General features: G+C 58.2%; 63 protein-coding genes and 1 pseudogene (2 of these 64 only partly in view). 47 read left to right on the top strand and 17 right to left on the bottom strand.

Going from position 1 to position 53,854, the window contains the following annotated elements; translation table 11 throughout:
- Positions 1-1,036 carry the 3' portion of an acyltransferase family protein gene (locus tag AC3WMT_RS15520; RefSeq protein WP_103305097.1) on the top strand. The gene continues 14 nt to the left of window position 1, outside the view, so only the last 1,036 of its 1,050 coding nucleotides appear in the window; its start codon lies beyond the left edge, outside the window; it ends in the stop codon at positions 1,034-1,036.
- Between the two features lie 54 nt (positions 1,037-1,090).
- Complete coding sequence (locus AC3WMT_RS15515) at positions 1,091-2,221, top strand: SGNH/GDSL hydrolase family protein (protein WP_103305098.1); 1,131 nt, start codon at positions 1,091-1,093, stop codon at positions 2,219-2,221.
- Between the two features lie 41 nt (positions 2,222-2,262).
- Here the strand turns inward: AC3WMT_RS15515 and AC3WMT_RS15510 are convergent, their stop codons facing one another.
- Positions 2,263-2,667, bottom strand: a complete 405-nt coding sequence (locus AC3WMT_RS15510) for a phosphohexomutase domain-containing protein (RefSeq protein WP_103305099.1) — start codon at positions 2,665-2,667, stop codon at positions 2,263-2,265.
- Between the two features lie 29 nt (positions 2,668-2,696).
- The gene (gene galU / locus AC3WMT_RS15505; protein ID WP_007910549.1) at positions 2,697-3,530 is read right to left on the bottom strand and encodes a UTP--glucose-1-phosphate uridylyltransferase GalU; all 834 of its coding nucleotides are present in this window, start codon (positions 3,528-3,530) and stop codon (positions 2,697-2,699) included.
- Positions 3,531-3,920: 390 nt separating this feature from the next.
- On the opposite strand from galU, the gene galE reads away from it, so the two are divergent.
- The 6 genes from galE (at position 3,921) to AC3WMT_RS15475 (ending at position 10,119) form a co-directional block, all read left to right on the top strand.
- Positions 3,921-4,937 (top strand): UDP-glucose 4-epimerase GalE, encoded by a 1,017-nt coding sequence (gene galE / locus AC3WMT_RS15500; RefSeq protein WP_103305100.1) that lies wholly within the window; start codon positions 3,921-3,923, stop codon positions 4,935-4,937.
- Positions 4,938-5,168: 231 nt separating this feature from the next.
- Positions 5,169-5,405, top strand: a complete 237-nt coding sequence (locus AC3WMT_RS15495) for a hypothetical protein (protein WP_007910552.1) — start codon at positions 5,169-5,171, stop codon at positions 5,403-5,405.
- 88 nt (positions 5,406-5,493) lie between these two features.
- Positions 5,494-6,609, top strand: a complete 1,116-nt coding sequence (locus AC3WMT_RS15490; protein ID WP_177431421.1) for a polysaccharide biosynthesis/export family protein — start codon at positions 5,494-5,496, stop codon at positions 6,607-6,609.
- An 11-nt stretch (positions 6,610-6,620) separates the two neighbouring features.
- A complete protein-coding gene (locus AC3WMT_RS15485) occupies positions 6,621-7,286 on the top strand; it encodes a YjbF family lipoprotein (RefSeq protein WP_103305102.1) in 666 nt (221 codons plus the stop codon).
- On the top strand, positions 7,283-8,044 hold the full coding sequence (locus AC3WMT_RS15480; RefSeq protein WP_371919317.1) for a capsule biosynthesis GfcC family protein: 762 nt from the start codon (positions 7,283-7,285) through the stop codon (positions 8,042-8,044). Before AC3WMT_RS15485 ends, AC3WMT_RS15480 begins: the two co-directional genes overlap by 4 nt.
- Positions 8,041-10,119, top strand: a complete 2,079-nt coding sequence (locus AC3WMT_RS15475; protein WP_103305104.1) for a YjbH domain-containing protein — start codon at positions 8,041-8,043, stop codon at positions 10,117-10,119. The genes AC3WMT_RS15480 and AC3WMT_RS15475 overlap by 4 nt, the downstream gene beginning before the upstream one ends.
- 690 nt (positions 10,120-10,809) lie before the next feature.
- Here the strand turns inward: AC3WMT_RS15475 and AC3WMT_RS15470 are convergent.
- The 3 genes from AC3WMT_RS15470 to AC3WMT_RS15460 form a co-directional block, all read right to left on the bottom strand.
- Positions 10,810-12,204, bottom strand: coding sequence for an undecaprenyl-phosphate glucose phosphotransferase (locus AC3WMT_RS15470; protein WP_103305105.1), 1,395 nt, complete (start codon positions 12,202-12,204; stop codon positions 10,810-10,812).
- A 391-nt stretch (positions 12,205-12,595) separates the two neighbouring features.
- The gene (locus AC3WMT_RS15465) at positions 12,596-13,255 is read right to left on the bottom strand and encodes a winged helix-turn-helix domain-containing protein (protein ID WP_103305106.1); all 660 of its coding nucleotides are present in this window, start codon (positions 13,253-13,255) and stop codon (positions 12,596-12,598) included.
- 271 nt (positions 13,256-13,526) lie between these two features.
- Positions 13,527-14,267: a winged helix-turn-helix domain-containing protein gene (locus AC3WMT_RS15460; RefSeq protein ID WP_103305107.1), complete on the bottom strand. Its 741-nt coding sequence runs from the start codon at positions 14,265-14,267 to the stop codon at positions 13,527-13,529.
- Between the two features lie 500 nt (positions 14,268-14,767).
- Here AC3WMT_RS15460 and AC3WMT_RS15455 point away from each other — a divergent pair, with 500 nt between their 5' ends.
- Positions 14,768-15,601 (top strand): undecaprenyl-diphosphate phosphatase, encoded by an 834-nt coding sequence (locus tag AC3WMT_RS15455; protein ID WP_103305108.1) that lies wholly within the window; start codon positions 14,768-14,770, stop codon positions 15,599-15,601.
- On the opposite strand, the gene AC3WMT_RS15450 is transcribed toward AC3WMT_RS15455, so the two are convergent.
- Both AC3WMT_RS15450 and dusA read right to left on the bottom strand, forming a co-directional pair.
- Positions 15,602-15,784, bottom strand: coding sequence for a DUF2388 domain-containing protein (locus AC3WMT_RS15450; protein ID WP_256583557.1), 183 nt, complete (start codon positions 15,782-15,784; stop codon positions 15,602-15,604). It abuts the gene before it with no gap.
- 273 nt (positions 15,785-16,057) lie between these two features.
- A complete protein-coding gene (dusA, locus tag AC3WMT_RS15445; RefSeq protein ID WP_103305110.1) occupies positions 16,058-17,068 on the bottom strand; it encodes a tRNA dihydrouridine(20/20a) synthase DusA in 1,011 nt (336 codons plus the stop codon).
- 102 nt (positions 17,069-17,170) lie between these two features.
- Here dusA and AC3WMT_RS15440 point away from each other — a divergent pair, with 102 nt between their 5' ends.
- A complete protein-coding gene (locus AC3WMT_RS15440; RefSeq protein WP_177431426.1) occupies positions 17,171-18,295 on the top strand; it encodes a site-specific integrase in 1,125 nt (374 codons plus the stop codon).
- A gap of 1 nt (position 18,296) precedes the next feature.
- Here AC3WMT_RS15440 and AC3WMT_RS15435 read toward each other — a convergent pair whose 3' ends face one another.
- The 9 genes from AC3WMT_RS15435 to AC3WMT_RS15395 all read right to left on the bottom strand — a co-directional run bounded on the left by AC3WMT_RS15435 (position 18,297) and on the right by AC3WMT_RS15395 (position 23,222).
- Positions 18,297-18,572, bottom strand: coding sequence for a pyocin activator PrtN family protein (locus tag AC3WMT_RS15435; protein WP_103305111.1), 276 nt, complete (start codon positions 18,570-18,572; stop codon positions 18,297-18,299).
- The gene (locus AC3WMT_RS15430; protein ID WP_177431422.1) at positions 18,569-19,750 is read right to left on the bottom strand and encodes a hypothetical protein; all 1,182 of its coding nucleotides are present in this window, start codon (positions 19,748-19,750) and stop codon (positions 18,569-18,571) included. Before AC3WMT_RS15430 ends, AC3WMT_RS15435 begins: the two co-directional genes overlap by 4 nt.
- Complete coding sequence (locus AC3WMT_RS15425; protein WP_103305112.1) at positions 19,747-20,289, bottom strand: phosphohydrolase; 543 nt, start codon at positions 20,287-20,289, stop codon at positions 19,747-19,749. Before AC3WMT_RS15425 ends, AC3WMT_RS15430 begins: the two co-directional genes overlap by 4 nt.
- Positions 20,286-20,825, bottom strand: a complete 540-nt coding sequence (locus AC3WMT_RS15420) for a hypothetical protein (protein ID WP_371919318.1) — start codon at positions 20,823-20,825, stop codon at positions 20,286-20,288. Before AC3WMT_RS15420 ends, AC3WMT_RS15425 begins: the two co-directional genes overlap by 4 nt.
- 55 nt (positions 20,826-20,880) lie before the next feature.
- On the bottom strand, positions 20,881-21,198 hold the full coding sequence (locus AC3WMT_RS15415; RefSeq protein ID WP_103305113.1) for a pyocin activator PrtN family protein: 318 nt from the start codon (positions 21,196-21,198) through the stop codon (positions 20,881-20,883).
- 158 nt (positions 21,199-21,356) lie between these two features.
- On the bottom strand, positions 21,357-21,638 hold the full coding sequence (locus AC3WMT_RS15410) for a phage antirepressor KilAC domain-containing protein (RefSeq protein ID WP_100847388.1): 282 nt from the start codon (positions 21,636-21,638) through the stop codon (positions 21,357-21,359).
- A gap of 10 nt (positions 21,639-21,648) precedes the next feature.
- Entirely contained in the window at positions 21,649-22,239 is a 591-nt protein-coding gene (locus tag AC3WMT_RS15405; protein ID WP_103305114.1) for a hypothetical protein, read from the bottom strand.
- Entirely contained in the window at positions 22,236-22,412 is a 177-nt protein-coding gene (locus AC3WMT_RS15400) for a hypothetical protein (protein WP_177431423.1), read from the bottom strand. Before AC3WMT_RS15400 ends, AC3WMT_RS15405 begins: the two co-directional genes overlap by 4 nt.
- A gap of 84 nt (positions 22,413-22,496) precedes the next feature.
- Positions 22,497-23,222: an XRE family transcriptional regulator gene (locus AC3WMT_RS15395; protein ID WP_103305128.1), complete on the bottom strand. Its 726-nt coding sequence runs from the start codon at positions 23,220-23,222 to the stop codon at positions 22,497-22,499.
- Positions 23,223-23,322: 100 nt separating this feature from the next.
- Between AC3WMT_RS15395 and AC3WMT_RS15390 the strand changes: the two genes are divergently transcribed.
- The 35 genes and pseudogenes from AC3WMT_RS15390 (at position 23,323) to AC3WMT_RS15220 (ending at position 51,674) form a co-directional block, all read left to right on the top strand.
- A complete protein-coding gene (locus AC3WMT_RS15390; RefSeq protein ID WP_080750752.1) occupies positions 23,323-23,547 on the top strand; it encodes a helix-turn-helix transcriptional regulator in 225 nt (74 codons plus the stop codon).
- 327 nt (positions 23,548-23,874) lie between these two features.
- The gene (locus AC3WMT_RS15385) at positions 23,875-24,393 is read left to right on the top strand and encodes a phage regulatory CII family protein (RefSeq protein WP_038362352.1); all 519 of its coding nucleotides are present in this window, start codon (positions 23,875-23,877) and stop codon (positions 24,391-24,393) included.
- Positions 24,386-24,616: a TraR/DksA family transcriptional regulator gene (locus AC3WMT_RS15380; protein ID WP_103305115.1), complete on the top strand. Its 231-nt coding sequence runs from the start codon at positions 24,386-24,388 to the stop codon at positions 24,614-24,616. Before AC3WMT_RS15385 ends, AC3WMT_RS15380 begins: the two co-directional genes overlap by 8 nt.
- Complete coding sequence (locus AC3WMT_RS15375; RefSeq protein ID WP_103305116.1) at positions 24,606-26,825, top strand: VapE domain-containing protein; 2,220 nt, start codon at positions 24,606-24,608, stop codon at positions 26,823-26,825. The genes AC3WMT_RS15380 and AC3WMT_RS15375 overlap by 11 nt, the downstream gene beginning before the upstream one ends.
- A complete protein-coding gene (locus AC3WMT_RS15370) occupies positions 26,818-27,177 on the top strand; it encodes a PA0613 family protein (protein WP_038362361.1) in 360 nt (119 codons plus the stop codon). The genes AC3WMT_RS15375 and AC3WMT_RS15370 overlap by 8 nt, the downstream gene beginning before the upstream one ends.
- Before the next feature lie 526 nt (positions 27,178-27,703).
- Positions 27,704-28,048, top strand: coding sequence for a phage holin family protein (locus AC3WMT_RS15365; RefSeq protein WP_038362364.1), 345 nt, complete (start codon positions 27,704-27,706; stop codon positions 28,046-28,048).
- A 145-nt stretch (positions 28,049-28,193) separates the two neighbouring features.
- Positions 28,194-28,784: a terminase small subunit gene (locus tag AC3WMT_RS15360; RefSeq protein ID WP_103305117.1), complete on the top strand. Its 591-nt coding sequence runs from the start codon at positions 28,194-28,196 to the stop codon at positions 28,782-28,784.
- A gap of 4 nt (positions 28,785-28,788) precedes the next feature.
- On the top strand, positions 28,789-30,813 hold the full coding sequence (locus AC3WMT_RS15355; RefSeq protein WP_103305118.1) for a phage terminase large subunit family protein: 2,025 nt from the start codon (positions 28,789-28,791) through the stop codon (positions 30,811-30,813).
- A gap of 1 nt (position 30,814) precedes the next feature.
- Positions 30,815-31,021: a phage head-tail joining protein gene (locus tag AC3WMT_RS15350; protein WP_008087653.1), complete on the top strand. Its 207-nt coding sequence runs from the start codon at positions 30,815-30,817 to the stop codon at positions 31,019-31,021.
- Positions 31,021-32,502: a phage portal protein gene (locus AC3WMT_RS15345; RefSeq protein WP_103305119.1), complete on the top strand. Its 1,482-nt coding sequence runs from the start codon at positions 31,021-31,023 to the stop codon at positions 32,500-32,502. The genes AC3WMT_RS15350 and AC3WMT_RS15345 overlap by 1 nt, the downstream gene beginning before the upstream one ends.
- Positions 32,499-33,653 (top strand): head maturation protease, ClpP-related, encoded by a 1,155-nt coding sequence (locus AC3WMT_RS15340; protein WP_103305120.1) that lies wholly within the window; start codon positions 32,499-32,501, stop codon positions 33,651-33,653. The genes AC3WMT_RS15345 and AC3WMT_RS15340 overlap by 4 nt, the downstream gene beginning before the upstream one ends.
- Complete coding sequence (locus AC3WMT_RS15335; protein ID WP_103305121.1) at positions 33,650-33,994, top strand: head decoration protein; 345 nt, start codon at positions 33,650-33,652, stop codon at positions 33,992-33,994. Before AC3WMT_RS15340 ends, AC3WMT_RS15335 begins: the two co-directional genes overlap by 4 nt.
- A gap of 63 nt (positions 33,995-34,057) precedes the next feature.
- Positions 34,058-35,053 (top strand): major capsid protein, encoded by a 996-nt coding sequence (locus AC3WMT_RS15330; protein WP_492577850.1) that lies wholly within the window; start codon positions 34,058-34,060, stop codon positions 35,051-35,053.
- 2 nt (positions 35,054-35,055) lie between these two features.
- The gene (locus AC3WMT_RS15325; RefSeq protein WP_103305123.1) at positions 35,056-35,376 is read left to right on the top strand and encodes a head-tail joining protein; all 321 of its coding nucleotides are present in this window, start codon (positions 35,056-35,058) and stop codon (positions 35,374-35,376) included.
- Entirely contained in the window at positions 35,373-36,038 is a 666-nt protein-coding gene (locus AC3WMT_RS15320; RefSeq protein WP_103305124.1) for a hypothetical protein, read from the top strand. Before AC3WMT_RS15325 ends, AC3WMT_RS15320 begins: the two co-directional genes overlap by 4 nt.
- Positions 36,031-36,546: a hypothetical protein gene (locus AC3WMT_RS15315; RefSeq protein WP_103305125.1), complete on the top strand. Its 516-nt coding sequence runs from the start codon at positions 36,031-36,033 to the stop codon at positions 36,544-36,546. The genes AC3WMT_RS15320 and AC3WMT_RS15315 overlap by 8 nt, the downstream gene beginning before the upstream one ends.
- 29 nt (positions 36,547-36,575) lie before the next feature.
- On the top strand, positions 36,576-37,112 hold the full coding sequence (locus AC3WMT_RS15310; RefSeq protein WP_177431427.1) for a phage baseplate assembly protein V: 537 nt from the start codon (positions 36,576-36,578) through the stop codon (positions 37,110-37,112).
- Between the two features lie 52 nt (positions 37,113-37,164).
- Entirely contained in the window at positions 37,165-37,413 is a 249-nt protein-coding gene (locus AC3WMT_RS15305; protein ID WP_256583559.1) for a hypothetical protein, read from the top strand.
- Positions 37,414-37,418: 5 nt separating this feature from the next.
- Entirely contained in the window at positions 37,419-37,745 is a 327-nt protein-coding gene (locus tag AC3WMT_RS15300; RefSeq protein WP_122505839.1) for a GPW/gp25 family protein, read from the top strand.
- A complete protein-coding gene (locus tag AC3WMT_RS15295; RefSeq protein ID WP_492577848.1) occupies positions 37,742-38,623 on the top strand; it encodes a baseplate assembly protein in 882 nt (293 codons plus the stop codon). Before AC3WMT_RS15300 ends, AC3WMT_RS15295 begins: the two co-directional genes overlap by 4 nt.
- A gap of 1 nt (position 38,624) precedes the next feature.
- Entirely contained in the window at positions 38,625-39,233 is a 609-nt protein-coding gene (locus AC3WMT_RS15290) for a phage tail protein I (protein WP_103306362.1), read from the top strand.
- Entirely contained in the window at positions 39,226-41,172 is a 1,947-nt protein-coding gene (locus tag AC3WMT_RS15285) for a phage tail protein (RefSeq protein ID WP_103306361.1), read from the top strand. Before AC3WMT_RS15290 ends, AC3WMT_RS15285 begins: the two co-directional genes overlap by 8 nt.
- 2 nt (positions 41,173-41,174) lie before the next feature.
- Positions 41,175-41,636 (top strand): tail fiber assembly protein, encoded by a 462-nt coding sequence (locus AC3WMT_RS15280; RefSeq protein ID WP_146041285.1) that lies wholly within the window; start codon positions 41,175-41,177, stop codon positions 41,634-41,636.
- Between the two features lie 102 nt (positions 41,637-41,738).
- Positions 41,739-42,905, top strand: a complete 1,167-nt coding sequence (locus tag AC3WMT_RS15275; RefSeq protein WP_103306360.1) for a phage tail sheath subtilisin-like domain-containing protein — start codon at positions 41,739-41,741, stop codon at positions 42,903-42,905.
- A gap of 13 nt (positions 42,906-42,918) precedes the next feature.
- Positions 42,919-43,422, top strand: a complete 504-nt coding sequence (locus AC3WMT_RS15270; protein ID WP_103306359.1) for a phage major tail tube protein — start codon at positions 42,919-42,921, stop codon at positions 43,420-43,422.
- Between the two features lie 12 nt (positions 43,423-43,434).
- Positions 43,435-43,725: pseudogene (locus tag AC3WMT_RS15265) on the top strand (phage tail assembly protein); the annotation flags it as partial.
- A 24-nt stretch (positions 43,726-43,749) separates the two neighbouring features.
- Positions 43,750-44,034 (top strand): phage tail assembly protein, encoded by a 285-nt coding sequence (locus tag AC3WMT_RS15260; RefSeq protein WP_256583590.1) that lies wholly within the window; start codon positions 43,750-43,752, stop codon positions 44,032-44,034.
- A 150-nt stretch (positions 44,035-44,184) separates the two neighbouring features.
- A complete protein-coding gene (locus AC3WMT_RS15255) occupies positions 44,185-46,962 on the top strand; it encodes a phage tail tape measure protein (RefSeq protein WP_103306357.1) in 2,778 nt (925 codons plus the stop codon).
- A 9-nt stretch (positions 46,963-46,971) separates the two neighbouring features.
- Complete coding sequence (locus AC3WMT_RS15250; RefSeq protein ID WP_103306356.1) at positions 46,972-47,817, top strand: phage tail protein; 846 nt, start codon at positions 46,972-46,974, stop codon at positions 47,815-47,817.
- The gene (locus AC3WMT_RS15245) at positions 47,792-47,998 is read left to right on the top strand and encodes a tail protein X (protein ID WP_103306355.1); all 207 of its coding nucleotides are present in this window, start codon (positions 47,792-47,794) and stop codon (positions 47,996-47,998) included. The genes AC3WMT_RS15250 and AC3WMT_RS15245 overlap by 26 nt, the downstream gene beginning before the upstream one ends.
- 97 nt (positions 47,999-48,095) lie before the next feature.
- Positions 48,096-49,145: a phage late control D family protein gene (locus AC3WMT_RS15240; RefSeq protein WP_103306354.1), complete on the top strand. Its 1,050-nt coding sequence runs from the start codon at positions 48,096-48,098 to the stop codon at positions 49,143-49,145.
- Positions 49,146-49,194: 49 nt separating this feature from the next.
- Complete coding sequence (locus AC3WMT_RS15235) at positions 49,195-49,758, top strand: glycoside hydrolase family 19 protein (RefSeq protein WP_103306353.1); 564 nt, start codon at positions 49,195-49,197, stop codon at positions 49,756-49,758.
- Positions 49,740-50,282, top strand: a complete 543-nt coding sequence (locus AC3WMT_RS15230; protein ID WP_103306352.1) for a lysis system spanin subunit — start codon at positions 49,740-49,742, stop codon at positions 50,280-50,282. Before AC3WMT_RS15235 ends, AC3WMT_RS15230 begins: the two co-directional genes overlap by 19 nt.
- A gap of 150 nt (positions 50,283-50,432) precedes the next feature.
- A complete protein-coding gene (locus tag AC3WMT_RS15225; RefSeq protein WP_103306351.1) occupies positions 50,433-51,227 on the top strand; it encodes a DNA adenine methylase in 795 nt (264 codons plus the stop codon).
- Positions 51,228-51,443: 216 nt separating this feature from the next.
- The gene (locus AC3WMT_RS15220) at positions 51,444-51,674 is read left to right on the top strand and encodes a hypothetical protein (RefSeq protein WP_103306366.1); all 231 of its coding nucleotides are present in this window, start codon (positions 51,444-51,446) and stop codon (positions 51,672-51,674) included.
- Here the strand turns inward: AC3WMT_RS15220 and AC3WMT_RS15215 are convergent.
- Positions 51,671-52,375 carry an SOS response-associated peptidase family protein gene (locus tag AC3WMT_RS15215; protein WP_103306350.1) on the bottom strand — a complete coding sequence of 235 codons (705 nt, stop codon included), beginning with the start codon at positions 52,373-52,375 and terminating at the stop codon, positions 51,671-51,673. The genes AC3WMT_RS15220 and AC3WMT_RS15215 overlap by 4 nt on opposite strands.
- Positions 52,376-52,470: 95 nt before the next feature.
- Here AC3WMT_RS15215 and AC3WMT_RS15210 point away from each other — a divergent pair, with 95 nt between their 5' ends.
- Both AC3WMT_RS15210 and umuC read left to right on the top strand, forming a co-directional pair.
- Positions 52,471-52,896 (top strand): LexA family protein, encoded by a 426-nt coding sequence (locus tag AC3WMT_RS15210; RefSeq protein WP_103306349.1) that lies wholly within the window; start codon positions 52,471-52,473, stop codon positions 52,894-52,896.
- Positions 52,889-53,854, top strand: the 5' portion of a protein-coding gene (gene umuC / locus AC3WMT_RS15205) for a translesion error-prone DNA polymerase V subunit UmuC (RefSeq protein WP_103306348.1). The gene runs 312 nt beyond the window's last position; the window shows 966 of its 1,278 coding nt (coding positions 1-966); it begins with the start codon at positions 52,889-52,891; its stop codon lies off the right edge, out of view. Before AC3WMT_RS15210 ends, umuC begins: the two co-directional genes overlap by 8 nt.

Raw genomic sequence — 53,854 nt, 5'->3', positions numbered from 1 at the left:
AAAGTCCCTGGAGATCGAAACCCTGCGCGGCCTGGCGTGCCTGCTGCTGGTGCTCTATCACGTCATCGGGCCGTTGGGCGGTGGTCTGAAGATCGATATCGGCTCGCCGTTCCGGGTGATCGCCGACTCCATGGTGTACGTGCGCATGCCGCTGTTCACCTTTATTTCCGGCTACATCTATTCGATCTACAAAATTCGCGGCAATGACTTTTCCGCATTCTTCAGCGGCAAGGTGCGGCGGTTGATCGTGCCGCTGTTTTGCGTCGGCGTGCCGTTCTCGGTGCTGCAAGCGGTGGGGCCGGGGGTGAACAAGGATGTCGGTGTGATCGACGCGTTGCTGTCGTTCTGGGTGCCGATCAATCACTTCTGGTTCTTGCAGGCGGTGTTCATCATTTTCATGTTCGTCGGCTTGCTGGAGTGGCGGGGCTTGCTGCGTTCTCCGGCGCGGTTGTATGGGCTGTTCGCGTTTGCGGCGGTGTTGTTTCTGCTGCCGCCGTTCAAGCTCGATGCGTTTGGCATCAATGGCGCGATTTATCTGCTGCCGTTTTTTGTCGCGGGGATGATCGGGCAGGAGAACGTCGACCGGTTGAAGCAGACGTTCAAGGTGATCGGCCCATTGGTGTTCGTGGTGATTTCGCTGACGCTGTTGTACGTGGCGGCGATTGATCGTGAGTTGATTGTTGATCGCCGTAGTCTGATCGGTCTGACCGTCGGTTGCGTGTCCTGCATCGCGTTGCTGTCGAGTGATATGCGCTCGAAGTGGCTGACCTGGCTGGGTGGTTACTCCTACGCGATTTTCCTGTTTCATGTGTTGTTTGCGGCGACGTCGCGATTCGTGCTGGGGCGGTTGGGTGTGAAGGATGAAAGCCTGCTGGTATTCGGTGGCGTGGCGTGCGGCTTGCTCGGGCCGGTGCTGTTGTCGATGATTTTCAGTCGGTTCAATTTCACCTCTGTGTTGTTCCTCGGTGAGCGCGCGGCGAAGAAGAAACCGTTGGCGCCCATCACTCCGGTGGTGCCAACCCAATCATCCCTGTAAGTCACACGATCCCTGTGGGAGCGAGCCTCCACTACGGATTAAAGGAAATTTTGCATGTTGGCAGTAGATGACGCGCAACCCGTCGCAGCGTCGGTGGTTGAGGTGGGCGATGCGCGTGAGCGCTTTGCTCAGTGGCGTGAAGGCAAGGCCGGCAAGGTGTTGGCGGTCTCGGTAATCGGCGACAGTTACAGCGCCGGGCAGGATTTCTATCTGAACAAACTGGTGCAGCGCGTGGCCGGGGAGGTTGGTTTCGCCGGGCCCGGTTACGTTGGCTTCAACCATGGCGCGGCGCTGGGTGGCACGCATTTCAAATACACCCGCAGCAGCGAGAAGTACTTTGGTGGCGGCTGGGATGTGTCCGGCCTCGGCCAGGCCAGTCCTGACAGCCGCACGGTGACAGGGCAGCCTGGCGCCTGGCTACAGATCGATGCCAACCCGACACCTCGGATCAACACGGCGGTCACCCAGGCGAAGTTGCTTTATCGGGGCAATGGCGAACCCAGTGAGGTGCGCTATCGCTGGGCGCCGTCGGAAGACTGGAAACCATTGACGCTCGCAGGCTCAGGCGTTCAGGAAGTGCCATTGCCGAGCACACCGCCAGCGGCGGATTGGTCATTCAAACTGGAAGTGGTGAAAGGCTCGCCGACGTTGTTCGGCCTGTGGATGAGCAATGATCAGCACGGCATTCGGGTGTCCAAACTCGCGGCGTCTGGCGCGGCATCCGCTGACTTCTACCACAAGGATCTGCAATGGCAGACGCAGTGGAAAGCCGCCGTCTCAAAGATCCCCGCCGACGTTTACCTGATCATGCTCGGTGGCAACGATCAGGGTTTTGGGGTGAAACCCGAAGCATATCTGCACAACGTCCAGGGTCTGGTGGGAATGATCCGCGAGATCCAGCCAGCCGCGAGCATCAACCTGGTCATGCGGCAGGACACCACGCGCTCCAGCGCCTACCCGATGTCGGCGTATGCGCAGGTATTGCAGCCGTGGGCCCACGAGCAGCATCTGGGTTACGCCAATCTGCAATGCGCCTTTGGTTCCGACGTCAAACGCTATGCTGGCGCGATGATCGGCCCGGACAAGATCCATCCGCTCCCGGCTACGGGGGGAAAGGTAATTGCTGATTATTTTTACCGCTGGATAGTGGGCGCGGACGATAACTGCTCCGCATCCCGGCAGTGATCGTTCCCACGCAGAGCGTGGGAACGATCAGGTGAGGGGCATTATTCGAAGGCGTCGATTTGATCGAGCAATTCCGTAACCTTCTGCGGCATCAATCGCGTATCACAACGGGTTTCGACGTTGATGATGATCGCCGGGTCGTTGCAGCAGATGCGCACGCGAAAGCGCCAGTCACCGAAAATCACCTTCAGCCCATCACTGTCATCCATTTCCAGCGCCTGCTCGCCATACAGTTTTTTCAGATGGGCGAGCAGGGGATAGGGATCGGCCATCGTCCGGCGAATGTCGCCAGACGAAGGAAACATGCCAATCCGCTCCACCAGCAAAATCGTGCCCAGCCAGGACTCGTTGGCGCTGGGCAACGGCTGATGGCGGGACAACCAACTCATCACCCCGAGGTTATCCACCTCGCGTTCAATCTCTACGGAATGTTGTGCAATGTTCATGGTGGCCTCGCTGGGAGAAGGGAGCCGTCTCAGCGGCCCTTGAGGTAGACGTTTTCGTAGCAGAAATTGGTCGCTTGCAGATAACCCTCGGCGTCGCCGCAGTCGAAGCGCAGGCCCTTGAACTTGTAGGCCAGCACGCAACCGTTCTGCGCCTGTTTCATCAGCGCGTCGGTGATCTGGATTTCACCGCCCTTGCCCGGTTGGGTGTCGGCGATCAGGTCGAAAATGTCCGGGGTCAAGATGTAGCGACCGATGATCGCCAGGTTCGACGGCGCATCCTGCGGGGCGGGTTTTTCCACCATGTTGTTGACGCGGTAGATGCCGTCGGACATCAGTTCGCCGGCGATCACGCCGTACTTGTGCGTCTGGTCAGCCGGGACTTCCTGGATGGCGACGATCGAGCAGCGGAATTTCTTGTAGAGCTCGATCATCTGCGTGAGCACGCCGTCACCTTCCAGGTTCAGGCACAGGTCATCGGCCAGCACCACGGCGAAGGGTTCGTCGCCGATCAAGGGGCGACCGCTGAGGATCGCGTGGCCAAGGCCTTTCATTTCCACCTGACGGGTGTAGGAGAAGGTGCAGGTATCGATCAGCTCGCGGGTGCCGGCGAGGAACTTCTCTTTCTCGGTGCCGCGAATCTGGTGTTCCAGTTCATAGCTGATGTCGAAATGGTCTTCCAGCGCACGCTTGCCGCGACCGGTGACGATGGCCATGTGTTGCAGGCCGGCGTCCCGCGCTTCTTCAACGGCGTATTCGATCAACGGCTTGTTGACGATCGGCAGCATCTCTTTAGGCATGGCTTTGGTGGCCGGCAAGAAACGCGTGCCATAGCCGGCAGCGGGGAACAAACATTTACGAATCATAAAAGTATCCTGGACAGTCATGGAACACAGGCAACGGTTGCGGGCCATAACAAATGGCTGCAAGTTTCAATGAGTATTGAAGACTTACTTTAATACCCGAGTCAGGTTATTAATGGCAATTGGCGACGGCGGTAAAACGCGACAATGTTATTAGATGTCGGTTAGAGCGTTATTGGTTATTTTTAGTCGGTATCTGTTGATAGTGGTGTTTGCACTTGCAGTGCTAATAAGTAGCGGGCGATACAGTGTGACTTGCAAAAATATTTATTGCCAGTCATTGAACTGAATTTGTTTTTTGTTGTTGTCGCCTTATTTGTGTGGATTGCGACACATCTGCACAACAACAGGCTTGACAACCTACCGGCTACTTATCCACTAACGGACCGCGCTATGAAGATTCTGGTAACCGGTGGCGCCGGCTATATCGGCTCGCACACCACACTTGCTTTGCTTGAAGCGGGTTATGAAGTTGTCGTGCTGGATAATCTTTGCAACAGCAGCGATGCGGCATTGCATGCGGTAGAAGCCATCTGCGGCAAGAGCGCGTTGATGATTCGCGGCGACGTCTGCGACCGCGCGCTGCTGGATCGGATTTTCCAGGAGCACGCCATCGAAGCCGTGCTGCATTTCGCCGGGCTCAAGGCCGTCGGCGAGAGCGTGCGCCAGCCTTTGGCGTATTACGAAACCAATGTCAGCGGCAGCATCACGCTGTGTCAGGCGATGGCAGCGGCGGGGGTGTTCCGGCTGGTGTTCAGCTCATCGGCCACCGTTTACGGTGAGCCTGAGCAGATGCCGATCCGTGAAGACTTCCCGACCGGCAACCCGACCAACCCCTATGGTCAATCCAAGCTGATCGTCGAGAACGTGCTGCGCGACCTGTGTCAGTCCGAGCCGCGCTGGAGCATCGCTTTGCTGCGTTACTTCAACCCGATCGGCGCGCATCACAGCGGCCAGATGGGCGAGGATCCCAACGGCATCCCCAACAACCTGCTGCCTTACATCAGTCAGGTCGCGGTCGGTAGCCTGCCGGAGCTGTCGATCTTCGGCGACGATTACCCGACAGTCGATGGCACCGGTGTGCGCGACTACATCCACGTCGTCGACCTGGCGGACGGGCACTTGAAGGCCTTGCAGTCGATCAGCGGGCGCAGCGGCATTCATACCTGGAACCTTGGCACCGGCGATGGCTACAGCGTGTTGCAAGTGCTGCGCGCTTTCGAACAGGCCAGCGGACAACCGGTGCCTTATCGGGTGATGCCACGTCGTTCGGGGGATATCGCCGAGAGTTGGGCCGACGCTTCCAAAGCTGCGAAAGAGTTGGGCTGGAAAGCCACGCGTAACTTGCAGGACATGGTCACCGACACTTGGCGCTGGCAATCGAGTCATCCAAACGGCTATCTCGGATAATGTCGTTTTGATACCGAATGTTAGTTTCGGTCAGGTGTTAGATATCGTCTGGAAAATACGCTGGAAATGCCTTTTGCAAGTCCGTAGATATAAACCTGCCGTTCGACTTTTATCAGTTGGGTAAGACTGTGAAAGAACAACGGATCTTGTTCGCATTTTTCGCGGACTTGAACTCTACCACCTCTAACACACGCCGGTTTTTAACAGGATGAATGTTAGAAAGGAGTTGATATGAAAAAAGTGATGGCAGTTGCCCTGTTGACGATGTTGAGCAACTGGGCTGCCGCAGCTGAAGCGCCGCTGACAGCGGTAACCAATGTAGGTGGCAATGTAGCGGCTTCTCAAGCGCCTGCAGCCAGTACTGCAATGGTTGCCAGTGCTGTAGCGGCGTCCAACAGCGGTGGCAGTGCCAACGGCGGTACCACCGGTACGACGGGTACCACCGGTACAACCGGCACGCATAACTAACAGATGTTTTTGTTAGTGCAGTAAGGGTCGCCCGACGCAAGTCGGGTGACTTCTTTTTAGATTCGCCCTTGAATAGCGTAGTGCCATTATGACTCGTAGTTTTTCTCTTTTAATGTTGGCAAGTCTCGCTTTACAAGGTTGCATGTTTTCCCCGGGCCAATACCTGAGCACCAGTGACATCACCCGCCAAGGGGCCAGTGAAAGCAGCCGGGTCGAGCTGATCCCGATCACCCCCAAGCTGATTTCCACCACTCGCGCCACGCAAAAGCGCATGTCGGTGCCGAAGGAGCTGTTGGCGACCCCGGCCGAATATCGCATCGGCAATAACGATGTGTTGTACATCACGGTCTGGGATCACCCCGAACTGACGGCCCCGTCCGGCGCGCAACAACAGATTGATGCCAACGGCCGTCTGGTGCGTTCCGATGGCACGCTGTATTACCCGTTCATCAAGGAAGTCCAGGCCGCCGGCCGGACCATCCAGCAATTGCGCGCGGACATCGAACAGCGCTTGTCGGCGTTTATCGCCGAGCCGCAGGTAGACGTCGCTGTGCTGCGTTTCGCCAGTCAGAAAGTCGTGGTCACCGGCGCGGTCGGCAAGGCCGGCCCGCAGGCGATTTCGACCAATCCGCTGAGCGTGGTCGAGGCCCTTGGCACGGCCGGTATCGACACCAACAATGCTGACCTGTCGGGCCTGACACTGACGCGCAACGGGCGGGTCTATCCGCTCAATCTCGACTCGCTCAACCAGCAGGATTCCGAGTTGCAGGGCGTCTACCTCAAGGGTGGCGACCAGTTGTATCTGCCGTACAACGACAACAAGCGCATCTATGTGATGGGCGAGGTCAATCAGCCGCGCGCATTGAGCTTCAAGACCGCGACCATGAACCTTTCCGATGTGCTCGGTTCGGTCGGCGGCCTGAGCCAGACCACCTCCAACGGCAACGCGGTGTACGTCATTCGTGGTGTGGAAAACCTCGATGTCGAGCCGGCGAAGATCTACCAGTTGAATGCCGAATCGCCGACCGCCATGGCACTCGCCACGCACTTTGAAGTACGCCCACAGGACGTCGTGTATGTCGGGCCTGCCAACGTGACGCGCTGGAACCGCTTCATCAGTCAATTGGTGCCGTCGGCATCGATTGTCGGAACCGGGGCTTCCGCAGCGAAGAACTGGAGCGAATTCAGTAACAACAGCAAATAAGGTCGCCGACTGTGAACACGTTGAAAGTTGGCGTCTGCCTGATGGCGGCCCTGTTGTTGTGTGGCTGTAACCCGCTGATGAGCGCGTCGCTGAACAACCTCAAATCGGCGGTGATCGGCCCGGATGAAGTGGACGTGACGCCGGCCCAGGTGGCCGAGGTCAATTATCCGCAGCTCAAACTGACCACGCCGTCCGGCTCCGGGGTGCTGGCGCTGGTGCGCGAGCGTGAGGACCTGCAGTTCTGGGTCGCCTCCGGCAAACAGGTTTTGCTCCTGCGCAATGGTCTCGCCGTGCGCAGCATTGGCCTGGGCCTTGAGGGCGATCTCGACGGCACGCGACTGGCGGATGACTCGCCGTTCAAATCGGGTTTGCATCAAGTTGCCGATGGCTTTACCAGTCGGCGCTGGATCGATCTCTACAAGGGCCAGGAAGTCGGGGTGATCGTCAACAGTCGCTTTATCCGCCGCGCCACGGAAACCCTTGAACTTCTCGATAAGGAATACACCGTGCTGCGTGTCGATGAGCAGATTGACGCCCCGGCCATCGGCCTGAGTGCGACCAATCGTTATTGGGTCGATCCGCGTGACGGATTCATCGTCAAGAGTGAGCAGCAACTGACCGCGCAATTGCGCGTGAAGATTGTGCAACTGACCCCTGATCGCAGGCACCTGCCGTGAAGCGGTTCAGAATGTTGTCGGCGTGCCTGTTGTTAATCAGCGGCATCAGCCAGGCCGCCGTCACCGTCAGCGGTGATGTCGCCAACCCCGGGCCGGTCAAGCTGCCCGCGGGTGGGCGCCTGCTCGACGTGATCAACGAAGCTGTCCCGAATGCCGAAGGTTATTGGCTGGCGGGTGTCTTGTTGCGTCAGTCATTGCTGGAAGAGCAGACGCGGCTCAAGGCCGGCGTGTTGTTTGATCTGGACGTGTTGCAACGCATGGCGGCGCTCTTCGATAGACCGAGTCGGGTGGCGCTGGCGCAACGGTTGATTGAGCAAGTGCGGGAAATGCCGGTCACCGGACGGCAGATCGCCGATCTCGACCCGGTGGCGATTGAAGTCGGCTTCGCCCGCAACATTCGGCTGGACGATGGCGATCGCCTGATCTACCCGAAACGCGTCGACGAAGTTGAGGTGCTCGGCGCTGTCGCCGAAACCTGCCATTTGCCTTATCAGCCCTTGCTGGAAGCCCGTGAATATCTGGAAAGCTGCCCGCCGCTGGACGATGCCGAGGCCGATTACCTGTGGCTGATCCAGCCCAACGGCGTCTCGCGGCGCGTCGGCATTGCCCACTGGAATCGCGAGAGCGGGCAGTTTCCGGTGGCCGGCAGCAAGATTCTGGTGCCGGTGAAAAATGATGATCTGGATCCGCCTGTCCCTGAGTTGAATCAGCAGTTGGCCGAATTGATTGCCACGCAGCTGGCCGAGGTGGTTCGTTGAAGTTACGTTTTGCAGCCGTGTTGTTATTGCCCTGCGGGCTGGCCCATGCCGAGCCGCGCATTACTCAAAATGACTTTGGTGGCACCGGTCTGTTGCAGACGCCGACCGCGCGCATGGCCCCGGCCGGCGAGTTGAGCGTCAACGCCAACCGCACCGAGCCCTACAGTCGCTACAGCGTTTCGTTGCAGCCACTGGACTGGCTCGAAGGTTCCTTCCGTTACACCGCGATCACCAACCGGCCGTACGGCTCCGAGGCCCTCAGCGGCAGCCAAAGCTATAAGGACAAGGCGGTCGACGTCAAAGTCCGGCTGTGGCAGGAGAGCCATTGGTTGCCCGATGTCGCCCTGGGCTTCCGAGACGTCGGTGGTACGGGTTTGTTCTCCAGTGAGTTTTTTGTCGCCAACAAGCGCTACGACAATTTCGATTTCAGCGCCGGCATTGCCTGGGGTTATCTGGGCAACCGAGGCGACATGGATAACCCGCTGGGCTATGTCAGTGATCGCTTCGATACCCGGCCCGCGCTCGAAGGCACCGGTGACGTCAACTCAGGTTCGTACTTTCGCGGCAGGCCTTCGTTGTTTGGTGGCGTGAGTTATCAGACTCCCTGGGATCGCCTGAGCCTGAAACTCGAATACGAAGGCAACGATTACAAGCACGAGCCGAAGGACAACATCATCAAGCAGGACTCGCCGATCAACTTCGGCGCGGTGTTCAAAGTAGCGGATTCGGTCGACGTCAGCGCGGCGTGGGAACGTGGCAATACGGCGATGTTCGGCATCACCTTCCACACCAACTTCGTCAGCCGCAAGGCGCCGGCGAAGACTTACGATCCAACGCCTGAGCCTTTGCCGGCGAAGATGCCAACCACCGCGATGGAGCAGGTTGACTGGGCCAACGTCTCGCAACGTTTGCAGCAGAATGCCGGCTACAACGTCGAGCGCATCAGCCAGCGCGATTCCGAGTTGATCGTGTATGGCGAGCAACAGCGTTATTTTCATTCGTCCAAAGCAGTGGGGCGGGCGAGCCGGATTCTCGACAACAGTGTCAACGACGACATCAACTGGTTCACCGTGGTCAACAAGCGCTACGACTTGCCGCTGGAAGAAACCAGCGTGCCGCGCCAGACCTTCCGCGAAGTGATCAACAACGAGGAGCCGCTGCAATCGCTGCACCGCACCACCGAAGTCAATCCGGCGATGCCGCACAACGAGAAAACCCTCTACACCGAAGCGCCGCAACATTTCAGTTATGGCGTCGGTCTGGGCTTCAAGCAGAACGTCGGCGGCCCGGATGGTTTGCTCTATCAATTCAGTGCCGATGCGGATGCCGAATACCGCTTCAATCGCAGCACCTGGTGGAGTGGCATGCTCAGCGCCAACCTGAAGAACAACTTCGACAAATTCACCTATGACGCACCCAGCGGTTTGCCGCGTGTGCGTACGGATTTGCGTCAGTACCTGACCGAATCCGAAGTGACCATGCCGATGTTCCAGCTCAGCCACACCGAGCAGTTGGATAAAGACCTGTATGGCATGGTTTACGGCGGTTATCTGGAGTCGATGTTTGCCGGGGTCGGGGGCGAGGTGCTGTTCCGCCCGACGGGCGAGCGTTGGTCGGTGGGGGCGGATCTGAACTACGTGCGCCAGCGGGAATTCGATCAGGGGTTTGGTTTGCGCGATTACTCGGTGGTGACCGGGCATATCACCGGTTACACCGATTTGCCGTATGACACACTCGCCGCTGTCAGTGTCGGCAGGTATCTGGCCGGTGACTGGGGCGGTACGCTGGACATCTCTCGCGAGTTCTCCAACGGCGTGCGCTTCGGTGCCTGGGCGACCATCACCACGGCCGGCAGTGCCGAGTACGGGGAGGGTAGCTTCGACAAGGGCATCTACCTGTCCATCCCGTTCGACGAAATGATGAGCATGTCGACCATGCGCCGCGCCAACCTCGTGTGGGCACCGCTGACCCGTGACGGTGGCGCAAGGCTCAATCGCGGTTATCAACTGCATTCGATGACGGATAGCCGGGATGACGACATGTTCTATCGCAACTTCGAGAAGATCACCGAGTAATCCCAGTACCAAATCCAATCCCTGTGGGAGCTGGCTTGCCAGCGATGACGGCGGCACATTCGGCATCAATGTTGAATGGGCGGACGCAATCGCGGGCAAGCCCGCTCCCACAGGGGTTTTGTGACTGGTCCAAAATCCCGGCTTATCTGCAGTTCCTTTTGTGAGCTGTGCTGTCGCCAAATCCCGGGCCACCATCAATCCCTTGTGGCAGCTGGCTTGCCAGCGATGACGGCGGTCCATTCAGCATCAATGTTGACTGGGCGGACGCAATCGCGGGCAAGTCGGCCCCCACAGGGGGTTTGTGACTGGTCCAAAATTCCGGCTTATCTGCAGCTCCTTTTGTGAGCTGTGCTTTCGCCAAATCCTGGGCCACCATCAATCCCCTGTGGGAGCTGGCTTGCCAGCGATGACGGCGGTCCATTCAGCATCAATGTTGACTGGGCGGACGCAATCGCGGGCAAGCCCGCTCCCACAGTGGTGTTGTGTCGAATCCAAAATCATGGCCAAGACACGATCCCCGTAGGAGTGAGCCTGCTCGCGATAGCGCCCGACAAGTCGCCATCTGCATGCCTGACACACCGCCATCGCGAGCAGGCTCACTCCTACATGGCGTACTGAGAACCCCAAATCCGGGGCACAAAAAAGGGGACTTTCGTCCCCTTGCGGTCTTGACTTGCGCAGCGCTGAATCTCAGTAGATATCCTTCGACAGCAGCGTAAACGGTGTCTTCACCAGGATCTTCAGGTCGAGCCACAACGACCAGTTGTTGATGTACTGCAGGTCGATCTCGACACGCTTCTGCATCTTGTCGAGGGTGTCGGTCTCACCCCGGCAGCCGCTGATTTGCGCCAGCCCGGTAATGCCCGGTTTAATCCGGTGACGCGCCATGTAGGCGAGGATTTTTCCCGAGTAGAAATGGTTGTGCGCGACAGCGTGTGGACGCGGGCCAACCAGTGCCATATGCCCCTGCAGCACGTTGAACAGTTGCGGCAACTCGTCCAGCGATGTGCGGCGGATAAAGCGTCCGACGGCGGTGATGCGCGAGTCGTTGCGGCTGGCCTGTTTGACATCGCGGTCATCGTGAACACGCATCGAGCGGAACTTCCAGACCTTGATCACCTTGCCGTTCCAGCCATGGCGATCCTGCTTGAAGAACACCGGGCCAGGCGAGTTCAGTTTTACCGCCAGAGCAATGATCAGCAGCACCGGGCTCAGCAGAAGGATGGCCAGCAGCGCCACGCTTTTTTCCGCCAGGCTTTTGCTTAGTGCAGCGGTCGGTCGGCTGGTCAGCGGGCTCTCGTTCAAGTAGATCGCCGGCAGACCGTCCACGACTTTCACCGAGTGATTGAGCAGGGTCAGACTGTTCAGGTCCGGCACCCAGACAACATCCACGTTGGCACCCAGCAAGTCGACATACATGGCTTCGATTTTCGCCGCTTCCGACAGCGGCAGGGTGATGTACAAGCGGCGGATGTCGTGGGCCTTGATCAGCTCCAGCAACTGTTCCTGAGCGCCGACAACGCGTGGAGCATCAGAATCCAGAGTGGGCAGGCTACCGTTGCTGACCAATCCCACCAGCGGCAGGTTTTCGATCTGGCTGAGCTTTTTCGCCAGGCCCAATGCCAGTTCACCTGTCCCCACAATCAGGGTCTTGTGCTCGCTTTTGCGTGAACGCTGATAGAACTTCGAGAACGCATGCAGCGGCGCGTACAGCAACGCCTGACCAAGGAAGCCATAAACCGCCCAGCTCAAGATCACCTGCCGGGAAAACAGCTCATCGGCCTTGCAGACAAATGCGATGAACGCCAGCGCCGCCATGGTCATCGACCAACCCATGAACAGCCGACCCAGTCCAGTCAGGTAGTTGTCGCGTTTGCGATAAACGCCACTGAACGTATAGGCCGGTACTGAGGCCAGTACCGCTAGCGTTGCGCACATTCGGTAATAGAACGCGACGGTTCCGGTGTGCTGTTCGGCCAGTACAAACAGCAGAGCAACAATAAATCCCTGCGCCAGCGCCCATTGGCCCCAAAAGGTCAGTCCCTTGAGGCCCGTGCTTCGATTGATACTGAGAGAAAGATCCATACGATATCCCCAAAAGACGTCCATTCAGGTTTCAACAGTTGAAAGCCGAGTTGTTAGTCAGATTTATTGTTTTTGTTTTAACGAGTGTTCTGAGGTAACAACGTCGATATGCCGAACTGTCGTCAGTCAATAGACTAAGTTATTGTCGGAGAATGGTGTCTGACGAGTTCTAACAAGATGGCACATTGCCAACTTTTTAATAATTAAATATTGGCTTGTTAGAAAAGGTCGTAGAGAAGGAGGTGAATAAGTGATGTTGTATTTGTTACTGTTGAAAGGGTGGAGGCAGGGAGTGTCAATCTATCAAGGGAGGTGAGTTCAAACAGAGTGCTCTTGTTGTTTTTGTAATCGCACTGTTATCTGTTTGTTTTGTTCGCGGTGGTCGCAGTGTTTACGCGACGATGTCCTGAATGAGGCAATAACCGCGGTTTCTTACGGCACGAAATAGCCGCTCACCATTACTGGCGCTTTTGAATTTGTCTTGCAGGCGACTCAGGCACATTTCCAGACCGCGATACTGTTCGGGCTCTCGGCCAATGCTGAGGATCAAGTCATCTCGACTGACAACGCGCTCTTCATGATGGAGCATTTTCCTGACCAATGCGGTTTCCAGTCCGGTAAGACTGATCTGCACATCTTCCTTGACCAGTGCGCCTTGATCATTGTCCAGGTGCCAGGTTTCGGTGCCAGGTGTATCGCCTGTTATAGCTTGAGGCAAGTTGCTGGTTTCCCCGGTCATTGCCGGAACGCTTTGAAATGGATTCGTCGATTGTGCTGCGCGCCATTCGGACTCGAGCGTGGCCAGTATTCGCTGGGTGTCGTGTTCAATGGTGCGGGCGACGTTCTTTCGGGTGCCGCTTGGGTAAGTGAACTCCATCAGCATCGGAGTGGAAGAGGGTGAAGTAGCACCTTCAATAAACATTTGCGCCTGAGACGTGCCAAACGAATTGAAACGCTCGCTGGACAGAATGCTCTCAAGTTCACGCTGCGACGTTGTACTGTGAGTCACGACGACAAAATATTTTCTGGGGAGGGTTGTACTAGTTTCCATGTCTCTCTCCTTAACTGCGTACCAAAAATTGGCTAAAAGGTCATTCGGCAGGCGAGCAATGACTTCCTTGGAAGTAATCGACAGGCAGGGTCTGGGCCCGAAAATGGCCCTCGATAAGTTCCACTCGATCTGCTGCTATGTTGTTGAGTTTATTGTTATGGTGTCGCGCTCATTCAAGTGCTTTGTTATAGGTAGATATGAAGTACAACGAGAGCTATATGGTTGCATCAGACGATCCTTCGTTCGTATGCAAAAGGGTGGCTGCCCTTGATCAGGCAGTCGATATCAGGCCCCGCATCAGGCGATAGCCATAGCCGCGGATACTCTGAATCGCGTTTGTACCATACATGTCCTTGATTTTTCCACGCAAGCGGCTGATCGATTTCTCCAGCGCCCTCGGGTCGTAGAAATTGGTATTGAGCCCCATGATGGTGGCGATTTCATCATGGCTGAGAATGTGATTACTGGTTTGCGCAAACGCTTCGAGAATCTTCATTTCGGCAAACGAGATGTCGAGTTTCTGGCTGGTGCCCAACAGGCAAATGCGCGTGGGATCAAGCGTCAGACTGATATCGCGCTGCCATTCTTCACTGCTGAAGAACTCGCCCAGCAACTCGGCACTGTCGTCGGATAAGGTATTGAACTTGATACAGAAGTCCGCCCCGGCAAGATAATATTTGATCTTGTTGAAGGCGCCCCGGCCAGTAATGACCGTGCAGATAATCGGTTTCAAGTTGTCGGTGCGCAGGTTCTCCACCAGCGCGAGATTATCTTCGAGGGCCTGTGGGCTGTCGATGACAATGAAGATGGCGCGATACGAACCAGAGCGTTCATTCTGCTTATATGAACTAGTGAACGAATCGACTTCAAGTGCCATATCGGTTCGCACGTGCTTGGCGAGTAGCGACCTGAAATGTTCAGCCACGCCACGGGTACGGCCCAGAGTGAGAACACCTGGTTCGTCATTTGTCGGGCGCGGACTACTAGTCGCCAAGTTCCCTGAGAGCATCATGCATTGACTCGAATTAGGTGCTGACATCTGGATGTTAAAGCACCGGTTCTCATCTGTGACTGACAATTGGTAACATTTAAGCGGATTTTAGACGTGGCTCCCGAGTTTTCTAACAATAATTAAGCAATTCAAGCTTTTAGTTGATTTTTTCGGGAGTGTGAACTAGTCGTTAGATGGTGGCAATATGAAATTGTGCCACTATTTTGAACTCAATGCGACAGCTATATTTGTGTCCATTGGCCACTGTCTGGCCATCCCGCATAGTGTGAGCCAGATCACACTTTATTGTCTAGATGAACTTTTTACTACTAAGTGCCTAAATTTTTTCACATTAGTTCGTAGGCGGACGTTTATTAACATGGCTTGAGTGTGTCTTTTGATAAGACGTAATCTCCTCGGCCAATAAGAACAAAAGCTCGCAGCCTTTGTATTTTTTCAGATACTCAATCCCTGAGTGTTATAAACCAGTCGCCCGCCAAGAGCGCTCTGACGGAGGATTAATGGATTTCTGGACGCTTTTCCAGGTGTTGATTTTAGGCGCGGTTGAAGGCCTCACCGAATTCTTGCCGATCTCCAGTACCGGTCACCAGATCATCGTCGCCGACCTCCTGGAGTTCGGCGGCGAACGCGCCATGGCGTTCAATATCATTATTCAACTGGGTGCCATTCTTGCCGTCGTCTGGGAGTTCCGGCCAAAGATCTGCGAAATCGTCAAAGGCCTGCCGACTCAGCGCAATGCTCAGCGTTTCACCCTCAACTTGTTGATCGCTTTTCTCCCAGCAGTGGTATTGGGCGTGTTATTCGCTGACGTGATTCATCACTACTTGTTCAACCCGATCACCGTAGCCGTCGCACTCGTCGTCGGCGGCATCATCATGTTGTGGGCCGAACAGCGTAACCATGTGATCAGCGTCGAGCATGTCGACGACATGCGCTGGTCTGACGCGTTGAAGGTCGGTTTCGTACAATGCCTGGCGATGATTCCCGGAACCTCGCGCTCCGGCTCGACCATCATCGGCGGCCTGCTGTTCGGCCTCTCGCGCAAAGCCGCCACCGAGTTCTCGTTCTTCCTGGCCATGCCGACGATGGTTGGTGCGGCGGTCTACTCCGGCTACAAGTACCGAGACCTGTTCCAGCAAAGCGACCTGCCGGTCTTCGCCTTGGGTTTTGTCACCGCATTCATCTTCGCCATGATCGCCGTGCGCGGTTTGCTCAAGTTCATCGCCAATCACAGCTACGCCGCGTTCGCCTGGTACCGGATCGCGTTTGGCTTGCTGATACTGGCGACGTGGGCTTTCGGCTGGGTGAACTGGACCGCCGCAGCGGCAAGCTGATCACTGAGTGCTGATCAGTGCCGCGACGGCGAGGTCATTCAATTCCGAGTCGGGCAAATCCTGACGAAATTGCTGCAAGGCCGAGGTGAAATACGCGGCCTGCAGCATGCCGTCGCTGGCGAGGAAATACCGCGCCGCTTCGATTTCCTCTACCGAATACACACGTTTTTTCAGTCCGGACATGTCCGACATCCCATCGACCGTGATCATCGTCGTCGTGAAAACCAGAAAGCCGGACATCTGGGTTGATTCAAAAGGGCCATCTTCCCCATCACCGCACCCTTTCAAAAAATCGCAACTGGCGCAGGCGGTGGCAGGGACGGTAAGGAGTAAAGCGAGGAGGGTGAATCGCTTGAATAAAACACAGCTAAACGCGGGCATAAACAAAAGACATCCTGTCGGTACAACAAAACCGCGAGCAACGCTCATTCGTTGCCCGCACATTCAACGCGTCGATCAACGACCCGCCAACAACTCCGCCGCCTGATCCAGCAACGCCAACGGATCCTTGGCCTTGTGAATATCCACCGACAACAACTGCCGAAACTTGCGCGCCCCTGGAAACCCGGTGCCCAAGCCCAACACATGCCGCGTGATGTGATGCATCGACCCACCCGCCAGCAAATGCTCGGCAATATAAGGCCGCAACTGCGCCAACGCCTCAGCCCGACTGATCACCGGCGCCGAACTGCCAAACAACTGCTGATCCACCTCCGCCAGCAAATACGGATTGTGATAAGCCTCACGCCCCAACATCACACCGTCGAACGTCTGCAAATGCTCATGGCAAGCCTCCATCGTCTTGATCCCGCCATTGAGCACAATCTCCAACTCCGGAAAATCCGCCTTCAGCTGCGCCGCCACGTCATAACGCAATGGCGGAATGTCGCGATTCTCCTTCGGCGACAACCCCTCCAGAATCGCAATTCGCGCATGCACGGTAAAACTGGTACACCCGGCATCACGAACTGTGCCGACGAAATCACACAACTCCTCGTAACTGTCACGTCCGTTGATTCCGATGCGGTGCTTCACTGTTACCGGAATCGACACCGCATCGCGCATCGCTTTCACACAATCCGCCACCAGTTGCGGGTGACCCATCAGGCACGCGCCGATCATGTTGTTTTGCACCCGATCGCTTGGGCAGCCGACGTTTAGGTTCACCTCGTCGTAACCGTGTTCCTGGGCCATGCGGGCACAGGCGGCCAGATCCAGCGGAACGCTACCGCCCAACTGCAGCGCGAGAGGGTGCTCGGCTTCGTTGTGACGGAGGAAGCGTTCGTGATCGCCGTTGAGCAGCGCACCGGTGGTGACCATTTCGGTGTAGAGCAGGGCGTTCTTCGATAGGAGGCGTAGGAAGAAACGGCAATGGCGGTCAGTCCAATCCATCATAGGCGCAACGGAAAACCGCCGAGATAGCGCAGGGCTTGAGTTTACTGGGCTGAAGTGGGTATTTGGTACCATTTGGCTCAACGTATTTATAGCGTGTTTTTAGGCGTTTTCAGGCGTTTTTTCGATGCCGCTGGTACAATGTACCAATCACTTTCGGAATTGTACCAGTCGATTATGGCAACGATCAGAGCACGAAAACGCACCGATGGCTCAGTCAGTTACACGGCACAGATACGCCTGTTTCGCGATGGAGTGCAAGTCTACCAAGAGAGCCAGACCTTCGCCCGGAAACAGGCGGCACAAGCGTGGGTGCGGCGACGTGAGGCAGAGCTAGATCAGCCTGGTGCGATTGAGCGGGCGAACCGCAAGGGCGTCACCGTTCAGGACATGATCAAGCAGTACCTGGATGAAATGGAGAAAGTCCGGCCGTTGGGTAAAACCAAGGAAGCCACTCTAAATGCTATCGCGGCGACGGAGTTTGGCCAGACCGTTGATTCGGCTATCAACAGTCAACGATTGGTGGATTTTGCACTCTGGCGAATGAGTAAAGAGGGCGGCGGCGTCCAGCCGCAGACGGCTGGCAACGATTTGGCGCACCTTGGGGCTGTCCTTTCGATTGCGCGTCCCGCTTGGGGGTATGAGGTAGACGCTCACGCGATGCCGGACGCTCGGAAGGTGTTGAGGAAGCTCGGCTACAACATGAAGAGCCGGGAGCGCGATCGTCGTCCAACGAAGGACGAGCTGGATAAACTTTTGGAGCACTTCGTCAGCATGCAGCAGCGTCGGCCTAGTTCGATCAACATGCTGAAGGTGATTGGCTTCGCGATTTTTTCCACGCGTCGGCAGGATGAGATAAGCCGAATTCAGTGGGAGGACGTCGATGAGTCGAATCAGCGGGTGCTGGTGAGAGATATGAAAAACCCCGGGCAGAAAATTGGCAATGATGTTTGGTGCCACCTACCCGAAGAAGCCTGGAGAATTCTGCAGAGCATGCCAAAAGAGCGTGGGGAAATTTTCCCGTACAACTCTTCGTCGATCTCCACGGCCTGGGCGAAGGCGTGCAAGTTTCTAGAGATCGAAGATCTTCACTTCCACGATCTGCGACACGACGGAGTGAGTCGGTTGTTTGAGATAGATTGGGATATTCCGCGGGTGGCCAGTGTGTCTGGGCATCGTGATTGGAATTCATTGCGTCGATATACCCATCTGCGCGGGCGAGGTGACCACTATGCCGAGTGGCCGTGGTTAAAGAGGATAATTCAGGCGCCCGTGAAGCTGGGCGCCTGGGGTAAGCAGTGATTTAACTGGCTCGGCGGTACCCGTTGAGCTGGTTGCACTCTTTCACCGCAGCTTCCCGTTGCAGATCAAGGTAGGCTGCCAGATCAGCGATGTGGATGCCTTTAGCGCTTTTCTGACTCGACTCCAGCCGTGTGATCGGGATTTTGATCTGTCCTGCCATAACCTTGCGCTGGAACATATCGGTCGTCAGGTGCGTGAAGTAATCCTTGCAGACCTGCTCAAGTGGGATAATGGCCCGGCCATTGTATTGGGCCATTAGAATGAAGGAAGTATTCATTCAATCTCCTCGTGAATAGCCACTTTTCTTCTGCTGGCCGCAGATAGATTTGGTATTAATGCTGGTGCGGGCCTTACAGTAAAACATGTTCCACCCACCTCGACTGTTTGAACACCCCTAAGAAATCCAGTTATGTCGATATCAATGCCATTCTTTAAACGACGTTGATGAGCCGCTACCAGGTGTAGTATCGGTCGTTTTCGTCCTGTCTCGGTTAGTGGAACTGATCTCGCGTACAGCAAGGATTTAATTTGCTCGGGCATTGAGCCCAGGCGGGCGAGGCAGTTGGATTCGCGGGCCTCTATAGTCCAGCAATGTCGGCTATCGGCTATGAATTGCAGAGCGATTGAAGCCCTAGCTTCACGATCTTTGAGCTCCTTTTCGGGAGTGGTGAAATAATGATTACTTTTGTATCGATCAGATAGCTCAAAGCGTTGATCACAGGCAACCACTTTGCCTTCTTTCGTTATGCAAAAGAATGATCGCTCACCTTCTACAAATTCATTTTCCGATGCGGCAATTATAATTTCATACAACTGTCCACCTGACCGTCTATACCAAGTCTTGGGTAAGTTGGTGACTTTCCGAATATATGTGGCTTGAAAGAAACCGCCATATTCATCGGACCGGGCTTGATGAGTTCTCGTAAACCCAATGCATCCAATCGAAGGCATAGGGTCATTGATGACATCAAACTCCCAATCTCCAACGCACGTCGTATTGGGCGCGATGATGACTCTGTCGTTGCTCGGAATATACGGCCCGATCCGTCTGATAAGGTTCAATCGCTCATTAGTAAGCGTGTTAGGACCCGCTCCTTTACTTTTTTTGATTCTGGTCTCAAAACAGGTAATTAAGGCAGCGGCGACACAGTCTTCAAAAGAATCAGTTGTCCATAAATCTTGGGTGTCTGTCGCCTGATATCCATCGTTTCCAGAAAGGTGCGTATACCCCACTGCAGGCTGCGCGGGCGGGCGATCCTGAGCGATTAGCGTTGCAATGGGTGTGGCTGCCTCGCGCAGCTTTTCGTGGGGTATAAGTACCTCTGCAGTGGCGCTGGAAGAAGCAATAATGCCTGCTGCTGCGCAGCAGAGACTGTTGTTTACAGGCGTGTCGATCCCACTGTCATCGCGAAGCAAAGCGGCCTGCATTTGCGTGTTGTCCTGTGAGTGCGTCATGCCGCTTTCCTCCGATGTTCGATAGCAAGTTGATCCATCAGGCGCTGGTGGTAAGTGTTGCGCGCCTCTGCGGCAGACCACGGACGGATGGTTTCAACCATGGGTTCAATGCCGACCAAGCAATCCCAGATAGCCGGTTCGGTTGGCATGAGGTCGCGACGTTCGGTGGCCAGTGCTATCAGGTCGGCCTGATGGATGCAGGTCGGGAGTTCTGGGGCGATGTCGAACCGCTCGCAAACGCGCCACCAAATGCAGTCCTCGAAGTGTTGGTAGGCACTAATCCACTGCTTGAGTGGCCGTGTCATATCGCCCAAGTACGCCTCGGGAGCGTCATGGAGCAAGGCCACAAGTTTGTGTTCTTCTGGCACCAGGTCGGCGACGATGCAGCTGTGCTGAGCCACGCTGTAAAACTTGCGGGTGTGGCCGTTGAAGCGGCACAAATGAGCCAGCGAGTGTGCAATATCTCGTGGATCGATCATTTCGGCGCCCGGCTCAAGCAAATCAAAGCGCTTGCCGGTATGGGTGAGGATCCAGCTCATGCTGCACCTCTCGATTGCGCAGCGGTCGCAATAGCCTGGTGTTCTTGTTGGAAAAAAACGGCAGCGTTCTCCGCATCGTCCGTGCTGAGAGCAATACGAAGAGGAACCACCTCAACCTTTGCAAGGCCTGTTAATTCGGCGGGTTTCAGTAAATCGGCCATGGCGAGCGCTTGGTCGATCAGGGCGCGGGTTTCGCGTTCGAGTTTTTTCCCCGTGCGGAAGGCGGCGAACGTATCGGCGGCAATGCGGAGCTTTTCGGCGATTTCGAGCAGCGTCTGGCGTTCGGGATTGCCGAGCGTCAACGCTTGCTGAAGGCGTTTGCTGAATTGCGCCAAGTGGGCGTGGTCAGCCTTGATGAATTTGAGGGAGGCACATAACTCGCTAATGGTCTTGGCGCTTTCGGCGCGCAGGATGTCGTCGCTTTGTTTCATGCCAGCGGACATGCCGTCGGTACGGCCCATGATGTAGCCGGCCCAGACTAATAGTCCGGCCAGAATGATTAGGGCGATGAGTGCGCAGATTTGAATTGCAGTCATTTGGTTTGCTCCTGGTTCAGTGTCGGACTGGTGGTGGCAGTCCTTGAGATAAGGCTTACTCGGTTGGCTCGTCTTGCTGGCTCTGCATGTCTTCGTCGGCCTGGTAGGCGCGGATATCGATGAGCGATGCAACGTGTCGAATGTGGGCGTACTTGGGCGCTTTCCGACTCGGGTCCAGTGTGGTGATCGGAAGCTGGATCCGACCGCTATTGATTTCAATCACAAACTTTTGCTCGTTGAGGTTGCGGAAATACTTTTCGCGCACGGCCTCCAGCGGAATCAGCACATCGCCGAAGGTGCGGTACAGCAGCTCGATGGTCGTGGATTCAGGAGCGGGGCGTAGCCGCAGTGGGGCTTGGGCTGCATTACTCATGGCTTTGTGTGGCCTCCTTGCGTTTGCTTCTTGCTGGATGGTTCCAGGCGTTCAGGCAATGGCGTTTGGTCAACTCCCGCAGATTCTCGGGCACCTCAAGGAGCGCGGCATTGCGCTCCTCTCGTGTCCGCATTGCGATGATCTGTCGGGCGTATTCCCTAGGCCACGTCACGGCGGTCTGCCGGAATTTCAGGTAGGTCGATGCCGAGTTTTTCAGCCAGCCAACGAATGCCGGCTTGCTTGACCCGCGTCGACTGGCTGTATTGCAAGCCGTACTTTTCGTCATACCAGGTGCCGTCCTTGACCCGCAGATACTCTTTGTCCCGTTTTGGGTAAGCCGGCAGGTTGCCCTTAAGCAGGTCTTTTTCCCGCATGAGTGCAATCAGCTTTGGACGTGTGAGGCCTAGTTGCGAGGCTGCTTGGGCGAGGGTGCGTTCCATGTCGTCCACCTCATGCCGCATGTGCGGCAGGTGTTGCTGCGGCCGCGAGATGGTTGATGGACTCGATAACCATCAGGTAAATCTCGGCATCGGTGTCGCTCACGGTGAAGCATCGGGTGTTGGGGCTTTTGTTCCCGATGCTCAGGATGATGGTCGCCCCTCGGCGCGTGTGTGTGCGGTGAATGGCAACGTGCAGGGGGAGATCAAACCCCATGTCGAGGCTCAGCACGCCGCCGGTGCGCACCAGCTCAAGCACGCGCTGCTTGTCTTGGGTTTCAAAGCGGCCGTATACGCGGCTGGAATGCGGGAGATGAACCGGATCGCTGCTATTGCTCGGATCGAACGGTCCGTTAGCGATCTCTTCAATGAAGTCGGCCAGCTTAAGGTGAGTTTTCTTGTCGCTTGGAAGGGTCAGCGTGTGACGCTCAGTCCCCAGCTCGACACTGAATGCGGTCTCAGTTGCGCCCCGTTCTACTTTGAGGCGGAACGCAAGGCACTCGCGCGTGGGAGCGGTTCGTAGGACATGATTGAAGGTTTCGGTAAGGTTGACCTGAGCTTTGAGCAACTGCAGGGTGCGGTTGTCGATTCGGTATTTGCTCATGCCGCGTGCCCTCCGCCATTTGGATCAAATGAAGAGGCTTGGGGCTTCGCAATAAGCTTCGGTTTGTTGTTGTGAATGATGATAAAGCAGCCGGTGATGGACTGCAGCTGCTCGATCATCTTTTTATTACTGACGCACGCCGGGTGGACGTGGAGGGTTGCACTGGTTTGCATAGGTGATGCCTCGCTCTGTGGTGTGAGAGTGAGGCAAATATCACGCAGTGTGTTTTTTAAGTCAACACGGTATGTGATTATTTTTCACGGCGCGTGCAAAAACCGAGATGACTTTAGGATGCCGCCGACCAGGTGGATCTCAATTACGTCGGCCGCGGCGATATGAATTGGTGGGTGTTCGGCATTCACGCTATCCAAGCGGTACATCCCATCTCTCAGGTAAATGAACTCCTTGATCATCGTTCGGCCTTCTGTGGTTCTTACCACGACCTCATCGCCGCTGAAGTAGTTCTTGTTGGGTTCGATCAGCACGTACTCACCATTTTTGATCCTGGGAAGCATGCTGTCGCCGGTAACCTTCAATCCGTAGGCATCTGGGTCATCGCTGTGGATACTTAAGTAACCATCGCCGTGGCCTGGAGGAAAATCAAGCGCTTCAAAATATCCTTCATTGCCCAGCTGTGCGGTTCCAACCACCGGAACACTCCCTGTTTTCGCTTGTCCTGCCGATGTCAATCCTTCGCTCTGGCTGCTCTTGAGTCGAGGAGGATATCTGATGTCGTAAATGTTGCCGTGCGCATCACCAGATAGGTGAGGTAACGGCCCCTCGACATCTTTGACCAACTGTGTGAGCGACGTTTTTAGGGCAGTAGCAATTTTCCCTAGATCCTGAAGGTTGGGCTGGCGTTGGTCCTTCTCATAGTTACCTATGCGAGATTGTGATTCCCAGCCACAGGCAAGGGCCAGATCTTTCTGGCTCATACCCTTGGCTTTTCTAAGTGATTTGATGCGTGAGCCGAGTGTGTTCATTTGCATTTTTTACCACGCATTGAAATAAATTTATCGCACTTTGCGTGTTGTAAAAATCACGAATCGTGTTTATTCTGCGCTTCAGTTATAGGAGGTCGTTATGAACAGGATTGCTGACCATCGAGAAAGGGCGGGTATAAAGCAGCGGGATTTGGTTTCGACTCTTGGATGGACGCAGACACGGCTTAGCAATTATGAGTCCGGACGGCGTATAGCTGGACTTGCAGAATCTCGTGCAATTACGGCTGCGTTGAATCAGCTCGGAGTCAAATGCTCGCTTGATGATGTCTTTCCGCCAGAGATAGATTTCAAAAAAGTAGCTTAGAAAAAAGGCGACCCAAGGGTCGCCCAGTTCCTCCCGACACGCACCACCACAGCGCTGTCGGGCCGCGATTGGGATTGGCGGGCAAACCAAATGCAAAACCGCCCATTCCTCTCGCGTTTTCCAGAGCTCGGAAGCTTTGGTGTTGCTGCCTTTTCCACCACAGAGCTGGCAGCTTTTGCGCCAGGGGTGAACAACGGATTGTTCGCCCCGGCACGGTGCCGGTGTTGGTCATAGGGACCTCGCCGGCGTTTGGGCCTATCAAGCCACACGACAAATGTATCACTACTGCCTGTCGTGCGGCACTGGCAACATTCAAGGATTAATGCCATGAGCCGAATCGCTCTGAGTTCTGTAGATCGAGCCCAGCGGGAAGTCCTGCCGCTAGATCTTGCGCTTTATCACGCTGCACGCGACTACCCAGGCGGCGCCGCTGCTATCGCAGCCACCACTGGCCGCAACGCCACGACGTTGCAGCACAAGCTTTCCCCAACCCATCCAAGCCACACCGTGAACATCCAAGAGTTTGGCGAGATCCTGGAACTGACTAAGGATCGCCGCATTCTGGATGCGGTGCATGCGCTGGTCGGCGACACGACTTGGCAGGAACTGGCTGAGGCCTACACCAACGACATGCCCGAGACATTGACGACCGGCATCGCGGAGTATTTCCGGCAAGTGGCGGATCTGGCCGAGACCTGGGCTAAGAGCATCGGTGACGGCGTCGTCACCGACCAAGAACTGGCGGCGATTCGTCTGCAGGTATTCCGTGGGATTCAGGGTCTGCTCGGATTGTTCAACCGCGCCACCTACGTCAACCAGACGACGCGAGGTGCTGACCATGGCTGACATCGCAGACTTCGCTAATGATCTGGTTCTAGAGCGTGTCGACCAAGCGCTCGCAGCACGTCGAGTCGCCGCCAAACCTGCCTTGGCGGCGCACTCGTTTCAGTTCTGCGAAGAGTGCGATGAGCCAATTCCGGAAGCGCGCCGTGTGGCGCAGCCTGGCTGCACGCATTGTGTGGATTGTCTTTCCCTCGTGGAATTGAAGGGCGCTCGTCATGCTCGATGAAGTATTGGCGCAGTTCGCGGACTACGGTCTTTTACCAGCGCAGCCGCTGGTGTTCGGTAAGCTCACTCGGTGCAAGACAGCGCAGGATAAGGGCACAGAGAAAAACGGCTGGTATGTCGCCCATGAACATCGCACCGAGAAAGGCGAGACGCTTATTTTCGGCTCATTCGGCGATTGGCGTTCGGGCGAAACGCAGAAGATCAAGGTTAAGGCCGGTCGGATGTCTCCCGAAGAACGCGAGGTTATGCGCGCCCGTCAGGAGGAGGGCAAACGTCGTGCTGCTGAGGTGGCAGCCAATTCGGCGCGCCGGGCGGCGAAGCGTGCGGGCGGCTTATTCCAGCGCATGCCGGAGAAGGGTCGCAGCGAGTATCTGGACCGCAAGCAGATTGTCGGTTTCCGGGTTCGCTACGCGCCGCGCTCAGGTGCAGTCTTGGTTCCCATGAGCAATGCGCGGGACGAAATCGTCGGGCTTCAGGTGATTTACCCGAGCAAACAGGAAGATACCGGTCGGGACAAGTCCTACTGGCCCTACGGGATGTCGAAAGAGGGTGCTTTCCACCTTATCGGGCCGGATGCTGAGCCAGGTGATCCAGTGCTGGTATGTGAGGGCTACGCCACCGGCGCCAGCCTGCACATGGCGACTTCGCTGACCGTGGCGGTGGCATTCGACGCGGGTAACCTGCTGGCCGTGTGTAAGGCCATGCGCGAGCGGTTTGCCGGTTGCCCTCTGATCATTTGCAGGGACGATGACTGGAAGACCACGAAGCCAAACGGCGACGCCTGGAACCCAGGTGAAGAGAAGGCCAATAACGCGGCACTGATCGTCGGTGGCCAAGTGGTTGCGCCGATCTTCTCCAGTGAGCGGGAAGTGAAGTGGACCGACTTCAACGATCTGCATGTCGCCGAGGGTTTGGAGGCGGTGCGCCGTCAGGTATTGGCTGTGGTCAAGCCACCGGCAGCAGGTGGTTGGAAAGATCTACTAGCTCGCAGCGATAGCGGCGCTCTGATCGCACACATGCAGAACGTTGAATTGATACTGGCCAATGATCCACGTTGGGCTGGGGTCATCAGCTACAGCGCCTTCAGTTCGAAGCTCGTCAAGCTACGTGCGGCGCCTTATGGCGGCGGCACGGGAGACTGGGCGGATATCGATGACGTGCGGGTGATGAAGTGGCTCGCGCAGCAATACAACCTTCGGGTCAAGGCGTCCCATGTGATCGAGGCGGTCAGTGTGGTCGCACATGATCATGCGTTTCATCCGGTGCGGCAGTACCTGCGCAAGCTCGAATGGGATCGCGTGCCTCGTCTGGAAAGCTGGCTCACCGATGTCATGGGTGTGAAGGCCACCGACTACTCGTCCAAGGTTGGCAAGCGCTGGATGTTGTCGGCCGTGGCGCGAGTGATGAAGCCTGGCTGCAAGGCTGACTCGGTGATGATCCTTGAGGGTGCGCAGGGCGCAGGTAAGTCGACGGCGATGAGCATTCTCGGCGGCGAGTGGTTCATGGATACGCCGTTCGCGCTGGGCGACAAGGACGGCTTTCAGGCGATCAGGGGCAAGTGGATTGTCGAGCTGGGCGAGCTGGACAGCTTCAACAAGGCCGAGAGTACCAAGGCCAAGCAGTTTTTCTCGGCGTCCACGGACACTTATCGCGAGAGCTACGGCCGTCGCACCATGGACGTGCCGCGCCAGTGCGTTTTCGTGGGTACGACGAACCAGGACGAATACCTCAAGGACGCGACCGGTAATCGCCGTTATTGGCCGGTGGCATGTACCAAAGTGGATCTGGAGTTGTTGCGCTCGATCCGCGACCAGCTTTGGGCCGAGGCGGTTTTCTGCTACGACGCGGGCGACCTCTGGTGGGTAACGCTGGATGAGGCGGCATTGTTCGCGGAGGAGCAGGACGAGCGCTTCGTAGTGGACGAATGGGAAACACCAATCTTGACCTGGTTGGAAGAGTCGCAGATTGGTGAGACCACGACCGGCAGCGAGGTGCTGACTCAGGCTCTCAAGCTCGACCCGGGACATTGGGGTAAGCCGGAGCAAATGCGTGTCGGTGCAATCCTGCATCGGTTGGGCTGGAGACGTTTCCGGCTCGGTGCAATGACCAAGAGTCGGCAGCGGTTGTGGGGCTACAAAAAGCCAGCGGACTGGGGGAAGGCGCCTGCCTTGGAATTAGAAGCTTCAGAGGAGCCTTGTTTCGGTGATTAAGGAGATCGATTCGCTGCTTCGGTTGTGGGCGCAGGAGCTGCACTCCGAACATTCGAAAGGGGGGCTTGCTGGGGGGAACATGGTTGCCATGATGATGGAGAGCAATGGGCAACTGATTCGTGGACGGCGGGCCTTTCGTGCGCCGCTGGAGAGTTCTCTCGACATCGAGCTGATCGTGAACAAGCATCTTCCGCCTGAGCTGGTGACGGTTGTGCGGGAGCATTACTGCACGCTCGACGTTGATATGCGCTTGCGGTACGCGCACTGCGGTTGTGGCCGTGACACGTACTACCAGCGCCTGCATGAGGCACACCTGCAGATCTTTGGCGTAATGATGGGGATGGCTGCGTGACCCCAGGCTTTCGTCCGGCTGTTGCTGTCCCACCGGCCCGCCTTGTCCCACTATGTTTAGACGTAGTGGGACAGGTGCGGGCCTTGTCTTTGCAGGGCTGTCCCACCGTCCCACCTTGCAACGTCACCCGCCCGCATATGCGTAGCAGACACAATGCACGCGCGCTTCACGCGCAAGCGTGTTTATAAATTTCTCTCTTTACACGAGAAAATAGATAAATAAGTAGGACGGTGGGGCAAAGCCCCGAATCTAGGCGCTCTCAGGCGTCCCACCTCAATTCTAAAAGGTGGGACAGATGGGACGCCGCCGAAACAACAGAATGCCGTGGTGAGTTATTCGCTTACATTCGCTAGACGTTCACACCACATTGACCACTTATTCACCGGGTGGCATTAAACCGGGGTTGCTGCCACCGGAATCGACCTGTAAAAAGTAGTCATCTTCGATAGGTGCGACCGCAGAGAGCGGCACGCACCAACCACCAAACCCGGCCATTGCGCCGGGTTTTTGCGTTTAGGGGTTGGCGATGACAAGCGAGCAACAAGCACTGGCAGAAATGCCAATCTGGTTAGTGATCGTCCTGGCTCTGGTCGGTGGCGTATCGGGAGAGATGTGGCGGGCCGACAAGGACGGGGCGCGTGGCTGGGCATTGTTGCGCAGGCTGGCACTTCGGTCCGGCGCCTGCATTGTGTGCGGGGTGTCGGCGATGATGCTGATGATCGCCGCCGGCATGACAATCTGGACGGCGGGCGCCTTGGGTTGCCTGACTGCGATGGCAGGTGCAGATGTGGCCATCGGGTTGTACGAACGCTGGGCTGCCAAGCGGCTTGGCGTGTGCGATGTCCCGCCGAATGGCGGTGGGCCAGCCTGAAACCGCCGGGGACCCTGGGGTTATTCGGAGGGTACGGGGTCGGAAACCCGCGGGATTGCGTTAGCGGGCGGTTCACCAGCTTAGTGAACTGAGGTGAACTGAGGGTGAACAGGTGAACTCGCGGGGTGAACTGGAGAAATTAACCATGACTGTTATCAGCAAAACGGAGTTTGCGGCCCGGCGCGGTTGGGCCAAGTCCTATGTTTCCAAATTGGCCAGCCAGGATCGGCTGGTGCTTACCGAAAACGGCAAGATCGACCTTGAAGCCACGGAGGCGCTGCTCGATAAAACCAGCGACCCTAGTAAGGCCGCCGTTGCCGAACGTCACCAGCAGGACCGGATTCAGCGTGACGTTTACAGCCAACTGTCCCCACTGACCGAGCCGACTTCCACGGCTGCGCCGCCGCAACTTATACCCGTCGACGGTAAGCACCCTGACTACCAGAAATCTCGCGCGCTGCGCGAGCACAACATGGCCAAACTGGCCGAGATCGAACTGGGCAAGGCGCAAGGTTCGTTGGTGTCCAGAGAGGCCGTGGAGACCGGCGCCTACGACGCTGGCCGCTTGCTGCGCGACCAGCTGTTCGGACCGTTGCCTCAGCTGTCGTATGACCTGGCAGCAATGACGGATCCCTGGCAGATCGAAAAGCACCTAACCGCGACAATTCGACGAACGCTGGAAGAGGCCGAGCGCCTCTCCTCAGCAGATCTTGAACATGCCATGACATCGGATTGAACCCATGCACACGGAATTTTCTGACGGTGCAAAGGTGTACCGTGAGAACTACTTCCGTGGACTGCGCCCGGATCCAGACCTCTGGATCGATGAATGGGCCGACGAGTACATGCGAATCCCGCGTGACACCGGTGCCCCTGAGCCCGGCCAGTACCGCACCTCGCGGACACCGTATGCCCGCGAGCCAATGCGCTGCCTGTCGCCGGCTCACCCTTGCAGACGCGTGATCACCATGGTGGCCTCGCAGTTGATGAAAACCCAGATCGCCCTGAACTGGATGGGTGGCCTGATCCACATGGCGCCGTCAAACATCTTGGCGCTGCTCCCCAGCCTTGGCCTGTCCAAGCGGGTATCCGGGCGGATAAGCAAGACCATCAAGGCCACTCCCGTTCTGCGCGAGCGGGTCGCGGCCACCCGCTCGCGGGACGCACGCAACACGATGGACACCAAGGAATTCGAGGGTGGCTCGCTGTACGTCACCACCGCCGGTTCTGCGGCCAACCTTTCGGAGCTGTCGGCGCGTTATATCTACGGCGACGAAGTCGACCGCTGGGAGAATGACGTCGGCCAGGAGGGTGACCCCATCAAGCTGGCAGAGACACGGGCGACCAACTTCGGTCGCAACGCCAAGATCTACTTCTCCAGCTCGCCGACGATCAAAGGCGCCTCACGGATCTCCGACCTGTTCGAGTCCAGCGACCAGCGCTATTACTACGTGCCATGCCCTACCTGCGGCCATATGCAGGTACTGGAGTGGGAGCGGCTGCACTACAGCAAGGACTTCAGCACCGTACATTACGAGTGCGCTGCGCCTGAATGCGACGTGCTGATCGAAGAGCATCACAAGAGTGACATGCTCGCCCGAGGCGCGTGGCGCGCTCATGCGGGTGGCGACGGCAAGACCGTTGGCTTTCATCTCAATGCGCTGTACTCGCCGACCGGCTGGATGGACTGGGCGTCACTTGCCATCGAGTTTGAGGACGCCAAAAAAGCCCAGGCTCAAGGTGATACGAGCCTGATGCAGGTGTTCTACAACACACGTCTCGCGAAGGTCTGGGACAGCGCACTCGAACAGACCAAGGCCGAAGTGCTGATCGCTCGGGCGCGGCTGGAGAACTACACCCTCGGCGCGATGCCGTCTGGTGTGCTGATGCTGACCGGCGCCGTCGACGTTCAGGCCAATCGTCTGGAAATGATGGTGATCGGCTTCGGCATAGGCATGGAACGGTGGGTTGTTGACCATCAGATCATCTGGGGTGACCCAGCAGACGAACGCACCTGGGCGGTGCTGGACGAAAAACTCAAAGCTCGATACCGGCATCCTTGTGGTGTGGGGCTGGCGATTCTCGCCGTGGGTGTCGACTCCGGTGGTCACCACACCGACGAGGTCTATCAGTTCTGTCGCGTTCGCCGCTGGCGCAACATCTTCGCCATCAAGGGCGCAAGCAAGCCTGGCAGGCCAGTGATTGCACAGCGCCCGTCCATGGTCGACGTGACCTGGAAGGGCCAGACCGAACGCAACGGCGCCGAACTGTGGTTCGTCGGTACCGACACCGCCAAAGACTGGATCTACAACCGCTATCCATTCCCGGATGGTCCGGGATCGCTGCACTTTGCCAATGACCTGCCGGACGAATTCTTCGCCCAGTGCGTCGCCGAGCGCAAAGTCGTGCGCTACGTGCGCGGCCATAAGCGCATCGAATGGGTGAAGGGCAAGGCTGAGCGGAACGAAGCGCTCGACCTGATGGTGTACTGCCTCGCGATGGCGCATTACCTCGGCATCAACCGCTATCAGGAACACGATTGGGACAGGGTGCGACAAGCCCTGGCCCAGTCCGGCTTGTTCGATGACGCCTTAAGCATCAAGCCTGTTCAGGGCGAGCGACTTGATGCTGAGCAAACGCCGGCGCCCGCGGCTGTACGCCAAGCCCAACCCGCACCACCTCCCGCTGCACCGGTTACACAGTCACGACCGGCAGCCCCCCCTCAACGCCGCAGCTCCGCCAGCGGCTATCTGAAGAGACGCTGATATGTCCTTTACAAAAAAGCACCTCGACGCGGTTGAGGCGGCCATTGCTCGCGGTGAGAAAACTGTGCGCTACACCGACCGTACCGTGGAATACCGCACGGTCGATGAACTGCTCAAGGCGCGCGAGGAAATACGCTCGTCGCTGGCAAGTGCAGCTGGGCCACGTTCGCGCGTGGTCCGGCTGTACCATGCAGGGAAGGGGGTCTGATGGCCCGACACTTCCCAACACTGACCCGTAACGGATTTGTGCTGCCGTCCAACATCAAGGCCAGTTACGAAGGCGCTGGAGAAGGGCGCCGATCCACTGGCTGGGACGCTCCCGACAACGGAATCAACAGCATCAACACCCCGGCACTGCGCAACCTGCGGTCGCGCTCACGGGCAGCGGTTCGCAATGACCCGTATGCCTTCAACGTCATCGACAAGCGGGTCAGCAACCTGATCGGCACGGGCATCACCCCGCGGCCGACGACCGACGACGATGCCTTGCGCAAACTGCTGCAGGAGCTGTGGGGGGATTGGGTTGATGAGTCGGATGCGGATGATCGCACCGATTTTTACGGCCAGCAGGCGCTGGTGGCGCGCACGGTAGAAACATCGGGTGAATGCTTCGTTCGCTTGCGTCCTCGCAGTCTGGACGAAGGCTTGGCGGTTCCGCTGCAGTTGCAGATCCTGGCGCCGGAGTTCGTACCACACGACAAATTTGAGAGCACCAAGAACGGCAACGTCATCCGCGCCGGTATCGAGTTCACCCCCGGCGGCAAGCGGGTGGCGTACTGGATGTACCTGTCGCATCCGCGCGATGCAGCCTCGCTGAACGCCGGCTACAACCAGCTGGTCCGTGTGCCGGCGGCTCAGGTGCTGCACATCTTCGAACCGGTGGAGCCTGGCCAGTTGCGCGGTGTGCCGCGATTGTCGCCAGTGCTCAAACGTCTGCGCAGTCTCGACAACTACGACGACGCGGTGCTGTTCCGCCAAGAGGTGGCCAACCTGTTTGCCGGTTTCATCAAACGGCCGGCGCCGGAGTCGGGGCAGACACCACGCGATCCAGTCACCGGCGCCTTGCTGGATTTGGACCGCGACGGCTTCACCCCTATGGTCGCGCTCGAACCCGGCACCATGCAGGAGCTGGGAGCAGGTGAGGAGGTTGAGTTCTCCAAACCACCAGACGCCGGCAACAACTATCCGGACTTCATGCGGCAGCAACTGATGGCTGCAGCAGCGGGGTCTGGCACGCCTTACGAAATCCTTACCGGTGACATGCGTGGGATCAATGACCGGGCGCTGCGTGTGGTGCTTAACGAGTTTCGGCGCCGCCTGGAACAACTGCAATTCAGCGTGTACGTGCATCAACTCTGCCGCCCGGTGCGAGCCGCATGGATGGACATGGCGGTGCTGTCGGGTGTCCTGGTGCTGGACGATTACGCACAGAAACGCCGCCAGTACCTGCGTACCCGTTGGGTGCCACAAGGCTGGGCCTATATCCAGCCGGTACAGGACGTGCAGGCACGCCGGATGGAAGTACAGGCCGGGTTTTCTTCTCGCAGCGAGATGGTGCTGCGCACCGGCTACGATGCCGAAACGGTCGATCTTGAAAACGCCGCCGATCTGGCACGGGCCACAAAACTGGGCCTCAACTACAACACCCTTGATGCCGTCGAAGACACCGACGACAAGGAGCAACCATGAGCAAACAAGCGCGACCGCGCATTTACAACCGCGCGGGCAAGCGCGTCGAGGTTCAGGACAAGACTTGGTACGCCCTGCAGGCCAGTGGAGAGGCCACCGAGCGAGTGATCGAGGTTTTTGTCTATGGCGAGATCGGCGCGTGGGGCATCACTGCCAATCAGTTCGTGCAGGATCTGCGCGCCATGGATGATGGTGTGTCTCCGGTAGTGGCCGCGTTCAATAGCATCGGCGGCGACCTGTTCGACGGTATGGCCATGCACAACGCGCTGTCGCGTTTGGGCGAGCGCTGCACCGGGCGGATCGATGCGCTCGCCGCCAGTGCTGCCAGTGTCGCCGTGTGCGGTGCCCACCGCGTGGTCATCGCTTCCAACGCAATGCTGATGATTCACAACCCGTGGACCTACGCCGCCGGTGATGCGGAAGACTTCCGTAAGGTCGCCGACGTCCTCGACCAGACCATGGAAGCGATCATCGCCGCGTACAAGGCCAAGGCGCCCGACATTGATGAGGTGGAGCTGCGGCGTTTGGTGGCGGCTGAAACCTGGCTGACCGCCAACGAAGCGGTGGCTTTGGGGCTGGCTGATGAAGTGGGCGACGGGGTCAAGGTCAAAGCCTGTCTCGGTCAAGGCGCGGTGCTGCAACGATTCCAGAACGCACCAGCTGAATTACTGGCCCAGCTCGAAGAGCCACCAGAGCCGGATCCGGAACTCGAACCTGTCGATCCGCCGCTGGTGCCGCCTGTAGTCGACTCGGCCAAGTTGGCATTGATGATCACTCAGCGCTGCACGGCGGCGGGCATCAGCAACCTGATCGAGCCGCTGCTCAAGTCCACCCAGCTTGAAAGCGAAGAGATCGTTTTAGCGGGTCTGGCACGCGCCAAGGCGGTGAACGACCTCTGCGTGGCCGCGCGTCTGCCTGAATTCAGCGCCGAGTATGTCGCGGCCGGTCTGGATTCGGCGGCGGTGCGGGCGCGTCTTTTCGACAAGATCGTTACCAGCGGCAAGGGATTTGAAATCGACAACAGCCTGCCACTGGACGATGACCCAGCGCCCAAGGTGCTGGCCAAACAACCTGACCCAAACTCGATTTGGGCTGCTCGCCAAGCGGCTCAAACTGGAACCGCGCACGGCGCGAAAGGAGCACGAGCATGACCATCAAACAGGAACCGATGCACGCAGGTGAATTCCTGCTGTCCGAGGGCGCCGGCACGATCTCGCGCGAAGCGATCAATGTCGCGGCGGGTCCAGCATTGTGGCCGGGACAAATTCTCGGGCTGGTGACCGCCTGCGGCGAATTCGCACCGTACAACCCAACGGCAGAGGACGGCACTGAAAACGCTGTCGCCATTCTCTACGGTCCGCTCGGCGAATCCGACGTGGTGCGTCGCGGTCGCGCTGTGGTGCGGCTGGCTGAGGTCAGTGAGGTGCATTTGACCGGCCTCGATCCGGCTGCCGAGAAAGCCTTGGCCGCACATTTGCTGATCGTCCGCTAAGACGTTTCATTCATCTATATGCATCCCGCCGCGTGCGGGATTTTTCGTTTCTGGAGAGTACCCATGGCCGATATCGCCATTTTTGACGACGAAGCGTTTACCGTTACCTCGCTGACCGCTGCACTCAATGATCAACCCTACCTGCCAGGGCGCATCAGCGCACTGGGGCTGTTCCGCGAGGAAGGCATTACCACCCTGACCGTGCAGATTGAAAAGGACGGCGACACCCTGGCACTGGTCCCTGCTGGCGAGCGTGGTGGTTCTGGCCTGGTGGTCGCGGCCAGCAAGCGCAACCTGATCCCGTTCAACACCGTGCACCTGCCGGAGCGCTTCACGATCAAGGCTGACGAGATCCAAGGCATCCGTGCCTTCGGCACTCGCACTGAACTGCAGGCGGTACAGGACGTGGTGAATGCGCGCCTGGCGAAGGCGCGGCGGCAGTTGGACGCCACGCATGAGTTTCAGCGCATGGGCGCACTGAACGGCCAGATCCTTGACGCCGATGGCAAGACCGTACTGCTGGATCTCTATGAACGCTTCGGTGTGCAGCGTCAGAGGCTGCCCATGGGCTTGGCGGACCCAAAAACAAAGCTTCGTGTTAAATGCGTTGAGGCGCTGGATATGCAGGAAGATGCGCTCGGCAGTGTGACCAGCACCGGTTCTCGCGCCTTCTGCGGCAAGACCTTTTGGAACAGCCTGATCGTCCACGATGCAGTCGAGAAAACGTATCTCAATAGTCAGCAAGCGGCAGCTTTGCGAGGCGATGCCCGGGAAAGTTTCGAGTTTGGTGGCATTACCTGGGAGCGCTACCGTGGCAAGGTCGCTGGTGTTTCTTTTGTCCACGATGATCAGGCGTTGCTGGTTCCGGAAGGTGTGCCGGATCTGTACATCTCGGTGTTCGCGCCGGCTGACTACATGGAAACGGTCAACACCCAGGGCATTCCGTACTACAGCAAGATCGAGCCGCTGCCCTTCAACAAAGGCATGGCCGGTGAGGCGCAGTCCAACCCACTGCACCTGTGCACTCGACCGCGTGCCCAAGTCCTGCTGGAACTCTGACCGTGGGCTTTCGCGATCTGATCGCCGACGTCGACGCGGCGGTGTTCGAAACGCTGGGCGATACGGCGCGGATCGAAGGTCGCGAGGTGCCAGTGTTCGGCATGTTTGCCGCGCCCTGGCTGCAACCCAAGTTCGGCAAGCTCAACACCGGGTTGCGCGAGCCTCGCTTCGAGATCCGCGTCAGCGATTCGCAAGGTCTGGAACAGGGCATGCTGGTCAGCGTTGACCTACCTGCGCTGGATGGCGGCGGTGACTACGACCTGATCCAGCTCGAACCGAGTGGCGACGGACTGGTCGCCCTGATTCTGAGGTTGCGCCCATGAGTGTCGGCAGCTATTTCAAACCCTCGGTCGGGGGCGGGATAATTTCCATCCAATCCTCGGCCGCAGACTTTCAGGCGTTCCAGGACTTTGCCAAGGTGGTGCCGAAAGCGGCTGCTGCGGCGCACCGGCGAGCGATCAACAAAACGTTGGGAAGGTTGCGCACGCACATCGCCCGAGCCGTCAGCCGGTCGGAACGCATTGCCGTAGCAGCGGTACGTCAGCGGTTGCGCAGCTATCCAGTTTCCGGCGCGGCCGCGAGCGGCAAACTGTGGTTCGGGTTGAACAGCATCGAATCCAGCCGGATCGGCCGGGCGCGGCAGACCGGGAGCGGTGTGTCGGTGGCGGGGCGGCGTTACCAGGGTGCCTTTCTCAAGAAGGTCTACGGCAATAAGCCCGACATCTGGATCCGCACAGCCAGCAAGCATTTCAACGGGGACGACTACCCAGACAGCACGGTGTCCCCCGGTCGCGGGCCAAGTTCGGGTTGGGTCGCTGAAAATGGTAGTCGTTTCCCGCTGGCCAAAGCCAAGGTGTCGCTGGAGCAAGCCCGGCCGCATTTCGACACCTGGGTCAAAAAGGCAGACGAGATCCTGTTGGCGATTCTCAAACAAGAACTCAACTTTGAGCTGCAGAAATACCTTAAGAGGATCGGCAATGTCTGAAGAACCCTTCAGCCTGGACCAGCTTTATCGGGCGGTAGAACAGCATCTGCGTACCCAATTGCCTGGCGTTCAAGCCGTCACAGCCTGGCCAGACATTAAGAATCGCGTGTTGCTGCCAGCGGTGTTTTTGGAGGTGGCCGAAATCGAGCCGGGTACCGATATCGGCACCGGCGAAACCTCGCTGCTCTGCAAGTTCGAGGCTCGTATCATCGTCGACCCGATCAAGCCGCACCATCATCAACAGGCCGTGCAATTGGCGACGCAGTTAGCGGTGCTGCTGCGTGCGCAGACGTGGGGGTTGGCAGTTGAACCCGCCGAGTTTGTGCAATCGCTGCAGGACTGGACCCAACCGCATCTGGATGGATACACCGTGTGGCTGGTGGAGTGGACTCAGCAAGTCTATCTCGGCCCGGAGGAATGGCTCTGGCCGGACGAACCGCCGGGGATGTTGCTAATTGGCTTTCAGGAAGACGTCAAAGAGGATTTTGTCCCAGCGGAGGCGATGTGAGCAGCTACGCGAGCGCCCAGCATGACCGCATGATTGCGGGGGCGATCAAGGCTTGCTACGTGGTCGCGGTGGACCTGTCCGCCTCACCGCCGGTGTGTCGCGTGTCAGACGGCAGTGAATGGGTCAGCGCTTGGGTGCGCTGGCACAGCATCGCCGCCGGCAAGGCCAGGCACTGGCGGGCGCCGTCTTTGGGCGAGCAGGGCAGTTTGATCAGTCCCAGCGGTGACGTGTCACAAGGCACGTTTGTCCCGGGCTTGTATGGCAATGCCGGACCGCCGCCAGACAACCGCGACCACGTCGAGGTTTGGCGTTTCGATGATGGCGGCTCGCTGGTCTACGACTGGCAGGCCAAGAGCTACAGCATCACCCTGCCCAGCGGTACGGTCAGCATCAAAGTGGCCAGCACGGAAGCGGTTGTAACTGATAGCGCCGTGAGCGTGACCACCGGCAACATCAATCTGAAAGCGGCGGTGATGATCGACGGCGCGCTGCACGTTACCAAGGGCATCACCAGCGCCGGCGCAATCATTGACGCCACCGGCAACAGCAATCACCACACGCATTAATTCATTCACGACAGCCCGCCCAGTGCGGGCTTTTTCATGCCTGGAGAAATACATGGCCAAGATCGATACGACCGTCACCGAGGTGCAAGCGTCCTCGGAATCGGCAATTACATCCTCACCGTTCTCATCGCCGGAGTTTCTGAAATTCCGCGACAAACTCTACACGTCGCGACTGTTGATCGTGCCCGGTACTGACCGTTCCTATCCGGTCGAGAAGGCGGCGGTCGTGGTGCCGGTCTCCGACATCGAAGCGGTCAAGTTCCTGAAAGCCAGCGAAGAATACGAGCCGTTCAAGGAGTGACATCGATGATCGGAATGGATCGCCACACCGGCCTACCCATATCCGGCATCGAGCACCTGCGGCAATCCATTGCCGACATCTTGAGCACGCCGCTGGGCAGTCGCCGGCACCGTATGGAGTACGGCAGCAAGCTACGGCGGTTTGTCGATTTACCCATCAACGAAGGCTGGAAAAGTGCCGTACAGGCTGAGGTTGCCCGCGCTCTGGGGCGCTGGGAGCCGCGTTTGAAGTTGGATCAGGTGCGCGTCATTTCCGTCATTGGCGGGCAAATCAATTTGCAAATCGTCGGGAAGTACCTGGGCGACAGCGTCACGTTGGAGGTGGCCGCATGAGTACCGTAGATCTGTCGTCGCTGCCCGCGCCGACCGTGCTGGAGCCTCTGGACTTCGAAGAGGTTTATCAGGACGGGCTGAGCGTGTTTCGCGGGTACATGGGTAGTAACTGGACGGCCGCGCTGGAAAGCGATCCAGTGGTCAAAGTGCTGGAGGTCGGGGCTTACAACAAAGTCGGCAACCGCGCCCGCGTTAATGACGCCGGCAAGGGGCTGTTACTGGCGCACGCCATTCGCGGCGACCTCGATCACCTGGGGGCGAACGTCAATCTGACGCGCCTGGTCATTCAAGCCGAGGATCTGCTGGCAGTGCCACCGGTGCCCAAGGTCATGGAAGACGACGATCCGTTTCGCGAACGCATCCAGTTGGCCTATGAAGGTTTGACTACGGCCGGCCCGCGCAACAGCTACATCCTACATGCGCGTAATGCCTCGGGGCTGGTTGCAGACGCCACGGCTGAAAGCCCGGCGCCTTGTTACGTCACGGTCACGGTGCTGGGGTTGGACGGGGAGGGCGAAGCGCCGCCGGAGCTGCTGGCGACGGTGGCCGCTGCGCTGAATGACGATGACGTGCGGCCGGTTGCTGATCGGGTGACCGTGCAGAGCGCGCAGGTGATCCGCTACGAGATTGACGCCATTTTGCACATGGCCAGCGCTGGCCCTGAAGCGGATGCCAGTTTGGCCGAGGCGAAAAGCCGTTTGGCAACCTGGATAAATCCCCGCAAGCGGCTGGGCGTCGAGGTCGCCCGCTCCGCTGTTGACGCCCAGTTGCACGTTGCCGGCGTTGCCCGGGTTGAGTTGGTTGGGTGGCAGGATCTGGCACCGACCAAGGCACAAGCGGCGTTCTGTACGCGGTACAACGTGAGGCTGGCAGGTTGATATGAAAAGTCTACTGCCGCTCAACAGCACGCAACTGGAACGGGCCATGGAGGCCGCGTTTTTCGAAAAGACGATTGTCCCACTGCGCGACCTCTACAACGCCGATACCTGTCCGGTGCATCTGCTGCCGCATCTGGCCTGGGCATGGTCGGTGGATCGCTGGGACTACCGGTGGACGGAGGCGACCAAACGCGCGGCAATCAGGGCGTCGTACTACATCCACAAGCACAAGGGCACCATCGGCGCATTGCGCCGCGTGGTCGAGCCGCTGGGCTACCTGATCGAGATCGTCGAGTGGTTCCAGACCTTGCCCGAAGGGATGCCGGGCACCTTTGCCTTGAAAGTCGGCGTACTCGATACCGGTATCACCGAGGAAATGTATCAGGAGCTTGAACGCCTGATCGACGACGCCAAGCCCGTCAGTCGTCAGTTGACCGGGCTGGCCATTAGCCTCGAAACAAAAGGCGATCTGAATATCGCTGTGTCCCTCTACGAAGGCGACGAAATCGACGTTTACCCACCCGTCATGCGTGACATCGAGGTCACTGGCAGCTTTGGCGTGGTCGGTCGCGAACACTCCATAGATCACCTGGACGTTTATTATGATTGATGCGAATTCGCAATTTTTTGCGATCCTCACGAACGTGGGGATGGCCAAGCAGGCGAACGCCGACGCGCTCGGCGTTGCCTGGAAGATCACCGAGATGGGCGTGGGGGATGCTAACCCGACCGGGATTGAAAACCCGCCTAACCCCGTCCCTTCAGCCTCCCAAACCAAGCTAATCAACGAGTGGCGGCGTCGGCCGCTGAACCAGCTCAGAATTGACACGGTCAACTCGGCCGTGATCATCGCCGAGCAGATCATTCCCGCCGATGAGGGTGGTCGCTGGATTCGCGAGTTGGGTTTGTACGATTCGGACGGTGATCTGGTGGCGGTGGCCAACTGCGCGCCGAGCTTCAAGCCACTGCTGTCGCAAGGGTCGGGCCGCACGCAGGTTGTGCGAATGAACATGGTCGTTACGAGTAACGCAAGCATCACGCTGAAGATCGATCCGTCCGTGGTGCTAGCCACACGGGAATTCGTAGAGACGCGGATTCTGGAAGAGCTGGACAAGCTCGACCGCAAGCAGTCAGTGCGCGCGGCCACGACGGCCAACATCGCGCTGACCGGTTTGCAGGTGGTGGATGGCGTTTCGCTGAATGCCGGCGACCGTGTGTTGGTAAAGAATCAAGCGGCTGCTAAGGATAACGGCCCCTACGTCGTTGCCGTCGGTGCCTGGACGCGGGCCAAGGATGCTGATAATAGCGCGAAGGTCACCCCGAATCTGACGGTGGCGGTCGAGGTTGGCGCGACTCAGTCGGACACCATTTGGCAATTGGTGACGGATGGCACGATTGTAGTGGGCACGACCCCGCTGACGTTTCAAGACATCACTGCCGGCCTTGCCCGGTTGCTCTCGCCAAGTTTCGCCGGCAACCCGACCGCACCGACCCCGGTGCAATTCGACGCCAGTAAGTCGATTCCGACGACGGAGTTTTTGAAACAGCGCGGGGTCGAGTTTTCCGGGTTCACGACGAACAGCGCGAGCTTGGTGCTTACCGCCGCGCACGTCGGTGGGCTTCACAGTTTTTCCAGTGCGGCGCAGCTCATTGCGACGTTGCCGCCGACGCTCGGTGTGGCCCAGGGTGCGACTATCACGCTGGTTTGCGCCGGCGTCGGCGGGCTGAACGTCGTGGCGGCAGCGGGCGATGTGGTGTACACCTCGACCGGCATTTCTGGGGCGTTGCTGCTGGCGTTGGGTGACACGGCTGAATTCATCCGGCTACAGGGTCAGTGGCGGCTCGTCGGTGGCTCAGTGTTGCTTCGCTTTGCGGGAACGATGAGCGGGCCAAACTTCACCACGCAACCGAGATTCGATAGTGGGAAGTCGTTAGCAACGACCGAGTTTGTGCAGCGGTCGCTCGGAAGTTTTTCGGATTACTTGGAGCTAAGCGCCAACACGGTGTTATCAGCTGCTGATGTCGGCAAAGTGATCAAGTCGGGCGTGGTTGATGTAACGCTGCCATCGCTCGCCAGTGTTCCAAACGGCGCAGCCATCTTGGTGCGAACAGGCCAAGGTGGAAGGCTATTGGTTCAAGGTACTGACCAATTGTTTGGCATGTTGGGAGCGATTGCCACGCCGTATGTAATTGTGCAACCGCAAGCATTCCACATCGTCAAAGTGGGTACTGCTTGGCAGATCCTGTCTGGAGATGGCGCGTTGATGTCTTCGGCGCTCTTTGCAGCCTCTCTTGCGCCTAGTGCTGCCAGCCAGCAATTGCCGGGGCTGATGATCAAAGTGGGGAATATTTCCAACGCTTCCACCGCAGCAACCATTCCGCTGACGTTTCCGGTGTCGTTTCCGAATGCCTGTGTCGCCCTGGTGCTTACGCCATGGACAACCGGTGGCGGTGCGTACATGCATAACGGGCGGGACAAATCTGGCGCCACCATTTCCAAAGGGACTAACGCCGCCTATTACTTTGACTACATCGCAATCGGGTATTAAGCATGAGCAAGTATTACTGTCGTATTGATGATATGCGTGGCGGATTTTTTGACCCTGTGGTTCACGGAAGAATCGGCAGCCCCGGCTGTAAGGTTCCGGAAGGTGCGAAAGAAATCACCGATGAGCAGCATCAAGCGTTATTGCTTGCCGAAAGCAATGGGAAGTTGATTGTTCCCGACGCTGCCGGGTTTCCGATGGCGATTGATCCGCCGCCGCCAAGTGCTGATGAGCTGGCTGCGGCTGAGCGTGGTTGGCGGGATCTGCGACTGGCTGAGACGGATAGCTTGGTAGCACGTCACCGCGATGAGCTGGAAGGCAGCGGGTCGACTACGTTGACGGCCGAGCAATACATTCAGTTGCAAGATTACAGGCGCCTCTTGCGCGACTGGCCGCAAGGCGGGGAATTCCCGCTCGCCGAACACCGGCCGCCGGCGCCGACCTGGCTGTCAGCACAACCCAACTAAACGCCCCGCACTGACGGGGCGTTTTCATTCCGCTACGTGTAACACCTACACCTTCACAGCCTCGCTTATGCGGGGCTTTTTCGTTTCTGGAGACTGACCCTTATGAGTTTTTTTCACGGCGTCACGACCACGTCGGTCGACACTGGCGCGCGCACCATCTCGCTGCCGTCGTCGTCGATTATCGGTCTGTGCGACACCTTCACCCCGGGCGTTCTCGGCGGTGGTACGGCCAAGGCGGGCGAGCTGAAGTTGATCACCACCGAGCGCGAAGCCATTGCGGCCTTCGGTCCTGACTCGGCGATCACAAAAGCCTGTCAGGCCATCTACGTCAAAGCCAAGGCGGTGATCGTCGCCATCGGCGTGGCCAAGCTGGAAGACCCAGCGCTGCAAACCTCGGCGATCATCGGTGGCGTCTTGGCCTCGGGTCAGCGTACCGGCCTGCAGGCGCTGCTCGACGGTAAAAGCCTGTTCAACGCCCAACCGCGTCTGTTGATCGCGCCAGGTCACACCGCGACTCAGGCGGTGGCCACGGCGCTCGATAGCTTGGCGCAGAAACTGCGCGCTATCGGCATCATCGACGGACCTGGTACCACCGACGAGGCCGCCATGGCCTACGCCGATAACTTCGGCAGTCGCAACCTGTTCATGGTCGACCCCGGCGTCAAGTATTGGGACACCCTCACCAGCAAGACCGTCGACGCGCCCGGTTCTGCTTGGGCGGCGGGGCTGTTTGCCTGGACGGATGCTGAATACGGTTTCTGGGCTTCGCCATCGAATAAGGAGTTGACCGGCATCACCGGTACCGGTCGCGCGGTCGAGTACCTGGACGGCGACGAGACGTGCCGGGCCAACCTGCTCAATAACGCCAATATCACCACGATTATTCGCGATGACGGCTACCGCCTGTGGGGCAACCGCACGCTGTCGAGCGATCCGAAGTGGGCCTTTGTTACTCGTGTTCGCACGCTGTTCATTCTCATGGATGCGGTGCAGGCCGGGCACAAATGGGCGGTCGACCGCTCGATCACCAAGACCTACGTGACCGATGTCACCAACGGTCTGGACGCGTTCATGCGCGACCTGAAAGCCCAGGGCGCAATCATCAACTTTGAAGTGTTCCCCGACACCGAGCTGAACACGGCCAGCCAGATCGCACAAGGCAAGGTGTATTGGCGCATCCGTTTCACCGACGTGCCGCCGGCAGAAAACCCGAATTTCCTTTTCGAAGTCACCGAGCAATGGATGACAGAAGTGCTTGAAGCAGCCTAAGGGGGCGTAACCAATGATTCCTCAAACTTTGTACAACACGAACATGTTCGTCGACGGCGTCAACTTTGCCGGCGAAGTGCCGAGCATGACGCTGCCCAAGCTGACCACCAAGACTGACGAGTATCGCGGGGGCGGCATGGCCGGCCCTGTGGAGATGGATCAGGGGCTGGAAAAAATGGAAGCGTCCTTTGTCACCAAAGGCGTGCGCCGTGAGTCGCTGAAGAATTTCGGTTTGGCCGATGGCACGGCATTCAACGCCACGTTTCGTGGTGCCTTCAAGGGCCAAAAGGGCGCGGTGACGGCGGTCGTTGCAACCCTGCGCGGCCGGCTCAAAGAGGTCGACATGGGCGACTGGAAAGCCGGCGACGCCGCCGAGATCAAACACGCTATTGCGGTCACGTACTACAAGCTCGAAATCGACGGGCGCCTGATGTACGAGATCGACATGGTCGCCGGCATCCAGGTGATCGACGGCAAAGACCAACTGCTCGAAGTGCGCCAGGCGCTCGGCCTTTAAGGAAAGATTCAGATGACCCAAGCAATCGCTAAAAACCTGCCGGCGTGGCTGTCGCTTAGTGCGCTCAGTGCTGTCGTGACCCTGACCCGTCCCAGCCAAGCAAACAGCGTTAACGTTGAAACGTTGACCTTGCGTGCCCCGACCGTGCGCGAGGTACGGTCGGCTGACCGAGCCGCCAATGGTGACGATGAGCAACGCGAACTGATGACGTTTGCCAGCCTGGCTGATGTCGGGTTGAAGGATCTGGAAGCTCTCAAGATGACCGACTATCGCCGCGTGCAGGCGGCGTATTCGCACCTGGTACCGAAAACCGATTATTCGAAGTCGATGCCGTCGTGGTTGTCGCTGACGACCGATCAGGTGCTGGTGACGCTGTCGTGTCCTAGCGAAATCAACGGCGTGACCGTCGATAAGCTGGCCTTGCGTTCCCCTACGGTCGGCGACGTGCGGGCGGCCAACCGAGATGTCGGTGGCGACGATGAGCAGCGCGAGTTGGTGTTGTTTGCTGCGTTGTCCGGTGCCTCGGTGGCGGATCTGGAGGGCCTGAAGCTGGTGGATTTTAACCGCTTGCAGGCCGGCTATTTTCGCATGGACAACGACGACGGGCTTTAACCTCAGCGTGATCAAGTCGGCGGCGAAACGTCTGGCGGCGGAAACCGGATTTTCCGCCGCTGAGATCCAGTCGATGCCGTTCGCGGATATGGTGTGGTGGCTCACGGACTGAGCCGCCACCGGTAGTGCTGGGCACATGAGGGCCATGACATGGCAAACAAACTCGCCCTCGGGCTGGTGATCGGCGGTGCCGTCAGTTCCACGATCGGCACCGCGTTCAAGGACGTGACCGGGCGCATCAAGCGCCTCGAGGCAGAAGGCAACAAAGCGCGGGTGCTGCAGCGCACGATTGGCGACACCATCCGCCTGCGCGAAGAATGGAAAAAGGCTCACGACACCGGCGCGGCTGGTGCATCCAAATTACTCAACCGTTTGAACTCGAACCTCGACAGCTTGAAAAAGCAGGGGATCGAGGTCGGCCGGCTGGAAAAAGCCTATCGCTCGATGGGGCAGACGGCCAACAAGGCTGAGCTGAAAGCCAAGGGGCATCAGCAGATTGATTCTGGCGTAAGGGGCATGAAGGGCGCCGTCGGTGCAGCGGTGGTCGGTGTCGGTGCCATGGCGGTACCGACCAAGGTCAGCGCGGATTTTGGCGCCATTGTGCGAGACATCGCGATTAAGGCTGGTATTGCCAACAAGCCGCAAGAGCAGGAGATGTCGCGCAAGATCATCGACACTTCACGCGACACCGGCATGGCGCGCAACGATGTGGCCGACGTGGTCAATCAGTTGGTCGGCGCCGGTATGGACCTGAGCAAGGCGCTGGAATACGCGCCTGTCGCGGCCAAGTTTGTCGTGGGGCAGGGATCCAGCGGCGTCGACACGGCGAAGATGATCAACGCTCTGGGGCAGAACGCCAAGATCACCGACCCCAAACAGATGCAGCAGGCGCTGGAGGCGATTGCGTACCAAGGGCAGGCGGGCAGTTTTGAAGCGGCCGACATGGCCAAGTGGTTTCCCGAACTGCTGGCCAACATGGCCAGCAACGGCATCACCGGCTTGGACGCGGTGACGCAACTGGGCGCCATGTTGCAGGTGCAGATGAAGCAGGCTGGCAGTTCGGACGAAGCGGCCAACAACCTGAAAAACTGGATGGGCAAAATCGGTTCGACCGATACAGTCAAGGCTTACGAAAAAGCCGGGATCGATTACAAGAGATCGATGCAGACCGGTTTGCAAAACGGTATGTCGACGCTTGAGACCAGTATGGCGCTGGCTCAGAAATACATTCAGGCAACCGATCCAAAGCGTGCGGCGGCCATGGCCGAAGCAACGTCAAAAATCAGCAAGGAAGCCAATCCAGAAAAGGCCAAGGCCATGATGGCCTCGCTGGAAGAATCTCTGCGCACCGGCGATCTGTTCGCCGACATGCAGGTCAAGGCAGCGTTGTCGGCCTACATGCAGAACAAGGCGCTGTACAGCCAGCTCAAAAACGATTCGCGTGATGCGACCGGGATCCTCGACAAAAACCTCGCCGAGCGGCGCGAGTCGTCATCGCAGAAATGGGCGGAAATGGCCCAGTCGATGGATGACGCCATGCGTAGCATCGGCGATGCCTTGCGGCCGGTGACGGACGTCGTCGCGGAGTCGCTGACCAAGGTCGCGAAGGGCATCACATCGCTGTCTGACAGCTCGCCCGGCGTCGTGACGGGAATCGGATTGGTCAGTGCCGCACTCGTTGGACTGTCCGGTCTGTATAGCTCTTTCAAAATGGGCAAAGGGATGCTCAACCTGGCGCGCAGCGCCTTGGGTAAGGGCAAGTCAGGTGAAGTACAAAAGGTCTTTGTGACCAATGCCAAGGATGGGGAAGGAGGTGGCGACGACAAGGACGATGAACCCAAGGGTAAAGCCGGCAAGGCGCTGTCGCTGGTGGAAACCGGCCTCAAGGCTGTGGCCGCGTACAAGGGCGTCCCCATCGACGGCGAAGGCGATGGCGAAAGTGAGGGCGGCGAGGGTGAAGACAAAAAGGCCGGCAAATTCAACCTGATCTCCACCGGTCTCAAGGTCGTTTCGCTAGCGAAGGAAGCCGCCTCAGGCGGCGATGATGACAGCGCCGGCGGCGAAGGCGGTGGTGATGATGACGGCGTGAAAAAGGTTTTTGTCGTCAACGCCAATGCCATGGGCGGTGGCGGTGGTGGGGGGGGAGCGAGTGGCCCCGGAGGGACACGTCGGCCGGGACGCCGAGCGAGGCGCACCGCGCGCCGTCGGGCTGCGCTGAATCTGCCCGTGCCCCCGCCGCCACCTGTGCCCTCGGGGGCCATGGCCCGGCTGGGCGGCGTGGTGAAGGCGGTTGGCAAGGTCGGCAAGGCCGCCAAGATGATCCCGGGCGGTTCGCTGTTGGATGCCGGCGCCATGGCTTTCGAAACTTTCCAGAATGGCGGATCCAAGGCTGAGCAGGCCCAGGGTTACGGTGCGGCCGCTGGCAACATGGCCGGCACTATGGCCGGTGCGGCAGCGGGTGCGGCCATCGGTTCGGTGGTGCCGATCATCGGCACTGCCGTCGGCGGCTTGATCGGTGCCTACCTTGGCAGCGAGAGCGGTGCAACGCTGGGCGCAACCTTGAGCAAAGCGCTATTCGGTGATGACGATGAAAAGCCTGAGGACAAAGCGCCGGTACCGACCACGCCGCTGATGATGGCGCCGGTGGCGCCGCAAGGGCCGGTGCTGGGCGATGTGGCGCGCTCTATGGCGGTGAGGGAGCCACTCAAGTCGGCGGCCTTGGCGATTCAGCCCAAGGAGCCGCCGAAGCCGGAGCCGTCCAAGGTGGATCAGCAGTTTCAGTATTCGCTGAACATGCCGGTCACGGTACAGGGCGATGTCAAAGACCCGCAGCGCTTGGCTCAAGAAATGATGCCGCACATGCAGCGAATGATGGCGGACGCGGCGAAAAGTAACGCCGCCAAGCTGTACGACGAACCCCATGTGTAAGGAGGCCTGATGGCTTATATGGAGAGCATGCAATCGAGCCTGAAGTATTTGGTCGAGGCAGCGGAAACCGGGCGGCGTAGCGCTGACGGCATGCTGACCCCGGTCAACGGCGCGATTCGCGAACTGACCGGCGCCGCGTCCGAGCTGGAGAACATTCCGTTTGTTGGTCCAGCCATCGGCGCCAAACTTCAGCGGGTGATGCGTGGCGTTGACGCGGCTCAGGCCAAGGTCGGTCAGGTGGTGGCCGTGTACGGCCGCGCCACCCGGGCGGCGGCTGAAGTACAGGATCGGCTGGGCACGTTGAAGGAACAGGCGGGCAAGGCGGCAACGGCGATCAACAACGTCGCCGGCAAGGTCAGTCCGTCGCTGGCCAACATCGTGCCCACCAGTTCCTTTGCCGGTGAGGCTACGCCGGCGCCGGAGGCGGTAAAACCATTCCCACACCTGATGATCATTCAGCCACGCGATCCCAAAATTGAGCCGTATTACTTCAACCTGGACACGGCGGCCTTTGATGAGCTGAGCCGTTCGACCGAATTCCGCTGGGCTTCGCAGGAGCGGTTGACGCGCCGGCCGGCGAAGCAGTCCATCGGTATGGGCGATGAAAAGTTGACGCTCAAGGGCACGATCTACCCGGGCTTCAAGGGCGGGTTGAAGCAACTGGACACACTGCGCTCTATTGGTGCCAGGCTTCAACCGCTGACCCTGACCACGGGGTATGGCGAAGTGATTGGAACGTGGTGCCTGAAAAACATCAACGAGGAACAGTCCGCGCTGCTGCACGGCGGGATTGCTCGCAAACAGGGATTCACTCTGGAGTTTGAGCGCTATGGCGACGACATGCAGGACGTCTGACGGCGACATGCTCGATGTCATTTGCAACAACGTTTACGGCCATCTGAATGGCAGCGTCGAGGCTGTGCTCGATGCCAATCAGGGGCTGGCCGATGAGCTTCAGCCGTTCCGGTCGGGCGTGATCATCGTCCTGCCGGATCTGCCCAGCCCGACCAGTGAGGGCGTGAGCTTGTGGGATTGATCCTGAGCGATGCTGTCGCCGGTGCGCCGCTGCGTTATGCGTTACGACACGTTGTTTTCAGACCCGCCTTGTGCGGGTTTTTTATTGGAAAATATCCATGACTCCGATGTTTCGAATCGTCGCCGATGGGGCCGATGTCACGGCCAAGATCAATGATCGGCTGTTGTTGCTGCGTACCTCTGACAAGCCGGGCATGGAGTCCGACGAGTTTGAGTTGCGTATCGATGACCGTGACGGGCAAGTGCAATTGCCACGGCGTGGCAGCTCAATCGAGATCTACCTGGGGTATGCCGAAACGACCTTGGCGCGCATGGGCAGCTATACCGTGGACACGGTCGAGGTATCAGGTCCACCCGATACCATCGTGATCAAGGGCAAAGCCAGCGACATGCGTGGCAGTGGCAAGACTATCCGCAGCGGAAGCTGGGAAGACGTGCCGCTGTCGAAGATCGTGGCTGACGTCGCCGCGCGCAATGGCTGGCAACCGGTGTGCCCTGTATCGACCAAGGTCGCCCGGGTCGACCAGCTCAACGAGTCCGATTTTAATTTCATCACCCGTCTGGCCAAGCAATACGACTGCACGGCCAAGGTTGCCGACGGCAAGTTGTTGGTGATGCCGCGCCAAGGTGGCCAGACAGCCAGCGGCAAGTCGTTCGGCGCCATTACCCTGACTCGGCGAAACCTCAGCCGTTGGCAATTCAGTCTCGGAGATCGCAATTCACACAAGGCGGTCGCCACCAAGCACCAGAACAAGAAGGACGGCAAGCTGGCCGTGGTCACTATCGACAACGATGACGCTCCGGAGGGCCTGCCGGCAGTGCATACCGACCGCCATATCTACCCCAACAAGACCGCTGCTGAAGCGGCGGCCAAGGCCCGTTTGTCAGCGTTCAACCGCTCGACCGCTGATGTGCGGCTGGAGATGCCCGGCCGGACGGACATCTTCGCCGAGCTTCCCATCATCGCTCAGGGGTTCAAGGTTGGGCTTGATGGCGAGTACTTGGCGGATTCGGTCGAGCAGGTATTCACCCAGTCTGGGTGGTCGACCACGGTCGAGTGCAACGCCGGCAAAGCCGGTAAATCCAAGGGTAAGAAAAAGAAAGGGCCGAAACCACCCCTCAAGGTGGTGAACATCGATAAGCAGTAGCCGCATCCTATCGCCGCTTGAGTGCGGTTTTTTTACGTCTGGAGTTTGTATGTCCATCACTGAACAACAGCTGCAAAGCATCATGCCCAACGCCCGCCGCCAAGCGGGCGTTTTTGTATCCGCCCTCAACGCAGCCATGGCCCACCGGCAGATCAACACGCCGAAACGGCAAGCCGCGTTTCTGGCGCAAGTCGGCCACGAGTCGGGTCAGTTGCAGTACGTCCGGGAACTGGGCGGCGAGCAGTACCTGAGCAAATACGACACCGGCAACCTGGCTGCGAAACTGGGCAACACCCCGGCAGCGGATGGTGATGGCCAGCGCTATCGCGGTCGCGGCTTGATTCAGGTCACCGGTCACGACAATTATCTACGCTGCAGCTTGGCGCTGTTCGGCGACGAGCGATTGCTGCGCACCCCTGAGCAACTGGAGCTGCCGCAGTGGGCTGCCGAGTCGGCCGCGTGGTTTTGGTCCGTGAATGGGTTGAACGCGCTTGCCGATCAAAACGAGTTCAACACGATCACACGCAGGATCAATGGTGGTCTCAATGGCCTGCAGGATCGGCTGGAGTTGTGGGGGCGGGCGAGGGCGGTGTTATGCGTCTCGGCGAACTGATCCCGACACCGTATCGGTTGGTGGCCAAGGGAGTGCTGCTGGGCGTCTTAGTCGGCGGTTCCGCGGCCATTACTTGGCAAGTCCAGGATTGGCGCTACGGCAAACAGCTCGCAGAGCAGGCCCGACTCCACACCGAAACCTTTAATCAGTTGGCCCTGGCCACGGTTGCGCAGCAGCGTGCCGAACAGGACAAACGCCTTGCGCTCGAGCAGCGCCTGGCCACCAGCGAACAAACCCATTACCGAGCCTTGAGCGATGTCCAACGTGATCAAGGTCGCCTGCGCGACCGTCTTGCCACTGCTGATCTGCGCCTGTCAGTCCTACTCGACGCCACCACCGGCGCCGGCAACGGATCGGTGCCAGCCACCACCGCCACCGGCGGTGTGGTTCATGGTCCCACAAGAGTCGAACTTGACCCAACGCATGCTCAACGAGTTATCGGTGTCACCGATGACGGCGACCGGGGGCTAATTGCCCTCGCGGCCTGTCAGGCATACGCCAAAGAAGTCTCAACACCGAAGTGAAAAAGAGCGGCCGGTCCGGATGCGTCAACATCCGGATCGACCGCCGTCCCTGCAGATGGTCCCTGCAAGTCCAGCCAAGGCTCTTGCTCCGTGCACAAAGCGCGGCGAGCCTAGCACCTGTTTATCCATACAGTAAAGGTCTTGCTCTCAATGTCTACACCCATCGTTCCTTGGATGGGCGGCAAACGCCGCCTGGCCGACCGTCTCATCCCGCTTTTTCCGCCTCACGAATGCTACGTCGAAGTCTTTGCCGGCGGTGCCGCGCTCTACTTCATGCGACCCCAGGCCGCGCCCGTTGAAGTCCTCAACGACATCAACGGCGACCTGGTCACGCTGTACCGCGTCGTGCAGAACCATCTGGAAGAGTTCGTGCGCCAGTTCAAATGGGCGCTCAGCTCGCGTCAGGTGTTCGAGTGGCAGAAGATGACCCGCCCCGAAACCCTCACCGACATCCAGCGCGCCGCCCGATTCTTCTACCTGCAACACCACGCCTTCGCCGGCAAGGTCTCTGGCCAGACGTTCGGCACGGCGACCACCGCGCCGGCCATCAACTTGCTACGCATTGAAGAAAACCTCTCGGCCGCGTGGCAGCGCCTATCCGGTACCTACGTCGAAAACCTCCCCTGGCTTGAATGCGCTGAACGCTACGACCGTGCCCATACCTTCCACTACATGGATCCGCCTTACTGGCAGACCGCCGGGTATGGCGTGGACTTTCCGTTCGAAAACTACGAGCGAATGGCCGACTTCATGCGCCGTTGTAAAGGAAAAGTGATGGTCAGCATTAACGATCATCCGCACATCCGGCGCGTGTTCGAAGGCTTTCATTTCGAGACAATCGACATCCGCTACAGCAACACCAACCAGCGCCAGGGAAAAGCCGAGATCAGCGGGGAGCTGATTATCATGAACTGGGAACCGGCATCGCTGGGAGGCTTATTCTGAAGGGGGGGGCTGGAGACTTCTTAACAGGCCGAATAACCGGTTCTGGCAGTTGGCTATTATTGCTGGTGGATGTGATGTGGCTCATGATCAACATTCATCAAAATGATAAGCAATTATGGACAAGCAACTGGTGGGGCTTTCGTTTCTACTAACGTTGAGTTGGGTATCTATCGTCATCTTAGTGATGTATTGGATGTCACAGTGAAGGTAAAGCTGATGGACGAAGTGGTGTTGAATGACAAGGTGAAACGGGAGGCTGACCGGCTTCTCGCGCATATTGTGCGCGCAGACTCGATGATTGTTGCCGTCAAGGCGGGTGCGAGAGCGGACGGTTTTGTTCTCGGTATGCAAATGGCGGGCGGTCTGAGAGTAGGTGACGCGGAGCAGCTCCACATCATTTTTGAGTCGGCGCTTGAAAAGCGGCTCAAGACCCTGTCCTCGATTTAGAAAAGTCCGTCCTCGGTGGGGGCCTCGATTGGTTTTATCAAATCTGACCCTTGGTTGCGCACGTTGCCGATGGCTCGGTCTACTTTGAACCATTCAAACGCCTCAGTCGGTTCGCCCTGAAGCAGCACCATTTGTTCGGCGCGCTCTTTGGGTGTGGCCGGATTCAACCATTCCTGAGCCAAGTCTGGAGAAAGCGTCACCGGGCGGCGGTCGTGAATGTCCACCATTCCCCCAGCACTGTCTGCGGTGATGATCACAAAGCCGTCGTGCTCGCCAGGTGAATGTTCTGCATTCGGGTACTGCCCAATCGCGGCGCAAAAAATTGGCGCAAGGTCCTTTCGACGGATGAGATAGGGCTGCTTTTTCGCGCCGCCTTCATCTACCCATTCGAACCAGTTGTTTATCGCGATGATCGCCCGGTGTGGCCAGATTGCTCGGAAGAATGGGCCGTGGGCCACTTTTTCTACACGCGCATTGATGGGGGCCGCTCGATCCTTTGCCCAGTGTGGACGCCACCCCCAGCGGACCATGTCCGCGTGCAGATATTGTCCTTCCTGATGAAAGAGCGCGAGTTGTGTAGATGGGGCGGCGTTGTACCGCTCGAATGGCAAATCACCGGTGTGATTGACCAAAGGATTGGGCATGCTGAGTGCCGCAACGAAGTCATGAATGCCGTCGTACTGTGAAAGTCGTCCGCACATCTCCTGGCCGCCTATCTGATATTTCCTACAGAAATTGACCGCAAGTCATTCTGAAAGTTAACTGTACATTCGTACAGTGTCGGAAGTCGTGCGTCATGAGCTTTTCAATCTTAGGCCCTATTGCCGTGGCTGGCCGGAAATTACCTCTGTGTCTTTTTCAGGTGCCCGCTGGCTTTCCCTCACCGGCAGCGGATCACATCGAAGCCCACATATCACTTGATGAGGTTTTGAACATCCGCGCTCCTCACGTTTATCTGGTGAAAATCACCGGAGAGAGCATGCAGGGAGCGGGGATTTTCGACGGGGATTTGGCTGTGGTAGATCGTTCATTAGAGCCTGCTCATGGGCACATTGTTGTTGCGCTGCTGAACAACGATCCGCTGTGCAAACGCCTCTGCATCCGGGGGAAGGAAGTGATTCTGCTATCGGAAAATCCAAAATACCCGCCTCGCTATGTGTTGGAAGGCGATGAGCTGGCGATATGGGGTGTGATCATTGGAAGCGTGCGCAGTCATGTCTAAGTCGAAACCTGTATTCGGCCTGGTCGACTGCAACAGCTTTTATGCCAGCTGCGAGCGCGTGTTCCGCCCAGACCTCGCGAGAGTGCCTATCGTGGTGCTGTCGAACAACGACGGTTGCGTCATTGCCCGCAGCTATGACGCAAAGCCGTACGTGAAAATGGGCGAGCCGTACTTTCAGATCAAAAACAAGCTCAAGCAACATGGCATTGTCCCGTTCTCCTCAAACTACGCGTTGTACGGCGATATGAGCGAGCGTGTCATGACGCTGATTGAATCGATGGTGCCCGCCGTCGAGGTTTACAGCATTGACGAAGCTTTCGTCGACCTCACCGGCATCAGTGACTTGGACGGCCTCGGCCGCAAGATTCGTAGTCAGGTGCTGCGTTGCACCGGTATTCCCGTCGGTGTCGGCATCGCGCACACCAAGACTCTTGCCAAGCTGGCCAACCACACCGCCAAACGCCTGCAGGCCCAAACCGGTGGTGTCGTGAATATTTGCGATCCGATCAAGCGTGATTGGGTGCTGCGTAATACGGATGTAGCGGAGGTATGGGGGGTGGGGCGGCGCATGAAAATGCACCTGGACGCCATGGGAATCAAGACCGCCATGGATCTGGCCAAGGCGGACCCGTGGACGTTGAGAAAAAACTTCAGCGTGGTGATCGAGAAAACTGCCCGGGAATTGGCGGGCACACCGTGCCTGGAGCTGGACGAGCCAGATCCGCCTAAGCAGGAGATCTGCTGCAGCAGGATGTTCGGCAAAAGGCTGAAGGAGCTGCCGCCGATTAAGGAGGCCGTGGCAACCTACATTATGCGGGCATCTGAAAAGCTCCGAGCACAAAAGTCGCTGTGCAAGAAGATCCGGGTCAGTATCCGCACCGGAATGTTCAATCCCGATGAAGCTAAATATGCGAATGGTGTAGTGGTGGATTTACCTTACCCTACGGATGACGTTCGT

Source organism: Pseudomonas sp. FW305-7 (assembly GCF_058786735.1).
The sequence above is the reverse complement of the archived record's forward strand: the minus strand, read 5'-3'. Positions and strand labels throughout refer to the sequence as shown.

What these genes read in the sequence shown, in the direction of transcription:
- AC3WMT_RS15515 (WP_103305098.1), top strand. Translation starts at nt 1,091, where the DNA reads ATGTTGGCAGTAGATGACGCGCAACCCGTCGCAGCGTCGGTGGTTGAG.
- AC3WMT_RS15510 (WP_103305099.1), bottom strand. Translation starts at nt 2,667, where the DNA reads ATGAACATTGCACAACATTCCGTAGAGATTGAACGCGAGGTGGATAAC.
- galU (WP_007910549.1), bottom strand. Translation starts at nt 3,530, where the DNA reads ATGATTCGTAAATGTTTGTTCCCCGCTGCCGGCTATGGCACGCGTTTC.
- galE (WP_103305100.1), top strand. Translation starts at nt 3,921, where the DNA reads ATGAAGATTCTGGTAACCGGTGGCGCCGGCTATATCGGCTCGCACACC.
- AC3WMT_RS15495 (WP_007910552.1), top strand. Translation starts at nt 5,169, where the DNA reads ATGAAAAAAGTGATGGCAGTTGCCCTGTTGACGATGTTGAGCAACTGG.
- AC3WMT_RS15490 (WP_177431421.1), top strand. Translation starts at nt 5,494, where the DNA reads ATGACTCGTAGTTTTTCTCTTTTAATGTTGGCAAGTCTCGCTTTACAA.
- AC3WMT_RS15470 (WP_103305105.1), bottom strand. Translation starts at nt 12,204, where the DNA reads ATGGATCTTTCTCTCAGTATCAATCGAAGCACGGGCCTCAAGGGACTG.
- AC3WMT_RS15465 (WP_103305106.1), bottom strand. Translation starts at nt 13,255, where the DNA reads ATGGAAACTAGTACAACCCTCCCCAGAAAATATTTTGTCGTCGTGACT.
- AC3WMT_RS15460 (WP_103305107.1), bottom strand. Translation starts at nt 14,267, where the DNA reads ATGATGCTCTCAGGGAACTTGGCGACTAGTAGTCCGCGCCCGACAAAT.
- AC3WMT_RS15455 (WP_103305108.1), top strand. Translation starts at nt 14,768, where the DNA reads ATGGATTTCTGGACGCTTTTCCAGGTGTTGATTTTAGGCGCGGTTGAA.
- AC3WMT_RS15450 (WP_256583557.1), bottom strand. Translation starts at nt 15,784, where the DNA reads ATGTCCGGACTGAAAAAACGTGTGTATTCGGTAGAGGAAATCGAAGCG.
- dusA (WP_103305110.1), bottom strand. Translation starts at nt 17,068, where the DNA reads ATGGTACCAAATACCCACTTCAGCCCAGTAAACTCAAGCCCTGCGCTA.
- AC3WMT_RS15440 (WP_177431426.1), top strand. Translation starts at nt 17,171, where the DNA reads ATGGCAACGATCAGAGCACGAAAACGCACCGATGGCTCAGTCAGTTAC.
- AC3WMT_RS15435 (WP_103305111.1), bottom strand. Translation starts at nt 18,572, where the DNA reads ATGAATACTTCCTTCATTCTAATGGCCCAATACAATGGCCGGGCCATT.
- AC3WMT_RS15430 (WP_177431422.1), bottom strand. Translation starts at nt 19,750, where the DNA reads ATGACGCACTCACAGGACAACACGCAAATGCAGGCCGCTTTGCTTCGC.
- AC3WMT_RS15425 (WP_103305112.1), bottom strand. Translation starts at nt 20,289, where the DNA reads ATGAGCTGGATCCTCACCCATACCGGCAAGCGCTTTGATTTGCTTGAG.
- AC3WMT_RS15420 (WP_371919318.1), bottom strand. Translation starts at nt 20,825, where the DNA reads ATGACTGCAATTCAAATCTGCGCACTCATCGCCCTAATCATTCTGGCC.
- AC3WMT_RS15415 (WP_103305113.1), bottom strand. Translation starts at nt 21,198, where the DNA reads ATGAGTAATGCAGCCCAAGCCCCACTGCGGCTACGCCCCGCTCCTGAA.
- AC3WMT_RS15410 (WP_100847388.1), bottom strand. Translation starts at nt 21,638, where the DNA reads ATGGAACGCACCCTCGCCCAAGCAGCCTCGCAACTAGGCCTCACACGT.
- AC3WMT_RS15405 (WP_103305114.1), bottom strand. Translation starts at nt 22,239, where the DNA reads ATGAGCAAATACCGAATCGACAACCGCACCCTGCAGTTGCTCAAAGCT.
- AC3WMT_RS15400 (WP_177431423.1), bottom strand. Translation starts at nt 22,412, where the DNA reads ATGCAAACCAGTGCAACCCTCCACGTCCACCCGGCGTGCGTCAGTAAT.
- AC3WMT_RS15395 (WP_103305128.1), bottom strand. Translation starts at nt 23,222, where the DNA reads ATGAACACACTCGGCTCACGCATCAAATCACTTAGAAAAGCCAAGGGT.
- AC3WMT_RS15390 (WP_080750752.1), top strand. Translation starts at nt 23,323, where the DNA reads ATGAACAGGATTGCTGACCATCGAGAAAGGGCGGGTATAAAGCAGCGG.
- AC3WMT_RS15385 (WP_038362352.1), top strand. Translation starts at nt 23,875, where the DNA reads ATGAGCCGAATCGCTCTGAGTTCTGTAGATCGAGCCCAGCGGGAAGTC.
- AC3WMT_RS15380 (WP_103305115.1), top strand. Translation starts at nt 24,386, where the DNA reads ATGGCTGACATCGCAGACTTCGCTAATGATCTGGTTCTAGAGCGTGTC.
- AC3WMT_RS15375 (WP_103305116.1), top strand. Translation starts at nt 24,606, where the DNA reads ATGCTCGATGAAGTATTGGCGCAGTTCGCGGACTACGGTCTTTTACCA.
- AC3WMT_RS15365 (WP_038362364.1), top strand. Translation starts at nt 27,704, where the DNA reads ATGACAAGCGAGCAACAAGCACTGGCAGAAATGCCAATCTGGTTAGTG.
- AC3WMT_RS15360 (WP_103305117.1), top strand. Translation starts at nt 28,194, where the DNA reads ATGACTGTTATCAGCAAAACGGAGTTTGCGGCCCGGCGCGGTTGGGCC.
- AC3WMT_RS15355 (WP_103305118.1), top strand. Translation starts at nt 28,789, where the DNA reads ATGCACACGGAATTTTCTGACGGTGCAAAGGTGTACCGTGAGAACTAC.
- AC3WMT_RS15350 (WP_008087653.1), top strand. Translation starts at nt 30,815, where the DNA reads ATGTCCTTTACAAAAAAGCACCTCGACGCGGTTGAGGCGGCCATTGCT.
- AC3WMT_RS15345 (WP_103305119.1), top strand. Translation starts at nt 31,021, where the DNA reads ATGGCCCGACACTTCCCAACACTGACCCGTAACGGATTTGTGCTGCCG.
- AC3WMT_RS15340 (WP_103305120.1), top strand. Translation starts at nt 32,499, where the DNA reads ATGAGCAAACAAGCGCGACCGCGCATTTACAACCGCGCGGGCAAGCGC.
- AC3WMT_RS15335 (WP_103305121.1), top strand. Translation starts at nt 33,650, where the DNA reads ATGACCATCAAACAGGAACCGATGCACGCAGGTGAATTCCTGCTGTCC.
- AC3WMT_RS15330 (WP_492577850.1), top strand. Translation starts at nt 34,058, where the DNA reads ATGGCCGATATCGCCATTTTTGACGACGAAGCGTTTACCGTTACCTCG.
- AC3WMT_RS15320 (WP_103305124.1), top strand. Translation starts at nt 35,373, where the DNA reads ATGAGTGTCGGCAGCTATTTCAAACCCTCGGTCGGGGGCGGGATAATT.
- AC3WMT_RS15315 (WP_103305125.1), top strand. Translation starts at nt 36,031, where the DNA reads ATGTCTGAAGAACCCTTCAGCCTGGACCAGCTTTATCGGGCGGTAGAA.
- AC3WMT_RS15310 (WP_177431427.1), top strand. Translation starts at nt 36,576, where the DNA reads ATGATTGCGGGGGCGATCAAGGCTTGCTACGTGGTCGCGGTGGACCTG.
- AC3WMT_RS15305 (WP_256583559.1), top strand. Translation starts at nt 37,165, where the DNA reads ATGGCCAAGATCGATACGACCGTCACCGAGGTGCAAGCGTCCTCGGAA.
- AC3WMT_RS15300 (WP_122505839.1), top strand. Translation starts at nt 37,419, where the DNA reads ATGATCGGAATGGATCGCCACACCGGCCTACCCATATCCGGCATCGAG.
- AC3WMT_RS15295 (WP_492577848.1), top strand. Translation starts at nt 37,742, where the DNA reads ATGAGTACCGTAGATCTGTCGTCGCTGCCCGCGCCGACCGTGCTGGAG.
- AC3WMT_RS15290 (WP_103306362.1), top strand. Translation starts at nt 38,625, where the DNA reads ATGAAAAGTCTACTGCCGCTCAACAGCACGCAACTGGAACGGGCCATG.
- AC3WMT_RS15285 (WP_103306361.1), top strand. Translation starts at nt 39,226, where the DNA reads ATGATTGATGCGAATTCGCAATTTTTTGCGATCCTCACGAACGTGGGG.
- AC3WMT_RS15280 (WP_146041285.1), top strand. Translation starts at nt 41,175, where the DNA reads ATGAGCAAGTATTACTGTCGTATTGATGATATGCGTGGCGGATTTTTT.
- AC3WMT_RS15275 (WP_103306360.1), top strand. Translation starts at nt 41,739, where the DNA reads ATGAGTTTTTTTCACGGCGTCACGACCACGTCGGTCGACACTGGCGCG.
- AC3WMT_RS15270 (WP_103306359.1), top strand. Translation starts at nt 42,919, where the DNA reads ATGATTCCTCAAACTTTGTACAACACGAACATGTTCGTCGACGGCGTC.
- AC3WMT_RS15260 (WP_256583590.1), top strand. Translation starts at nt 43,750, where the DNA reads ATGCCGTCGTGGTTGTCGCTGACGACCGATCAGGTGCTGGTGACGCTG.
- AC3WMT_RS15255 (WP_103306357.1), top strand. Translation starts at nt 44,185, where the DNA reads ATGGCAAACAAACTCGCCCTCGGGCTGGTGATCGGCGGTGCCGTCAGT.
- AC3WMT_RS15250 (WP_103306356.1), top strand. Translation starts at nt 46,972, where the DNA reads ATGGCTTATATGGAGAGCATGCAATCGAGCCTGAAGTATTTGGTCGAG.
- AC3WMT_RS15245 (WP_103306355.1), top strand. Translation starts at nt 47,792, where the DNA reads ATGGCGACGACATGCAGGACGTCTGACGGCGACATGCTCGATGTCATT.
- AC3WMT_RS15240 (WP_103306354.1), top strand. Translation starts at nt 48,096, where the DNA reads ATGACTCCGATGTTTCGAATCGTCGCCGATGGGGCCGATGTCACGGCC.
- AC3WMT_RS15235 (WP_103306353.1), top strand. Translation starts at nt 49,195, where the DNA reads ATGTCCATCACTGAACAACAGCTGCAAAGCATCATGCCCAACGCCCGC.
- AC3WMT_RS15230 (WP_103306352.1), top strand. Translation starts at nt 49,740, where the DNA reads ATGCGTCTCGGCGAACTGATCCCGACACCGTATCGGTTGGTGGCCAAG.
- AC3WMT_RS15225 (WP_103306351.1), top strand. Translation starts at nt 50,433, where the DNA reads ATGTCTACACCCATCGTTCCTTGGATGGGCGGCAAACGCCGCCTGGCC.
- AC3WMT_RS15220 (WP_103306366.1), top strand. Translation starts at nt 51,444, where the DNA reads ATGGACGAAGTGGTGTTGAATGACAAGGTGAAACGGGAGGCTGACCGG.
- AC3WMT_RS15215 (WP_103306350.1), bottom strand. Translation starts at nt 52,375, where the DNA reads ATGTGCGGACGACTTTCACAGTACGACGGCATTCATGACTTCGTTGCG.
- AC3WMT_RS15210 (WP_103306349.1), top strand. Translation starts at nt 52,471, where the DNA reads ATGAGCTTTTCAATCTTAGGCCCTATTGCCGTGGCTGGCCGGAAATTA.